Source organism: Actinoplanes sp. NPDC051494, assembly GCF_044454705.1.
Taxonomy (GTDB): Bacteria; Actinomycetota; Actinomycetes; order Mycobacteriales; family Micromonosporaceae; genus Actinoplanes.
In genome coordinates this window covers 1,032,864-1,079,136 of the sequence record NZ_JBITDZ010000001.1, presented here as the reverse complement: position 1 = coordinate 1,079,136, position 46,273 = coordinate 1,032,864, and the positions used below count along the sequence as shown (strand labels likewise).

Below are 46,273 nucleotides of genomic sequence, written 5' to 3'. Positions count from 1 at the left end.
CTCGGCTCGGCTCGGCTCGGCTCGGCTCGGCTCGGCTCGGCTCGGCTCGGCTCGGCTCGGCTCGGCTCGGCTCGGCTCGGCTCGGCTCGGCTCGGCTCGGCTCGGCCCGGCCCGGCCCGGCCCGGCCCGGCCCGGCCCGGCCCGGCCCGGCCCGGCCCGGCCCGGCCCGGGTTCACTTGGCCTGGTGGCCCGGTTGGTCTGGTGGCCTGCATGGATCGACTCGGCAATGTGGCCGGCTCGGTCTGGCCCACCCTGTCTGGCCCATCCGGCCTGGCCCATCCGGCCTGGCCATCCGGCCTGGCCATCCGGCCTGGCCCACCCTGTCTGGCCCATCCGGCCTGGCCCACCCTGTCTGGCCCATCCGGCCTGGCCCACCCTGTCTGGCCATCCGGCCTGGCCCACCCGGTCCGGCCAACCCGGCCCGGCCAACCCGGCCCGGCCTGCCTGGCCTGGCCCGTTCGGCCGCTCGGCCCGCTCGGGTCGGCTCGTGGCTTGATTCGGCCCTGGCCGCTCTGGCCGTCGATCTTTGCTTTCGGCTCCCGGCCTGCTTGTTCGGCCCGCCCGCTGCAAGCGCCTCGTCCTCATCGCTGTCTGGGCTGAGCTCCCGTATACGTGCGCCGCCCAGGGCGCTTGGGTCATCCAAGTGCCGCGCCAGGCCCGCATGGGTGCCCGCCCGGGGTGTGTGCGCTACCTGCTTTGTGAGTGGACGTCGTGCTGGGCGGCCGCTGACCGGTGGTGTGTGCGGCGGCCGTGGGTCGTCGGCGGTGTTTGTGGGTGCTCTCGTCGGGCCGCGGGATCAGCTGCCCGTCATCTGTCCGTCGTTTGCGGGTGACTGTCGCGCTCGTTGCTGACCAGCTCGACCTCGTAACCCCAGGCGTCCTCGAGGTAGGCCGCGTACGTGGCCGGGCCGCCCGCGTGGGGGTGCCGGTCGGCGAACATCAGGGACCAGCCGTGGGACGGCCCGAGGTCGGTCAGCCGGTCCACCTCGGCGTGGGTGGGGACGCTGAACGCCAGGTGGTTGAGCCCCGGGGCCAGGCGGTCGTGGGCGTCGCCGGACAGTGCCGGGGACTGCTCCAGGACCACATAGGTGCCGGAAGTCGACCGCCAGGAGCGGCCGTTCTCCCAACTCTGGAACGGCGTCCAGCCGAGCGCGGTGAACAGCCAGCCCCAGGGCCGCAGGGCGCCGGCGAGGTCCGGCACCCAGAGCCCGACGTGGTGCAGGTTCATCAGGCCTTGCCGCCGGGGACCCATTTCACGTCGCCGGTGCTGCCGTTGGCCGTACGGGAGAGGATGAACAGTAGATCGGAGAGCCGGTTGAGGTATTTGGCCGGGAGTGATGGCGTGCGGTCCGGGTCGGCTTCGATGAGGGCCCAGGTGGAGCGTTCGGCGCGGCGGGCGATGGTGCGGGCCACGTGCAGCAGCGACGCGCCCGGGGTGCCGCCCGGCAGGATGAACGAGTCGAGCGCCGGGAGCTGGTCGTTGTACTCGTCGCACCAGCCTTCGAGACGGGTCACGTAGGACTCCTGGATCCGCAGCGGAGGGTACGCCGGATTCTCGGTCAGCGGGTTGCACAGGTCGGCACCGACGTCGAACAGGTCGTTCTGGACGGCGGTGAGCACGCTGCGGATGTCCGGGGCGAGCGTGCCGAGAGCCAGCGCCACGCCCAGCGCCGCGTTGCATTCGTCCACGTCGGCGTACGCGACGATTCTGGGGTCGGTCTTGGTAGCGACCTCGTTGTTTCCCAGTCGGGTGGACCCGGCGTCGCCGGTGCGGGTGTAAATGCGGGTGAGATGCACGGCCATGGCCCCCACCCTACGGAGGCGAACGGTGGACGCGCCCCATACGATTGCCCCCGTGGATGTGATCAGGGTCAAGGGCGGCGCTCGTCTTTCCGGTGATGTCACTGTCGGCGGTGCCAAGAACTCCGCACTGAAGCTCATGGCGGTCGCGTTGCTCGCCGAGGGCCGCAGCGTCATCGCGAACGTGCCGCGCATCACCGACATCGCCATCATGGGCGAGGTCCTGCGCCGGCTGGGCTGCGAGGTGACCTTCTCCGAGGGGGAGGTGACCATCGACGTGCCCGCCGAGCCGGGCAGTGAGGCCGACTACGACCTGGTCCGGCGGCTGCGGGCATCGATCTGTGTGCTGGGTCCGTTGCTGGCCCGCCGGGGTTACACCCGGGTGGCGCTGCCGGGTGGCGACATGATCGGCTCGCGTGGGCTGGACATGCACGTCTCCGGGCTGGCGCGGCTGGGCGCGGAGATCTCCAACGAGCACGGTTTTGTCATCGCGTCGGCCCCGGCCGGGCTGCGGGGCAGCAAGATCTGGCTCGACTTCCCCAGCGTGGGCGCGACCGAGAACATCCTCATGGCCGCGGTGCTGGCCAAGGGTGTCACCGAGATCGACAACGCGGCGCGGGAGCCGGAGATCGTCGACATCTGCGAGATGCTCATCGACATGGGCGCCCGGATCGACGGCGCCGGCACGTCCACGCTGACCATCGAGGGTGTGGAGGCGCTCAAGCCGGTGCGGCACACCACGGTGGGCGACCGGATCGTGGGTGGCACCTGGGCCTACGCGTCGGCCATGACCCGTGGCGACGTGACCGTCCACGGGGTCCGCCCGGAATACCTGGAGATCGCGCTGGACAAGCTGGTGACAGCCGGCGGGGTGGTCGAGCCGGGCGACAACCAGTTCCGGGTACGCATGGACGACCGGCCGAAGGCTGTCGACATCGTGACCCTGCCCTACCCGGGTTTCGCCACCGACCTGCTGCCGATGGCGCTGGGGCTGGCGGCGGTGAGCCAGGGCTCGTCCATGATCACCGAGAACATCTTCGACGGGCGCTTCATGTTCGTGAACGAGATGGTGCGGCTCGGCGCGGACATCCGTACCGATGGGCATCACGCTGTGACGAACGGCCGTGAGCGGTTGTCCGGGGCCCCGGTCCGGGCAACGGACATCCGGGCCGGTGCCGGTCTGGTGATCGCGGGCCTGTGCGCCGACGGCATCACCGAGGTCGGCGAGGTCCACCACATCGACCGCGGCTACCCGGACTTCGTCTCCGACCTGGCCAACCTGGGCGTCGACGTCGAGCGCGCGGACGTCCCCGAACCCACGTACGACTTCTAGCTCGACCCCACCAGTCGGCGGGCTTCCTCGGCCTCCTCGGGAAAGACGAGGACGAGGAAACGGCCGTCGGGGCGGGCCGCGGAGGTCGATCGGATACCGGCGGTGGCGAGGAGTTCGCGGATCTGGTCGGCGAGGTCCGGGTCGTCGGTGGCGGCCGCCGGGCAGAGCAGGCCGTAGTCGTCGCCGTAGTCGTGGAAGATGGCCAGCCCGTCGTACAGGTCGCGCAGCGGGTCGTCGCGGGCCTGGTTCCACTGCAGGCCGATGCGCCAGAAGATGGCCCCGAGGAACCCGACCAGGGCGACGGCGATGAACGGTCCGACGAGGTACCAGCCGTCGCTTGGTGGCATGGGCACAGTCTGGCACCGCCCTCACGCCATTTCCGATGAATTGACCCATAAGAGCACCTGAGCCAACGTTCAGCCCGGACCGATATGGTGAGACGGACGACACCAATCGGTAGTGAGGATGTGCACTTATGGCGGGTCGGCTCGCGGTCATCGGCTCTGGTCTCATGGGCTCCGGCATCGCACAGGTGGCGGCGCAGGCCGGGTGGCAGGTCACCATGCGTGACCTCGATGAGGCCTCGCTGGCCCGAGGGCTCGGTGCGATCCGGGACTCGCTCGGCAGGTTCGCCGCCAAGGGGAAGATCTCGGCCGAGGACGCGGATGCCGCGGTCGCCCGGATCACCACCACCACCGAGCTGGAGGCGGCCGCCGACGCCGACGTGGTGGTCGAGGCGATCTTCGAGAAGCTCGAGGCCAAGTACGAGGTGTTCCGCGCGCTCGACAAGATCTGCAAGCCCGGTGCGGTGCTGGGCACCAACACGTCGGCGATCCCGATCACCCAGATCGCCGCGGTCACCGAGCGGCCGGAGTCGGTCGTCGGCATCCACTTCTTCTCGCCGGTGCCGATGATGAAGCTGGTGGAGCTGGTCCGGGGCTACCAGACCTCGGACGAGACACTCGCCACCGCCCGCGACTTCGCCGAGGGGACCGGCAAGACCTGTGTCGAGGTGAAGCGCGACGTGGCCGGGTTCGTCTCCAACCGGCTCTTCTCGGCGCTGCTGGTCGAGGCGATCCAGCTGGTCGAGTCCGGCGTGGTCAGCGCCGCCGACCTGGATACCGTGATGAAGCTCGGCTTCGGGCACACGATGGGCCCGCTCGCCACCGTCGACCTCACCGGCCTCGACGTGATGCTCAACGCGGCCGGCAACATCCACCGGGACACCGGCGACGCGAAGTTCTTCCCGCCGGAGCTGCTGCAGCGCATGGTCACCGCCGGTGACCTGGGCCGCAAGACCGGCAAGGGGTTCTACAGCTACTGACGGCCGGGTGCTAACGGGACGCGGCGAACGTCACCGACAGCACGGTGGCGGCGACCATCCCGCCCATCAGGGTCAGCCCGATGCCGCCGATGTCCAGGCGGGCGTTCAACCGGCCGTGCGCGAACAGCGCCGCCGGCGGGACACCCGCGGACGGCGCGACCACGAACGCCAGCCAGCCCAGCCCGCGCAGCACCGGGCCCCCGGCGACGGCCGTGTCGCCGAAGGTCACCAGGCCGGCGGCGACCAGTCCGGTCAGGCCCGCGACCAGGGCGCCGACGATCGGCAGCAACGGCAGGACCCAGCGGGGCAGCGGGCGGCGTTCGGCCGGCCGGGTGGTGCCGTCGACGCGTTCCGCCGCCCGGGCGAGCAGGATCCGCGCCGACTGCCGCTGCACCGGGGCCAGGCCGCCACTGCCCTGGGGCAGCGCGACCCGGGGCAGCGCCTCGACGGGGGCCGGCTCGGGCAGCTCACCCAGCGCGCGCACGCGTACCCCCTGGGCCCGGCGCAGTTGGTCCCAGAGCCGGGCCGCCTCCCGGTCGACGTCGAGCACCTGCGCGGCCGCGGCCCCGGCCCAGCGGTCCGCGGCGGCGGCGTCCCCCTCGGCCAGCGACAGTTCCCCGGCCGCCTGCGCGGCGCTGGTCTGATAGGCCTGGTCGGCGTCCTCCAGCTCGGCGCTGCGCCTTCGGGCCACCTCGGCCAGCGCGGTCATCATCAGCTGGTAGTCGCGGTCACGTGTGGTCACTGTTCACCTCGTACGGGATGATCACTTCCGGGGTCCGGTGCTCGGAACGGTCGAAGAACAGCGCCCGGCGCCGGCGGGGATGCCAGAGCGGGCCGCCGGGCCGTGGGGAGAGCGGGCTCAGCTCGGGCCCGCGCACGTCCAGGGCCACCCAGGCGCCGATGGTGTCGCGCCGGGTGCCGATGTCGTCGAGCAGCCGGGGCACCGACCGCCACCAGCCGAGCACGTGCCGGCGCTGCTCGGGGCCGTCGGTGAGCAGAGCGCGCAGCCGCTCGCGATAGGCCGGGCCGGCGGCGTCCAGTCCGTACCCGATCACGTAGTGCGGAATGCCGTCTTCCTCGAAGTGGTGCGGGAGTTCGGCCATCAGCCGGGCCGCGGCCGGCTCCGCGTCCGGGTCCAGGCAGGCGATGCTGAAGCTCGCCGGGCCCTGCGCGGCCAGCGACAGGGCCGCGGCCGCGAGCACGTCACAGGCTTCCCCGGTACGGGTACCGAGCACCGCCAGGTTGCGCCCCGGCATCCGGCCCAGCCGCAGCCGGGCGGGTCCCGCGGTCACGTCGATCCGCTCACCGAGCACCGCCCCCGGGGACGATCCGACGTCGGCGTGCCCGGCCGCCACCCGTCCGGCCGGCCGGTACATCGCGGGCAGCCGGGGGACCGCGTCGCCGTCGAAGAGCCGTGGTGGTTCGCAGGTGTCCGGGCGCTGCTGCCACAGCTTGCGTTGCAGCGCGCGCCACCCGGTCCGGTCGCTCGCGTCCGGGAGCCGCACGACCCGGTTGGCCCCGGCGGCACCGGAGTCGGTGTTGACGACCGCGTGGTGGCGGGGGATGACCGCGGCGGCCAGGTTGTCGCCGGCCAGCACGCCCTGGGCCTTGGGCAGCGCGATCCGCAGCGGGAAGTGGGCGGCGAGCGCCGCGGTGCCGGCGAGGTCCCGGGCGGCGAGCACCAGGTGGATGCCCTGCGCCGGTCCGCGCCGGGCGAGGTCCTCCAGCAGGGCCGTGGCCTCGTCGGTGAGCCGGGGCGGGAACCCGTCGATGACGGCGACGATCCGGGGCCGGGCCTCGTGACGTCTCGCCGCCCGGCTCCGGGTGCGCAGCTCCTCGCCGAGGTGCCGCAGCACGGCCAGACCGAACTCGCGGTCCCCGTCGACGTTGACGCCGGCCAGCCGGACCTGCGGCAGCCAGCTCGGGTCGCGGGGGCCGGGTGCGAACCGGGCGAACGCCGCGCCCTGCTTGAAGTCGAGCAGGTACAACGCCAGCTCGGCGGGGCTGTAGCGGGCCGCGAGCGCGCCGATCCACGCGTACACCAGGTTGGTCTTGCCCGATCCGGCCGGGCCGCCGATCAGCGCGTGCGGGAGCTCGTCGCCGAGGGTGACCGGGACCAGCGTGCCGCCGGTGCTGTCGCCGATCGGGGCGACCAGGCCGTACGTGGCGGTCCCGGTCCAGATCCGGTCGGGTTCGAGGTCGGTGAAGCGGGCCGGTGGCGGGCCTTCGCGCAACCGTTCGACGGTGGCCCGGCAGAATCCCGCGATCCGGTCGGCCGGTGGCGGCGTGTCCAGGGCGACCTCCAGGTCACCGGTGGTGTCGCAGGCCGCGCGGCCGTCCCGCGCCGCGACGCGCTCCACCGTGGGGTGCGGGACCAGTTCCAACCCCCGGACCATGAGGTGTACGCCGCAAGCGACCCCCGTCCGGACGATCCGCTCGAGTTGGGCCCGTTGCCCGTCGGTGAGGTCCCCGGCCCGGTTCGGGTCGAACAGCAGCACCACGACCCACCACGGCTCGGGTCGTGGGCCGGTGGTGGCGCCGGTGAGTTCGGCCAGTGACTGATGGCCGCCGGCCAGCACGGTCTCGTTGACCCGGCAGATGTGCTCGACCAGCTCGTCGAGGGCGGCACCGAGCCCGGCGGGGCTGATGACGTTCAGCAGGCCGGCGGGGCCGAGCGGCGCGAAGCCGGGCAGCGTGCCGCCGAGTTGTTCGGGATCGTGCACGCTGACCCGCACGTCACCCGGGCGGGTGGTGCCCAGTGCCCGCAGCAGCACCCCGGCGATGACGTTGTCCACGTCGGGCTGGTCGCCGAGGACGTTGAGGTGCGCGTGGTCGAGGAACGGGACGAGCGCCGGCAGCTTGGTGCGATCGGTGCCGGTCTCGTACGCGACCGTCCCGATCCGCAGCAGCCCGGGCCGGCCCACCCGGTCGGGTTCGGTCGGTGTCCAGAACCGCCACGGGGTGCCGGCCGCCCCGGGCGCGGACAGCGCGGCCAGTGATTCGACGTTGCGGGTCAGCGTGGCGGCCTCGGTGTGGGTGCGGTGCAGGATGTCCTGGCGGGCCGCGTCCCGGGCCTCGGAGAGCTGGGCCAGGCAGGTCGAATACGCCTCCCGGATCAGCTTCTTGCGCCGCTGGGCCTCGGTGCGGGCCGACTCGGCGGCGGCCAGGACGGCACGGGCTGTCCCACGGGCCTCGGCCAGCTCCTGCCGGACCACGGCGACCAGTGCGTTGCGGTGGCTCCCCACTCAACCCCCCTGGCTAGGCGTCGGGGGATTTTAACCATTTTCGAGTGGTTAATGACCGTTTGTACTCCGTGTCGCTCCGGTCAGCGCGTCGGATCGGGACCACCAGCGCGGATCCGTACGCAGAAGTTCCCGCCACAACCGGTCCGCGATCCGGCCGGCACCCTCGTCCTGCCACAGCTCCAGCGCGTCCCGGCGGACGTAGCGCCGCAACCAGTCCAGGACCCGGCGGGCGTCACGGTCCAGCCCCTCGACCCGCGGCACCCGGTCGTACGGCCGCAGCCCCAGCACGCAGCAGTAATGCAACGCGTTGTAGAACCGCCACTCCTCGGTCGTGCCGGCCGCCCCGGTCGCCCCGGCCGGCTTCAGCGCGTCCACCTGCTCGCTCAGCACCGCCCGCAGCTCGGCCACCCGTACCAGCGGCTGCCCGATCACCCCGGGACCCCGGGCGTGCAACCGCCGGTCCACGACCGGCAGGTCCACCAGCGGGTTGCGCAGCAGCCGGCCCACATCGGCGAAATCGTCCAGCGCCCGCCGGGTCAGCCGCCGGAACTCCGGCTCGTCCATCGCGATCATCCGGTGCCGCTCCCGCCGCCGCGGCAACGCCTCGGCCGCCAGCAGCAGCGCCGAACGCTCCCGGCGCAGCCGCTCGTCGCGCAGGAACGCCAGCCGGTCCAGCCCGGCCCGCACCGGACCCGCCGCCCCGGCCGCGCTCATCACCACCGCCACCACGACGAACTGCAGCACGGTCACCACGGTCCGCCCCGGCGCGGCCATCATCGTCACCGCCGCCGGCCCGCCGCAGAGCAGCGCCGCGACCAGCGCACCGGCCAGCGACCGCCGCAGATCCGGCAGGAGCCGCTCACCCACCTCGACGGCGTCCGCCACCGCCACCAGGTAACCGAGCAGCAGCAGATCAATCCCGACCGTGGCCAGCACCAGCACCGGCGCACCCAGGTCGATCGGCGCGAGCACGACGATCAGACCCACCGCGTACAGCGCCGCCGCCGCGCCCACCGCGACACTCAGCTGCCTCGGCGGCACCCGGTCGCGATAGCGCACCAGCAGGACCAGCGCCCCGGCCAACGGCGCCAGCGCGACCAGCTTGCCGACCCCCGGCAGCAGCACGGTCGGGACCAGGAAGACCAGCGCGCCGGCCCACCACCAGCGGTCGACCGTCGCGCGCTCCGGCACCCCGCGCGGCAGCAGCGCCGTCGCCACCCCGGCCCAGCACAGGGCCGGGACACAGAGCAGGACCTCGGCGGTGGTGGAGCCGGGTGCGACACTCCAGGCGGCAACCCCGATCGCGTACGCGATGAGCGCCCCCGCCGTGCGCCGCAGCAGCGCCCGCGCGGGATCCCGCCCGACCAGGTAGGCACCCAGCCACCAGGTCAGGGCGAAAGCGGAGACAGCGACGGCGGACATTCCTCAAAGTCAACCAAACAGGTGTTGCGTCTCGGCACCCCGTGCCGCCCGGCGTTCCCGTTTGCGCTGCGCCCGTCGCCGGACCACCCACCACCCGGCCGCGACCAGCAGCACCAGGGCGACGAGGACCAGCACCGGCAGGATGATGGCCAGCAGTGACAGGACGACGCTCGTGATGTCCTCGGCCGTGCTCGCCACCGGGGCACCCACCCCGGCGGTCGTGGCGTTCACCACCGGCCGGGCCGCCGCCTTGAACGTGTGGACACACAGCGCGATGACCACACCCGCGGCCACCGGCACCCACTGGTGTGACCCGAAGAACGCCCCGGGATCCGTGACGGTCGCGGTCTGCGACGACGAACCGGCCCCGAAGACCAGCCCACCGGCGGTCGGCCGGACCACGGTCTGCACGATGTCGTTGACGTGGTCGACCACCGGGACCTTGTCGGCCACCACCTCGACCGCGAGCAACGCCACCAGGATGGCGATCACCCAGCCGTTCGAGACCCACTGGAAACCGCTCGGGAGATTGATCGCGTCGGTGAACCGGGCCAGCAGACCCATGATGAGCAGGGGGATGTAGGCATTCAGCCCGGCGGATGCCGCCAGGCCGCTACCAGTGAGAACTTCGAGCACGACTCCAGCATGGCACTGCCGCGCACGTCCCGATTCCGGGCGAGGCTAGTCTCGTGCGGTGCGCCTGGTCATCGCGAAATGCTCCGTCGACTATGTCGGCCGTCTCTCCGCCCATCTCCCGCCGGCGACGAGACTCCTCATGGTGAAAGCCGACGGGTCGGTCTCCATCCATGCCGACGATCGTGCCTACAAGCCGCTCAACTGGATGAGCCCGCCCTGCAAACTGCAGGAGGCCCCCGGGGTGTGGAAGGTCGTCAACAAGGCGGGCGAGGAGCTCCGGATCACCCTGGAGGAGATCTTCCAGGACACGTCCTACGAGCTCGGTGTCGACCCCGGTCTGGTCAAGGACGGCGTCGAGGCCCACCTCCAGGAGCTGCTGGCCGCCCACCCCGAGACGTTCGGCGAGGGCTGGACGCTGGTCCGCCGCGAATTCATGACCGCCATCGGCCCGGTGGACCTCCTCTGCCGCGACGCGTCCGGAGCGGCCGTGGCGGTCGAGATCAAGCGCCAGGGCGGCATCGACGGCGTCGAGCAGCTCACCCGGTACCTCGAGCTGATGAACCGCGACCCGCTGCTGTCCCCGGTCACCGGCGTCTTCGCCGCCCAGGAGATCAAGCCCCAGGCCCGCGTCCTGGCCGGCGACCGCGGCATCCGCTGCGTCGTGGTCGACTACAACAAGCTGCGCGGCATGACCAAGGACGAGCTGACCCTCTTCTGAGCTCAGCGGCCGTCGCGCCGTCCGCGGTCGCCACGTACGAGACGCGGTCAGTCCGCCAGGGCCACCCCGGCGACGCCGACGACCGCGACGAGGAGCATCGGCCAGGCGAGGGCCCCGGCGAACGCTCCCCGGGCCGGCTCGGTGCGGCCCCGCCGCCGGTGCCAGGCGGCCAGGGCGACCGTGGCGGCCAGGCCTACGACCAGGGCCGTCACGTGGACCAGCATCGGGTCCGGGCCGGCCGGGCGGTCGTGGTTGTAGATCGCCAGGCCGGTCAGGACCGCCAGCCAGATCGGGAGGGCCTGGGCGAAGCCGCTGAGCACGCTCACTCCTGCAGGGGCTGGGGGACGGGGACCTCGGAGAAGGCGGCGACCGTGCGGTTCGCGTACGCGTTCATGTCGCCGGCCTCGATCGGTCCGTCCCACGTCTGGGGGAGCGGCACCGGCACGTCCGGCGCGACCCGCCGCACGATCTTGTCCAGGACGGTCTCCGCGTCGCCGACCCAGAGGTGCTTGGCGCCGGGGACGCCCTCGACCTCCGCCTGCGGGATCGCCTTGAAGCGCGTCGTCGCTTCGTCCGGGCGCAGGTAGTCGTCGAACTCGGGGACCAGGGCGGTCAGCGGCTTGCCGTCGGCGGCCCAGGCGGCCAGGTGGTCGGGGCCGGAGAAGCGCAGCGGCGGTGAGAGCAGGATCGCGCCCGTCACGGCCGGGTCCAGGCCGTGCATCAGCGTCAGGTCGGTGCCGAAGGACCAGCCCACCAGCCAGATGTTCGGCAGGTCGGCGAACTCGGCGTACTCGATGGCGGCGGCCACGTCGTACCGCTCACCGGTGCCGGAGTCGAACGCGCCCTCGCTGGTGCCCCGCACGCTGGACGTGCCGCGGGTGTTGAACCGCAGGACGGCGATGTCGGCCAGGGCCGGGAGGCGCCACGCCGCCTTGCGGAAGACGTGGCTGTCCATCATGCCGCCGTGGGTGGGCAGTGGGTGCAGGCAGACCAGGGTCGCCACCGGCGGGCGCTCCAGGGGGACGGCCAGCTCACCGACGAGGGCGAGGCCGTCGGCGGTGTGCAGGGTGATGTCCGTCCGGCGGGCCGGGAGGATCGAGTTCGCGCGGATGTGTGCCACGTGCCCATCCTTACCCATAGCGGGGGGCGTTCCGCGACCGCTCCACGGTCGGGCCGCGCCGGTCCCGGGCCCGCCAGCAGCCGGTGTGCCAGTGCCGGCGGTCGGTCTCGTCGCCGCGCTCGTCGGCCGGCCAGGCCACGATGTGTGCCACGCCGGGGCGGATCTCCTGCATGCAACCCGGGCATTTGTACGTCTTGACGGCCGCCCCGCCGAAGATCGAGCGCACCATCCACTCGCCGTCCTGGTACTGCTGGACACCGCCGATGCCACGGCGGACGCGGTCGTCGGTGAGGTCGGGGGTGTCCTCGGGCCGCTGGGACGACCGGGGGCGGTTGCGACGGGGGCTCACAACAATCAAGCGTACGTGTGAGGCGCGTCATGCCGAATGCGACTTAGACTCACGTTATGACGGCTACCCGCACGCCCGGCCTGCCCGCCATCGAGGACGGCCTGCTGATCTCCACCAGTCCGGCGACCGGGGCCGAGGCCGGCCGCGTACCCGTCTGCGACGAGAAAGCCGTGGCCGCGACCGTGGAACGGGCCGCCGCGGCCGGGCTGTGGTGGGCCGGGCTCGGTTTCGACGCTCGCAAGGTGCGGCTGCTACGGTGGCGGGCCCTGCTCACCGCGCGGATCGAGGAGCTGGCCGAGCTCACCCACGCCGAGACCGGCAAGCCCCGCACCGACGCGATCATGGAGACCGTCGCCGCGATCGAGCACATCGACTGGGCCGCCCGCAACGCCCGGCGGGTCCTCGGGCCGCGCCGCGTCGGGACCCGGGTGCTGGTCGCCGAGCACGTCGGTCACCTCGAGTACCAGCCGTACGGCGTGGTCGGCATCATCGGCCCCTGGAACTACCCGATCCTCACGCCGCTCGGCCCCGCGTCGGGCGCGCTGGCCGCCGGGAACGCCGTCGTGCTCAAGCCCAGTGAGTACACCCCGATGGTCGGCCAGTGGCTGGCGGACACGTTCGCCGAGGTCGTGCCGGAGCACCCGGTGCTGCAGACGGTGCACGGGCTCGGCGACGTCGGTGCCGCGCTGTGCCGCTCCGGCGTCGGCAAGATCGCGTTCACCGGGTCGACCGCCACGGCGAAGAAGGTCATGGCGGCGTGCGCCGAGAACCTCGTACCCGTGATCATCGAGGCCGGTGGCAAGGACGCGCTGATCGTCGACGCGGACGCGGACGTCGAGGCGGCGGCCGAGGCCGCGGTCTGGGGTGCGATGACCAACGCCGGGCAGACCTGCATCGGCATCGAGCGGGCCTACGCGGTGGCCCCGGTGTACGACGCGTTCGTGGCCGCCGTGGTCGCCAGGGCCGGCAAGCTGACGATGGGCGACGAGATCGGCCCGATGACCATGCCCGGCCAGATCGACGTGGTCCGGCGGCACATCGACGCCGCCCTCGCCGACGGTGGCCGGGCCGTGCTGGGCGGGGCCGGCGCGGTGCAGGCCCCCAGCGTCGCGCCGACCGTCCTGGTCGACGTCCCGGAGGACTCCGTCGCCGTCCGTGAGGAGACGTTCGGGCCCACCCTCACCATCGCCCGGGTCGCCGACGCCGACGAGGCACTGACCAGGGCCAACGCGCTTCCGTACGGCCTGGGCGGCGCCGTTTTCGGCAAGCAGAACGGCATCCGGATCGCCCGGCGGATGCGGGCCGGGATGGTCTCGGTCAACGCGACGCTGTCCTTCGTGGGCATGGCCGGCCTGCCGTTCGGCGGCGTCGGGGAATCCGGGTTCGGCCGCATCCACGGCGACGACGGCCTGCGCGAGTTCGGCCGGGCCAAGGCGATCACCGTGCGCCGTGCCCCCTCGCTGCTGCCCTCGATGACCTTCGAGCGCACCCCGGCCCAGGTCCGGCGCATCGTCAAGGCGGTCAAGCTGCTGTACGGCCGCCGCCCCTGAGCGGGCCTGTTAGCGTCGTCCCGTGCAACGATCAGCCATCGAGGTACGCGACCTCGCGGTGAGCTACGGCTCGACCCCGGTCCTGGTCGGCGTGAACCTGACCGTGCCGGTGGGCGTGGGTGTCTGCATCACCGGCGAGAACGGCATCGGCAAGTCCACCCTGCTGCGGTGCGTCTCCAGTCTGCAGCGCCCCGACGCGGGCGAGATCGAGGTCTTCGGCGGTCCGCCCGGATCCACCCCGGAGTTCTGGCGGGCCGTGGCGACCACCGTGGAGCCCCCGACGTGGTACCCGGGCCTGACCGCCCGCGAGCACGCCGAACTGGTCTGCCGCGCGCATGCCGCCGACCCGGACGACGCCGGCGTGGACGAGGCCCTGGAACGCTTCGGCCTCGCCGCGCACGCCGACGCGATCCCGCCGTCGCTGTCGTCGGGTCAGAAGCAGCGGCTCACGCTCGCGCTGGTGCTGCTGCGCCCGAGCAAGCTGCTGATCCTCGACGAGCCGGAGCAGCGCCTCGACGCCGCGGGCCGGGCCACCGTGGCCGCCATGATCGCCGAATACCTGGCCGGTGGCGGCAGCGTGCTGATGGCCAGCCACGACGACGACTTCGTCGCGGCCTCGGGCACCACCACGACCAGCATGACCGACCTCGGCGACGGGGTCGCGGTATGACCACCACCCCGGTCAGCGTGGGGGAGGTCCGCCGCTGGGTACGGCGCCGGCAGGCCGCCCACCTCGACCGCGGCGAGACGCTCGGCAACTTCTACTTCGCGCTGCTGTTCGTGGCGATCGTCGTCGGCATGCTGCACCGCCAGCTCGCCGTCGTCTTCTGGCCGGAAACCCCGAACGCGTCGCTGCTGGCCGGAGTCTCGATCATCACCGGCCTCGTCGGTGGCCTGTACCTCATGCTGCGCCGCCTCGGCCCGCTCGCGCTCAGTCGCCCGGCCTCGTCCTGGCTGCTCACCGCGCCGGTCAGCCGCCGGGCCCTGCTGCTGCCCTCGCTCGGCGCGGCGGTCGCCCTGGCCACCGTCGCGGGAGCGCTGGGCGCCCTCGCGATCATGGGCCACGTCGTGCACCGCCCGCTGCCGGACCAGGTCGCCCTGCTGCCCCTGCTCGGCGCGCTCGCCGCGATCGTCCTGCTGCTCGCCGCGCTCGCCGCCCAGGCCGGCCGGTGGTGGACGGACTGGTCGGACCACGCCGCGTACCTGCTGCTCGCGGCCGGACTGGCCGGGCTGGTCGCCGACTCGGCCAGCACCGCGCCCGCCGCGCCTGAGGGGTGGCCCCAGGCCCGGTTCGTGGTCCCGGCGGTGGTGACGCTCGCGCTGATCGCGGCCACCGCTGCGATCTTCGCGGTACGAGCCCTGGGGCGCACACCCAACGACCGCATCCTCGAAGCGGCGGTGACCGCCGGGACGCTCGCGGACTCGGCGTTCGGCGTGGAACCGTCGTTCGTCACGGACATGATCGAACGCCGGTACTGGGCCCGCCGGAAGCTCCGGTCGACGCGGCTGTGGCGGCGGGTTCCCGTACTCGTCGCTCACGATCTTGTCCTGCTCCGCCGTCGCCCCCGCCGGCTGTTGTGGCTGCTCGGCGGCGCGGGCCTGCCCGGCCTGTTCTCCACCGCGCCGGGCTGGCTGCTCGCCATCGCGATCCTGATCGGCGGCCTCGTCGCCGGCGGCGTGACCACCGCGAACATCCGCACCGACACCGGCAACCCGTGGATGCTGCGGATGCTCGGGCTCAGCTCCCGCGACGCGGTGCTGCAACGCGGTTACGTCCCGGCCGCGATCGCCGCGATCTGGTACGTCATCGCGCTGAGCCTGCTGCGGATCCTCGGCGACCTGCCGGCCGGCCCCTGGTGGGCCCTCGGCCTGGTGCTCGGCCCGGTCGGCGGGGTCGCCGCGGTCCGCAAGGCCCGCACCGGCTTCGTGGACAACGGCATGCTGCCGATCGACACCCCGATGGGCTCGATCGCGACCGGCCCGCTGATCGCCGCGTTCGCCGGCGTGGACGTCCTGATCGTCGGCATCCCCACGGTCGTCATGATCGCCACCGGTGAGCCGCTGACCTGGACCGGCATCCTGATCCAGGCCATCGTGGCCGGCCTGGCGATCCGCGCCTACCTGGCCGGCACGACCGCCCACGACCGCGTCGAGCTGTCCGCCCACTGAGCTACTTGCGCTCCATGCTCGGGTTCACGACCTCACGGACGATCAGCTGCACGGCCGCCACCATCGGGATCGCGACCAGCGCGCCCATGACCCCGAACAGCCCCACCCCGAGCAGCGCGGCGGTCACCGCGGCCACATCACTGACCTTCACCGACCGCCGCATGACGTTCGGATAGATCAGATAGTTCTCGATCTGCTGGTAGACGATGAAGAACACCACGCAGATGATCCCTGTGGTCAGCGAATCGGCCAGCCCGATCAGGCTCACGATCACCGCGCCCAGGGTCGCCCCGATCTGCGGAATAAGGTCACAGACAGCAACGACAACGGCCAGCGCGAACGGGTACGCCAATCCGACGACCACCGCGAACACCCACGTGCAGAGCCCGGCGAGCACGGCGATCGCCAGCGCCCCCACCATGTAGGCGCCGACCTTCGTCAGGATCTCGTCGGTGAGCAGCCGCACCCGGTTCCGCCGCGACGCGGGCACCAACGCGTACCCGGCCTTCTTGATCCGCTCGAACGACGCCATGAAATAGATCGTCAGCACAATGACGGTGAGCACGTTGAAAATCGTGCCGAACAGCAGTTTCGCCCCGCCGACTACACCGCCCAGAGCATTGGTGACGGTCCCGGCGTTGATGGCACTCTGCACCTTGTTCAAAATGTCGTAACGCTCGACCAGGTCACTGACCGCTTCATTGCGCTGCAGACTCTGGATGAACCCGGGCACGTTCTCGATCAGCTGTCCGGTCTGCGTGACCAGCGGCGGAATCAGCGCGACAACCCCACCGCAGAGCAAGGTGACGACGGTCAGCGCCATGACGGTGACAGCCAGCCAGCGCGGAAAGCCCCACCGCTGCATCCGGGTGATCGCCGGATTGAGCCCGATCGCCAGGAACAATGCGATGAAGATCAGGACCAGAATAGAGGCGGCATTCCGGACCCCGAGAAAAATCCCGTACGCGACAATGACGCCGAGGCCGCCGGTGAGCCCGACCAGAAAGGGGTTCCGCCGGTTCAGGGCCGGCCCCGGCTGCCCGAACTGCCCGCTCACCCTGGCCGGCTCCGGCAGCCCTCTGGCCGCGTCCTCCTCGGTCTCCACCGGGGTGTCCGCGTCGTCGGGTGGGACCTGGGGTCGGGGCTCTTCGGCCGTCACGGTGCATCTCCACACAGGATCAGGACGGTCACCGTCGGCGACGCGGGCTTCCTGGCGGCAATCTAATCGGGTTGCTGTTTCCTCGCTACCCGGCGCGGGTTGGCTTTCTCGCCCTGAGACGGTCGGGGGCCGGTTGAGAGCGTGCGATGCCTGTTCCTGGTCACCCCGGCCCCCGACCTTGCATGCGAGCTTGCTGCCGGCTTCGGATTCTGGTTACCGGCGCCCTGGGTGCTTGGCTGGGCTTGGGTGGTCACCTTGCGGTTTTATGGTTCGTGCTGCCGCGCTGTGGTTCTTGCCGGTAAGCAGGCCTGAGCGGCCCGTCCTCCCGACCTGCGGTCCCTCGCGGCCGGTTGGGCCTTATGGTCGGCGGTCAAGCGCGGCCTGCTTCCGCACGGTCTGTTTCCCGTGCGGCCTGCTGTTCAGGGTTGTCCCTGTTCAGGGTTGTCCCAGTCCTGGGCGGGCCTTTCTTCGCAGCCCGCTTTTGTCGGTTTCCCGGCTTTTGTCAATCAATCTGCTTTCGCCGGCGTGGGGAGCAGTCGACCCGCCGGGTGGGTGGGCCGGGTTCGTAAACCTGGTGACGGCCGGGGGGTGGGCTGGCGATGATGGCCGGGTGGAGACGGTTGAGGTTGTTGTTGCTCATCGGGAGCGGGCGACCCTGCGGGTCGGGGATGTTTTTCTGAAGGTCGATGGTGATCAGGCTCGACTTGATGTCGAGGTCGCGGCGATGGCCCTGGCGCCCGTTCCCACTCCGGAGGTGCTGTGGCGGAAGCCGCCTGCGCTGGCGATTGCCGCTGTTCGTGGGACGGCGCTCGGGGTTCTTGGTGAGCCGTCGCTCGCGTCGGCGGGGGCGTGGGCTGCCGCGGGTGCTGCCGTACGGACGCTGCATGAGGCGCCGTTACCGCCTTGGCCGGGGCGGAGTCTCGACGAGATCGCATCTGATCTTGATCGTGAGTGTGCGTTGCTGGTGGCGGGCGGGGTTCTTCCCGCCGAGGTGGTGGTGCGTAACCGCCAGGTTGCCGAGGTCGCGCTCCGGCCCTGGATGCCGGTGTTCACGCATGGAGACTTGCAGATCACCCATGTTTTTGTCGACGGCGACGAGGTCACCGGCGTGATCGACTGGTCGGAGGCGTCCCGGGGGGATGCCCTGTACGACCTTGCCGTCCTGACGCTCGGGCACGAGGAACGGCTCGGCGACCTGCTCGCCGGCTACGGCTCCGATGTCGACCTTGACGTGATCCGTGGGTGGTGGTCGCTGCGGAGCCTGCTGGTGGTTCGCTGGCTGATCGAGAACGGCTTCGACCCGGCCTCACCCGGTTGCGAGTTCGACGTGCTGAGGGCCCGGATGTGATTCTGCTCGACCGCGATCTCCGGGCAGATCCCGCTGCGCCGCGCCGCCCGGCCAGAGGAGATAGCCGAGGCAGCCACGTGGCTGCTCAGCGACCGGGCCTGCTTCGTAACCGGGGCGGTGCTCCCCGTCACCGGCGGCGGCCACGTCTGACCGGGCGAGGCTAGAACTCGATCTCCACCAGCGGGCTGCCTTCGAGCCAGCTCTCGAGGCTGCCGGCCCAGTCCAGGCCCGGCACGATCTCGCCGAGGATCGTGGCCCGCTCGGTGGGGTCGGTCACCAGCCGCCCGTGTACCAAGAGGTCCCGGTCCTTCAGGTGGATCGTGAAAGCCTGGTTCGCCACCAGGTTCGCGTACCAGTCGCGGGCCCCCGGGCTGCCGGTCAGCCAGTACCGTCCGGCCGCCCGGTAGCGCCAGGTCTCGATCCGGCTGGGCCGCCCGCTCCGGCGCCCGGTCGTGGTGATCTCCACGGTCTGCTGCCGGTCCAGCGCGTCGCGCGCTTCGTCCATCTCCGTCATACCGGCATGCTGCACCCTCAAGCGGGCTTCACCTCAAGGCTTCAGTAGCCCAGGTTGACGTGCGCCCGGTGGTGCTCCGCCTTCTCGATGAGGTCGACGAAGCCGAGCGCGTAGTCCGGCCCGGAGATGGCGCCACCGCCCGCGGGCTGGACCGCGACGTCGTCGCCGACCCGGTAGCGACCGAGCCGCTCGCCGGGCGTGTGGGCCCCGAAGCCGGCCGCCGGGCTCACGAAGACCCAGTCCAGGCCGGCGGGGGTGGCCGGCAGGTCCTCGCTCACCAGTGCCGCCGCGGTGGTGAGCTCATGGTGATACTCGGCGGGAGCATGGCTGAGATCCGTGACGAACCGGTCCGCCCCGGCCGCGGGCCGCAACGACGAGAAACCGCCGACAACGTAGAGCTGCGCACCGGCGGCCTCGACCAAGCGCCCGACGGTGCGGTAGACGTCGCGGAAGCTGTTCGCGAGCGGCCCACGCGGGGCAAGCGCCCCGACGACGACATCCGCACCCGCGATGACCGAGGACAAATCCGCCTCGTCGCCGGCGTCACCCTGGACGTAGGTCACGCCAGGGACCCGAACCTCAGGAAGCGTACGGCTGAACGACGTGACCTGATGGCCACGCCCGGCGGCCTCCGCGACGATGGCCGAACCGGCATACCCGGTGCCGCCGAGAACGATGATGCGGGACGTGAGGTGCCCTCCCAAATCCGTGGCGCCCGTGTCGGCGCCTTAGTTACTGTAGGAGACCAGCTATCCGTACGAAAGTAGGCACTTTGTGGTAACCACCCAGGTGGAAGCGCCTCTCCTCACAAGTCCCTACCAGGCAGACTGCCCAGCCCGCCGCATCCTCGACCGCATCGGCGACCGCTGGACCGTGCTCATCGTCGGCGTCCTGGCCGACGGCGACGCCCGCTTCTCGGAACTGAAGAGGCGCATCGAGGGAGTCAGCCAGAAAATGCTGACCCAGACCCTCCGAGCCCTGGAACGAGACGGCCTCGTACGCCGCACCGTGTACCCCGAGGTCCCCGCCCGCGTCGAATACGCCCTGACCGAAGCGGGCCGAACCTTGTGCGAGCCACTGCGTGCACTCCAGGAATGGTCCATGACCCACCTGGCCCAGGTATCAACATCCCAGCAGGCCTACGACCAGCACAATCAGCAGGCCGAAGGGGCGTTGCCCGATGGTCGGCCTGACCGGTGAGGTGCGCGGACTCCTTGGACGCGCACCCGCCCGCCGGGCCAGATACCGGCCGGCGTTCTGTTGAGCCGTTTGCGGTTCGGTGATCTCGGATCATGACCTCACTGGGCCCGGCGCCTCCGGGAACCCCGGCCTGCTCGCCAGACCTCGACAACAGCCTGGGAGCTCAGCGCCGCCGCGGCAGCGCTCGACCAGCGTTCCAGTGGTCAGCGCAAACCGGCATGAGCTGTACTCGGGTGGATGGGCGTTTCCGTCGGCACCGTTCAACTGGTCGCTGTACCTGTTCTATGGTGGTGACATCCGGCAGGGTGAGCTCTCATGGCTGCGCGGTCAGGTCGAGCAGCTCGCCGAAATGGCACCTGTGGACGGGGACGACGACTGGCCTACGGGGTTGTTCGTCGTTACGGCCGAAGAGCGCGACGGTGCTCAGATGTGGCAGGTCCGTGAGGCTACCGTCACGGAGCTGCCTGCCCCCGGCCTGTCCTGGCTCGGCCAGTGAGCCACCCGATTGGTTCCGTTGCCACCGATGCCACGGCCATCGGCGATTCCGGAGATCGGCCGGGTCCGCAGGTTGACCACCCGGCATGATCGACGCACCCGGTCAGATGGGTCAGGCGGAGACCTTGAACTCGGTGACTTTCGTCGGGGTCACCCGAACGATCAGCCGCTTGATCTCGGCCGGCTCGGGCGGGTTGGCGTCAGCGTCGCCCAGGTAGCGCTCCGCCAGCCGGGTCGGCAGCGTCTTCGCCGGGTCATCGAGCAGTTCCGCGAAGCCGCGGATGTCGACGGAGTGGTACGGGTTGGCGCGGTCGGACACCGTGAGGCTGATCCGCGGATCACGGGCGAGATTGCGGGCCTTGAGCTTGTCGGCGGTCACGGAGATGAAGACGGCGTCGCCGTCGCGCAGGTACCAGACGGTGGACGTGTGCGGAGCGCCGCTGGCGGTCAGCGTAGCCACGACGGCGAAATTGGGTCCATCGAGGAGCGTCAGCGTACTGTCATCGAAGACGGTCACCAAATCAGTCTGACACAGATAATCCGCTTCGGTCCATTATCGGCGCGAGGCCGACGGAGAGCGGCATCCCGCTGCTCGTAACGGCCGACGGTCAGCCCTGCCGACGCGACCGGACAGCTCATTGCAGCCGCCGATCTCCCGGCTGCTCGGCCGTGATCAGGTGCACTGATCAGCGCACCCAGCGTGCCGGTGGCCGGCGTTGAAGATCCACGGCTGGGTACCGGTTCTCGCAAATACCTTCGCTCGGGACGCCGACAAGAAGCCAAAAATCGTGAACATCTAGCGCCCGGTCCGCGAACGAAGCCAAGGTGGATGCCAACATCCGCGCCCGGTTGGGATGTGGTGATGACCTCAGCGCGCCCGTGAGCGAGGCCCTGACCCACGCGGCTGGCGGTGCCTGCCAAGGGGCCGTCCGGCATGGCCGGCGGCTGAGGGCCGTGCGCCCGACGAGGGCGTAGGCGAAGGCGAAGGCGAAGGCGAAGGCCTAAGAGTGCCGATTCCCCCGACCGATGGGCTGTCGGCTTACGTGCCCGACCGGGGTGCGGCTTACGGTACCGATGGGCTGTCGCTTAGTGGCCGACAGGGTGTGGTCGATGGCTGTCGGCTCACGCGGCAGGCGAGGAGCGGGCTTACCTGTCCGGCGAGGTGTGGGCTGAGGGTGCCGATTCCGTGACCGTCGAAGGCGTAGGCACGGGGCGAAGCCCAACGCAACCGGCGAGGTGCGCCGCGCGCCCCACCACTCAGGCCGGCCGGCCAGACCGGCTGACCGGCAAGAACCGCAGCGCGGCAGCACGAACCAGAAAACCGCAAGGTGACCACCCAGGCCGAGCCAAGCACCCAGGGCGCCGGTAACCAAAATCCGGAGCCGGCAGCAAGCCCGACCGTCCAGGGTGAGAAAGCCCAACCCACGAAGCCAAAGCCCGAAGTCGAACAGCGCGCCCCCACCAGGGAAGGCGCGCTGCGATAAAGAAACCGGAGGATCAGTCCGCGTCGACGCCGACCCGGCTGGAAGGCCGAGCCGTAACCTTCGCCGAAGCGGTCACCTTTTGCGGGCTCGTGTCTTTTTTGTCGCCAACCTGCTGAGCCGGCGCACTGGCCTGAGGCGCCACCGAAGCCGTGCCGGTCACCGTGCCGGTAGCGGGCTCCGGCGCGGAAACGGTGGACGAGCTGGGTGCAGACGCCGTGCCGGTCGCCTTGTCAGCAGTCGGCGCGCTCACCGTGCTGGCAGCCGGCGCCGAAGCCGTCCCGGTAGCGGTCCCCGCCCCGGACGTCGAACCCGCAGTCGAAGCCGGAGCGGAAGCAGGCTCGGCAGCAGCGGCGGAGGCAGCAGCGGCGGGTGCAGCGGCAGCCGGGGAGGTGGTAGCCGGGGCGTCGGCGGCGAGGGAGGCGGCGACCGGGGCTACCTCGGCCGCTGAGGTCGGGTAGTCGTCCTCGTCGTCCTCGTCGTCGTCCGGGTTGGGGGAGGCGGCTGCGGCGAGGACCGCGGCCGCGGCCAGCTCGGCGACGCGCTTGGCTTCCTTCTGGACCTGGCGGCGGACCTCGGTGGCGCGGCGTTCGGCGGCGGCTCCGGCTCGCTTGGCTTCCTCGACGTGCACGAGTTCGGTCTCGAGCTGCTTCTGGACCTCGGCGAGGCGGCTCTGGACCTGGTCGGCGTCGGTTTCGGCCCGGGCGGCGCGGGCGGTGGCGTCGGCGACCTTGCGCTCGGCCTCGGCGAGGTTGGCCTCGGCGGTTTGGAGGTCGCGGGCGGCCTTGGCGATCTTCTCCTGCTGGGTGGCGATCTCCTTGCGGACCGCGGTGGCCTGCTCGTCGGAGCGGCGCAGGATTTCCTCGGCGTACTTGTCGGCCTCGCTGCGCAGGTCGGCGCACTGCTTGTCGGCGGCCGCGCGCATGGTGTCGAGTTCCTTCTGGAGCTCGTCGCGGCGCTGGCCGACCTCGCGTTCGAGGGCGGTACGGACCTGGGCCTGTTCCTGGTCGGCGTCCTCGCGGAGCTTGCCGATGTCGCGCTGGGTCTTGTCGCGCAGCGCCTTGATCTCCTGGTCTGCCTGGACCCGGGTGGATTTGGCGTAGCCGTCGGCCTCGGAGCGCAGGCGCTGGATCTCGGCGTTGGTGTGCTCGGTGAGCTGCTGGGCCTCGGCGCGGGCGCGGGTGAGGGCCGCTTCCGCCTCGGACCGGGTCTGCTCGGCGGACTGCCGGGTGGCGGTGAGGGCCTTGTCGGCCTCGGCGCGGCGGCCGGCGTCGGCCTTCTCCGCCTCGGCGCGGCGGGCGGCGAGGGCGACCTCGAAGTCACGGATGCCGTCGTGGGCGTGGGCCTCGGACTCGGCGCGGATCCGCTGGGCGTGGGTCTCGGCCTCGGCGCGGATGCGTTCGGCTTCGGCGAGTCGGGCGGCGATGTCGTCGGTGGCGGAGTTCTTGATGTCCGCGGCGACTTCTTCGGCCTTGGTGAGGATTTCCTCGACCTTGGGCCCGAGGTGGCGGAACGAGACCTCGGCGCCGAGGCCGGGCGCGCGGCGGGCCTGGGACAGCTCCTGCTGGAGCCGGTCGATCTGGCCCATCATGGCCTGGTTCTGCAGCTGCGCGTTGTCACGTTCGCCGATGAGGGTGGCGATCTCGGTCTCGGCCCGGGCGACGTACCGCTCGACCTGTTTCTTCTCGTAACCCCGCAGGGCGGTCTCGAAGCTGGGCTCCGGTGGATTGCCTCCACCGAGACCGAAGATTTCCCCGCCGTGCGACATGCTTTCCATCCTCACATACGCATCGTCCCGCGACGTGTCGTTACACACCGGCCCGGCGGGACTGGGCGTCTGGTTGCGTTTTCCCCCATCCGTCCGAAACCGGCGGTTGGGATATTTGTCAGTTTCTCAGGCTACGCGCCGGAAGCGAACGGGCCGTACCGGATGATCTCCGGCACGGCCCGCTCCTGCGTCTCGTCGCGGCCGCCCGGTCCTCTAACCGTTGCCTACCCGCTGGGGTGGCGCAACCGGGGGCCGAGGTGGCGAATGACTCAGCTGGACTTGGCGACGGCCCCGGCGGCGTCCGCGTCCTGGTCGGTGCGTTGCGCCGGGGTCTCCGCCGCTTTCACCGGCTGGGCGACGGGCTGCGGCGCGGGCTGGGGGGCGGCGGGCTGGGTGGCGGGCTGGGCCACAGCGGCTGCCGCGGCAGCGGCGCCGACGGTCGGGACCAGGCCGGACAGGCCGGAGAGCATCTGGCCGAGCTGGTTGGTGACCTGGTCCTTCTGGCGGGTCAGGTCGTCGACCTCGCGCTTGGCGGTCTGCGTGGTGTGCTCGGCTTCCTGGCGGGCGTCGGTGAGCAGGCGCTGGGCCTCGGCGCGGGCCTCGGTGACCGTCTTGTCGGCGAGGGCGCGGGCCTTCTCGACCGTCTCGACGGAGTGCCGCTCGGACTCGAGGCGGCGGTTCTCGGCGCGCTGCTCGATCTCCTTGGCGCGGTCCTCGGCGGCGCGAGCGCGCTCCTCGGCCTCGGAGACCATCTTCTGCGTCGCGTTGACCTGGGCGGCGTGCCGCTCGGACTCCTCGCGCTCGGCCTTCTCGCGGCGCTCGGCGATCTCGACGGCCAGGGACTGCAGGTCGTTGTCCCGCTTGTCGCGGGCGTCGGTCAGCAGCTTGGTGGCCTCGGCGCGCTTCTCCTCGGCGTCGCGGGCCGTCTTGGCGCGCAGCTGGGTGATCTCGCGCTCGGCGGTGGCGCGCAGCGAGGCGACCTCGCGTTCCACGGTCGACTTCAGCTCGGCGACCTCGTGCGCGGTGACCGTACGCAACTGCTTGGTCTCGCGGTCGGCGTCGGAGCGCAGCGTGTCGGCCTCGCGGCGGGCCTGGACCCGGGCCTCGGCGGCCTCGCGCTCGGCGTGCGTGCGGAGCTGCCCGGCCTCGCGCTCGGCGGTCGCCTTCATGGCGGCGGCCTCGGCGCGGGCCTTGTCGGTGATCTCGCGTGCTTCGAGCCGAGCCGCGGAGAGGATGCCCTCGGACTCCCGCTTGGCCTCGCTGCGGTGATCGTTCGCCTGTTCCTCGGCCAGCCGCAGGATCTGCTCGACCCGGGTGCCCAGCCCGGAGAGTGTCGGTCTGTTGTTCTCCTCGAGGAGCTTGTTGCTGTCGGCCAGCTTCTGCTCGAGGGCGCTCAGCCGCTGCTCGGCCTGCCGCAGGCGGCGCTGCGCGTCGTTCATCCGCTGCTCGGCCTCACCGCGGGCCTGCTCGGACTGGTTCAGCGCGGCGACCAGCCGGCCGAGGTGGGCGTCCACCTGTCCGCGGTCGTATCCACGCAGGACCACAGTGAAGTCGTGCTGTGAGTTTGCGGTTTCGAAGAACGCGAGATTGGCATCCTGCTGCTGGGGCATTGCGACATACTGGCAGACCCCCCAGGGGGCACCGCAAGAGCGTACGGGCCGGGTCTTGCGCCCTGAGATCAGCTTCGCCCTGCCCGCCGAGGCCCGATGTCGGCCTTTCGGTCAGCGCTCACGCGGTAGGGCCGTACGCTGCCACGGCACCGCTAGCTGCTGTACAGCCCGAGTGCGGAAGATCGTCTCACAGCGGCATGGTACGGCGCTCCGCGATGTCCTGAGATCCTGCCAGTCCGGGGCGGTGCCGTCAGGATGTTTCACCCCCAAGGCTGACGAATCAGGCGGGCTCCACCAATTCCACCAGCACCCCGCCGGCGTCCTTGGGGTGCACGAAGTTGATCCGGGAGCCGGCCGTGCCCCGTCGCGGCGTGTCGTACAGCAGGCGCAGGCCGCGGGCCCGCAGCGCGTCGCTCGTCGCTTCGACGTCCGCGACCGTGTACGCGAGTTGCTGCAGCCCCGGCCCGTTGCGGTCGAGGAACTTGGCGATCGCCGAGTCGGGTCGCAGCGGCGCCAGGAGCTGGATGCGGGCTCCCGTACCGTCCGGGCCGGCGGTGATCATCGCCTCGCGGACGCCCTGTTCCTCGTTCGTCTCCTCGTGCACGCAGTGCATGCCGAACGCCGACGAGTAGAAGGCGAGCGCCTCGTCCAGATCCGCCACGGCGATGCCGACGTGATCGACGCGGAGCAATCCCACCGCTGGTAGAGAGTCCATGTCGGAGAGTGTGCCACCCTTGCTTCCGAGATCCCGCTAGGCTTACCTAACCATCGTTAAGGCCGTCGATACGCGAACCGGTGCTATCAGAGTCTGGAGCCCCTCAGTGACCTCGGTGATCGTCAGCGGTGCCCGTACCCCCATGGGCCGGCTTCTCGGCAACCTCAAGAACCTCCCGGCGACCGCGCTCGGCGGTCATGCCATCGCGGCCGCGCTGGAGCGCTCCGGTGTGCGCCCCGACCAGGTGCAATACGTGATCATGGGGCAGGTGCTGCAGGCCGGCGCCGGTCAGATCACCGCCCGGCAGGCCGCGGTGGCCGCCGGCATCCCGATGAGCACCCCGGCGGTGACCGTCAACAAGGTGTGCCTCTCGGGCCTCGACGCGATCGCGCTCGCCGACCAGCTGATCCGGGCCGGCGAGTTCGACATCGTGGTGGCCGGTGGCATGGAGTCGATGACCAACGCCCCGCACCTGCTCCTGGGCCAGCGGCAGGGCAAGAAGTACGGCGACATCCTGGTCCGCGACCACACGGCGTACGACGGTCTGATGGATCCCTGGGCGGGCGTCTCCATGGGTGAGTCGACCGAGCGCAGTGGCCGTGACCTGGGCATCACCCGCGCCGAGCAGGACGCGTTCGCCGCGCTCAGCCACCAGCGGGCCGCCGCCGCCCAGCGGGAGGGCCGGTTCGCCGCCGAGATCGTGCCGGTCCCGGCCGGGCAGCGCGGTTCCGACAGGCAGATCGACGTCGACGAGGGCGTGCGGCCGGACGCGACCGCCGAGTCGCTGGGTGGGTTGCGGCCCGCGTTCGACAAGGACGGCACGATCACCGCCGGGAGCGCGTCACCGATCTCCGACGGTGCCGCCGCGGTCGTGGTGATGAGCCGGGCCAAGGCCGAGGAGCTGGGGCTGACCTGGCTGGCCGAGATCGGCGCGCACGGCAACGTGGCCGGCCCGGACAGCTCGCTGCAGGCACAGCCGGCTAACGCGATCCGGCACGCGCTGGGCAAGGCCGGGCTGGGCGTCGACGACCTGGACCTGATCGAGATGAACGAGGCGTTCGCGCAGGTGGTCATCCATTCGATGCGTGAGCTCAAGGTCGACGAGGCGATCGTCAACGTCAACGGCGGTGCGATCGCGCTGGGTCACCCGATCGGCATGTCCGGCGCCCGGCTGGTCCTGACGCTGGCGATGGAGCTCAAGCGGCGCGGTGGCGGCACCGGCGCGGCGGCGCTGTGCGGCGGTGGCGGTCAGGGCGATGCCCTGATCATCAGGGTACCGTCCGGGGCATGAGCAAAGGCCGCGACGTCCCGGCGCTGGTCGCCGGGGCTCGGGCCGGCGACGCCCGCTCGGTCGCCCGGCTGATCAGCATGGTGGAGGACGGCGATCCCCGGTTGCGGGAGGTCGCCGCCGCGCTCGCGCCGTCCGCCGGGACGGCCCAGATCGTGGGCCTGACCGGCTCGCCCGGCGTGGGCAAGTCCACCACCACGAACGAACTGGTCCGCGCGCTGCGGGTGGCCGGGCACCGGGTGGGGGTGCTGGCGGTCGACCCGTCGAGCCCGTTCACCGGCGGGGCGATCCTCGGTGACCGGATCCGGATGCAGGAGCACACCACCGATCCCGGCGTCTACATCCGGTCCATGTCGAGCCGGGGTCAGCTCGGCGGGCTGGCCGCGGCGACACCGCAGGCGGTCCGGGTGCTGGAGGGCGCCGGCTGCGACATCGTGCTGATCGAGACCGTGGGTGTGGGGCAGGCCGAGGTCGAGATCGCGTCGCTGGCCGACACCACGCTGGTGCTGCTCGCGCCCGGCATGGGTGACGCGATCCAGGCGGTGAAGGCGGGCATCCTGGAGATCGCCGACGTCTTCGTGGTCAACAAGGCGGACCGGCCCGGTGCCGACGCTACGTACCGTGACATCCAGGGGATGCTGGGCCTGGGCGAGCGGGGTCCCGGCGACTGGCGCCCGCAGGTGGTGCGCGCGACCGCGGTCAAGAACGAAGGCATCGACGACGTGCTGGCCGCGATCGCCAAGCATCGGGCCTGGCTGGATGAGTCGGGCCGGCTGCGCGCGGCCCACGAGCACCGGGCCGCCGTCGAGGTCGAGGCGATCGCGCTGGGCACGCTGCGTGCGCGCATGGGCAACCTTCGCGACGGTACGGGTCTGAGCGCGCTCGCCGCCCGGGTCGCGGACGGTACGACCGACCCGTACTCGGCCGCCGAGGCGTTACTGGCCGAACTCGGCCTCTGAGCGCGACCAGGTGAGTTCGCCGGTGGCCAGGTCGTCCACCAGCCCGGCGAGCCAGGCCACCTCGGCGCGCAGCATCGCCGCCCGGTACTCGTCCTCGATCAGGAACAGACGGGGCAGCCCGGGGGGCGCCTGGGACTCGATCTCCGCGAGCTTCTCCCGCTGTGCCGCGATCCGGCGGTCGAGGAGTTCGCGCACCTCGGTGGGGGTGAGCACCGCGATGAACGCGAGGGCGGCCGGGAATTCCGGGAACTCCCGGGCCGGCGCCGGCAGCGCGCCGATCAGCCAGTCGCGCAGCGTCTCCTCGCCGGCGCCGGTGATCTGATAGACGGTGCGTTCCGGGCGCCCGGCCTCCCGGGTGGTGCCGCCGGGCCGGGCCAGGCCGTCCCGGACCAGGCGGTCCAGGGCCTGGTAGACGCTGTTGCGCTGGGCGACGTTGACCAGTTGGTCCTGCCCGCGCTCCTTGATCATCTGCTGCATCCGGTACGGGTGCATGGGCGCTTCGCTCAGCAAGGCCAGCAACACCATCGCCAGCGGGGAGCGACGGGTCGCGGCGGCACTCATGGTCCACAGCCTAAGGGGCTTGCCGATTCTTAGTCATAAGATGCATAGTCATGTCATGACTAAGACTGCAGTGGTGGCCGGTGGTGGCATCGCGGGGACCGTGGCCGCCCTGGCCCTGCACCGGGCCGGCTACGCGCCGCGGATCTACGAGGCCCACGAGCGCGGCGCCGACGAGCGTGGCGCGTTCCTGACGGTGGCGGTCAACGGCCTCAACGCGCTGCGCGACCTCGGGCTCGACCCCGCGGCGATCCTGGCCGAGGGCTACCCGACCCCGCTCATGCGGCTGCTGGGGGCGTCCGGGCAGCTGCTCGCCGATCTCCCGCTGGGCGGTCCGGAACCGGACGGGACGGTGACCACGACCATCCGCCGGGCCGACCTCTACGTGGCGTTGCGCGCGTGCGCCGAGGCGGCCGGGATCCCGATCGAATACGGCAAACGGCTGCTCACCGCCACCCCGGACGGCTCCGGCGTCAGCGTCGGGTTCGCCGACGGGAGCGGGGCCGGGGGTGATCTGCTCGTCGGGGCGGACGGGCTGCACTCCCGTACCCGTCAGGTGCTGGATCCGGGCGCACCCGGCCCGCGCTATCTGGGTCTGCTCAACGCCGGCGGGTTCTCCGCCGGGCCGGTCCCGGACGCCCCCGAGCCCGGGGTGATGCGGATGGCGTTCGGCCGGCGGGCGTTCCTCGGCTGGTCGGCGGCGCCGGACGGGTCCGTGTGGTGGTTCGCCAACCCGGCCCGCCGGACACCGGTCGCCGCGGGGGAGTTCACCGCGGCGAGCTGGCGTGCCCACCTGCTGGAGCTGGTCGCGGACGACCCACCGCCGGCGCGGCGGCTGATCGAGGCGAGCGACGAGGTGCTCGGGCCGTGGAACACCTGGGACGTGCCGCGGCTGCCGGTGTGGCACGACGACCGGATCGTGCTCGTGGGGGACGCCGCGCACGCCGTCTCGCCCTCGTCCGGGCAGGGGGCGTCCATGGCGATCGAGGACGCGGTGACCCTGGGCCGGTGCCTCGAGCGCTGTTCCGACGTGCCGGCCGCGCTCACCGCGTACCAGAGGCTTCGTCGTCCTCGGGTGGAAAAGGTCGTCGCCTACGGCAAGCGGAGCGGGAGCACGAAGACGGCGGGCCCGGTGGGCGCCCGGATCCGGGACGCGATGACGCCGATGATCATGCGGATGCTGTACCGCAAGGGCAATCCGCAGGCCTGGATCCTGGATCACCGGGTTATGTGAAACCTCAAGCTGAGCGAAAGTCCGCCGATGGGCGGTGCATGGCTCAGCAACGGGCGTTGCGCCGTGATCCCTTGCTGATCGCGCTCGTGGTGCTGATCCTGGTCTCGTTCTCCGGCTTCGTGCTGCGCCGGGCTCCGGCCGGCGCGCAGGTCGCCGTCTTCTGGCTGCTGATGGCCGGCGTGCAGGGCTTCTTCGCGGTGACGTCGTGGCGGGTGGCGAACGGCATCCGGCGGGTCGCCACCCAGCGGCGCGCGGAGGTGGACCGGGTCCGCGCCGGCCGCCGGATGTGGCGGCTCTTCAGCGCGGCCGGCGGCGTGCTCGTGCTCGGCAACGTGATCCAGCTGGGCGTGGTCACCCGCGACGCGACCTCGTTCGACGCGGTGGCCGGTTCGACCGCGCAGGTCGTCTCGATCCTGGCCGGCATCGCGCTGATGATCGCCGGACTGCTCGGGTACCCGCTCGGTGGCACCGGCCGCTCCGAACGGCTGCGACTGCGCATCGACGTGGCCACCGTCATGGCCGCGGCGGCGACGTTCGGGCTGTGGGTCCTCCGGATCCCCGCGGGGCCGCACGACCTGACCTGGGCGCTCACGCTGGCGGCCTCCGCGCTGGTCCAGCCGGGCCTGTTCCTGGTGGCGATCTTCGCGGTGGTCCGGATGATGCTGGGCGGCCGGTCGCCGTTCACGCCGGCCGCCGGGGCCGTCTACGGCGTGGCGGCGGTGCTGCAGACGGTGCTGCAGGCCGTGCCGATCCCGATGTATCTCGACCCGGGCGCCATGCCGTGGCTCTTCGCCGGGAACGTGGCCGGCAGCGGGCTCATCGCGATCGGCGCGCGGGTCCAGGAGCTCCAGGCCCGGGCCGCCACCATCGCTCCGGGCGCCGCCACCACCGGGCCGGGGGCCGCCACGGCGGACCGGCCCTACAGCCCGATGCCGTACGGCGCGATGGCCGCGGTCTGGTGCCTGACCTTCACCGTCCTGGTGATGGACGGGCTGACCTGGCGTTCCTGGCTCGTGGTGGGTGGCGCGGCGGTGACCACGGCGCTGGTGACGGCCCGGCAGATCGCCGCCTTCCGGCACATCGGCGAGCTGCTGCGCGAGCGTGACGAGCTGACCGCCCGGCTGACCGACCTGGCGTACCACGACTCGCTGACCGGGCTCGGCAACCGCGGCCTGTTCATGCGGCGGCTGCACGAGGCGCTGGCTGTGGGCGCGGTCACCGTGTACCTGATCGATCTGGACGACTTCAAGCCGATCAACGACGCGTACGGCCACGCCACCGGCGACCAGCTGCTGATCCAGGTCGCCGAGCGGTTACGCGCCTGCGTGCGGACCGGTGACCTGGTGGCCCGGCTCGGTGGCGACGAGTTCGCCGTGCTGGTCGAGGACCTGCCGCCGGAGCGCCGGACCGCGGTGGCGGACGATCTGACGCTCGCCCTGCACGGCACGCTCCGGATCGGTCCCGCCGAGGTCGCCCTGTCCGCGAGCGTCGGCATGGCCACCGGGCGCCACGGTGAGCACGACCCGGACAGCCTGCTGCACGAGGCCGACATGGCGATGTACGCGACCAAGGACGCCCGGCGCGAACTTCTGGCCTGAATTGAGAAGCATCGTTGTTCTGCCAGGGTTGGACGGCGGAAATGCCTGGTAACGTGGCCGCCCTCTGACCGGGAGGATCATGCGATGCGTTCGACGATCTGTGCCCTAGCCACCATTGGTCTGCTCACCATCGGCAGCCTGACGGCCTGCACCGAGGACAACGGTGCCGGAGGCGGGTCGGGGGACAAGGTCCGGGCGGACGGCACCGGCACGATCGGGGTGATCCTGCCCGACACCGAGTCGTCCCAGCGCTGGGGGACCGACGATCCCAAGCTGCTCAAGGCCGCGTTCGCGGCGGCCGGGGTGCCGGCCGTCATCCAGAACGCCGAGGGCGACACGGACAAGTTCAAGAGCATCGCGGACACCATGATCGCCGGTGGCGCGAAGGTGCTGATGATCGTCAGCCTCGACGCCGAGTCCGGCAAGGCCGTGATCGACAAGGCCAAGTCGATCGGGATCAAGACGATCGACTACGACCGGCTCACCCTCAACGGCGGCGCCGACTACTACGTCAGCTTCGACAACACCGCGGTCGGCGACCTGCAGGGCAAGGGGCTGGCCCGGTGCCTCACCGAGCGGCAGGTGACGCTGCCCAAGATCGCCTATCTCAACGGCTCGCCCTCCGACAACAACGCCACCCTGTTCAAGGACGGGTACGACTCGTTCCTGGAACCGCGGTACGCCCAGGGTGAGTACCTGAAGGGCCCGGACCAGTCGGTCGACGACTGGGACGCGGCCCTGGGCGGCACGATCTTCCGCGAGATGTGGAGCCAGACCGGCGGCACCATCGGCGGCGTGCTGGCCGCCAACGACGGCCTCGCCGAGGCGGCCATCACCGTGCTGCGCGAGAACAAGAAGAACGGTGTCGTGCCGGTGACCGGCCAGGACGCCACGGTGGCCGGCCTGCAGAACATCCTCGCCGACGACCAGTGCATGACGGTCTACAAGCCGATCAAGAAGGAGGCGGACGCGGCCGCCGACCTGGCCATCAAGCTCTTCAAGGGGCAGGACGCGGTGGCCGAGGAGCGGGTCAAGGACCCCGAGTCCGGTGCGTTCGTCCCGGCGGTGCTCGAGGTTCCGCAGGCCATCTTCAAGGCCGACGTGGTGTCGGTGATCAAGGACGGCTTCGTCGAGAAGAAGGCGGTGTGCGCGGGCCGGTTCGCCGACCTCTGCGCGCCGAACGGCATCAACTAGGCGCGCCTCACCCGGCGTTTCTCCGAAGGTCGGCCGCGTTCCGGCCGACAAGTGCGGTGGTAGCTGGAGCCGTACTGGGGAGAGATATGCGTCGCCGCCTTCGCACTTTCGCGTGGCTGACGTTCGCGCTCGTCCAGGCGGCTCTGCTGGCCTTCCCCGCCCACGCGGTCCTGATCTACAGCCTCTGCATGATGGCGGCGACCGGGTCCGGTGCCGTGCTGCACGCGGTCTTCGCGGTGCGCAGCCGCGGGCACGCGCGCCGGGTCTGGACCCTCACCACGATCGGCGTCGCCTGCTGGGCGTACGCCGAGTTCTCGGTCGGGCTGACCGGCGTCGCCACCGGTGAGGAGCTCTCCCTGGGGCCGCCGGCCACCGTGCTGTCGCTCTCGGCGTTCGGGTTCGCGGTCGCCGGCATGCTCAGCATCCCCATCGCCCCGCGCGGTGCCGGTGGCAAGATCCGGATGATCTTCGACGGGCTGGTCGCCGCGTGCGCGCTCATGGGTGCGGCGTGGCTGGTCCTGCTCGACCCGCTCACCGAGGCCGCCGGCGAGTCGTCGGCGCTGCTCGACCTCACCTACCCGGTGCTGGCCGCGGGTGTCCTCGCCATCGCCCTGGTACTGCTCAGCGGCCGGTCGCCGCGCCGGCTCAGCGCGATGACCGTGGTCACCGGCGGCGTGGTCCTGCTGACGGTGTCCCTGCTCGCCGAGGTCTTCGGTGACCTGTTCGGCGCCGGGTGGTCTCGGCCGCTGGTGTTCGGCGGGTTCATCGCGGCGGCCGGTCTGCTCGGCTCCGCGCCGCTGTTCCCGCTGCCCCGCGGCGAGGAACGCACGTGGGCGCCGTCGAGCCGGTTCGGCCACGTCATGCCGTACCTGCCGGTCGTGGTGTTCGTCGGGGTGGGCCTCACGTACGTGCTGCTCGGCCGCCCGTTCGACACCGAGTCCCAGCTCGCCGTGGTCCTCATGGTGGGCGTCGTCTTCGGCCGGCAGTTCGTCGAGCTGCGGCTCAACACCGCGCTCAGCCGGAGCCTGGTGCGCGAGCGCGAGCGGTTCGCCCACGACGCGGCGCACGACACGCTGACCGGGCTCGCCAACCGGGCCCGGCTCACCGCCGAACTCGCCCGGGAGCCGATCTCCGCGCTGCTGCTCGTCGACCTGGACGGGTTCAAGGCGGTCAACGACACGTTCGGCCACGCCACCGGCGACGAGCTGCTGATCATCGTGGCGCAGCGGCTGCGGGAGGCCTCCGGGGAGGAGGCGCTGCCGGCCCGGCTCGGCGGCGACGAGTTCGCGGTGCTGGTCCGCCGCGGCGACGTCGACTACGCCCGGGCGCTGGCCCGCGGCATCCTCGACCGGCTCAGCGAGCCCGGCCTGCCCGCCGCGGTCGGCGCCAGCATCGGCATCGCGGTCGCCACCGCCACCGACCGCGACCAGCTCCTGCACGAGGCCGACATGGCCATGTACGAGGCGAAGAACAACGGCAAGGGCACCTACAAGGTGTACGACCGCGAGCTCGCCGCGCTCGCCGAGCAGCGCCGGCGGCTCCAGGCCGAACTCGCCGTCGCGCTCGCCGAGGGACAGCTGTTCGTCGCGTACCAGCCGGTGGTGGACCTCGCCAGCGGCGCCTCGCACGCCGCCGAGGCGCTGGTCCGCTGGCAGCACCCGGTGCGGGGACCGATCGCGCCCGACGACTTCCTGCCCGCCGCCGAGGACGCCGGACTGCTCGTGGAGATCGACCGGTGGGTGCTCCAGGCGGCCGCCACGCAACTCGCGCAGTGGCGGCAGATCGATCCCGCGTACACGATCGCGGTGAATCTCTCGGTGGCCTATCTGGTCTCCGGGCGGGTCGTCGAGGACGTCCGGCAGGCGTTGCTCGAGCACGGCCTGCCCGGCAACTCGCTGACCGTCGAGGTGACCGAGTCTTCCCTGATCGCCGACCTGGACGCGGCCGCCACCACGCTGCGCGAGGTCAAGGCGCTCGGCGTACGGATCTCCCTCGACGACTTCGGCGTCGGCTACTCGTCGCTGACGTACCTGCGCAAACTCCCGGTCGACGTGGTGAAGATCGACCGCTCGTTCGTGCGCGAACTGGCCTGGGACAACAAGGCCAAGGTGCTGTTCAAGGCGGTGCTCGACCTGGTGCACGCGCTCGGGCTGACCTGCGTCGCCGAGGGCGTCGAGGAGCCCCGCCAGCTCGGCCAGCTGCTGGCCATGGGCTGTGCCCGCGGTCAGGGCTATCTGTTCTCACCGCCGGTGACCGCCGACCTCGTCCAGATCGGTCCGCATCGGCCGAGGGCGCGCATGACGGCCTCCTCGAATACTTAGCGATCGTTCAGTTCTGCCCTACGATGGGGCGCATGGACGCAGCCGACATCGCCGCCGGTCGCGAGCGCTGGCAACAGCGCTACGACCGCTCGCGCACGAGGGACGCCGACTTCACCACGCTCTCCGGGGTGCCGGTCGACCCGGTGTACGGCCCGGCGCCCGGCGACACGGTCGAGGGTTTCGAGCGGATCGGCTGGCCGGGCGAGTTCCCGTACACCCGGGGTCTCTATCCGACCGGCTATCGCGGACGGACCTGGACCATCCGCCAGTTCGCGGGGTTCGGCAACGCCCGGCAGACCAACGAGCGCTACAAGATGATCCTGGCCGCCGGCGGTGGTGGGCTCAGTGTCGCGTTCGACATGCCCACGCTGATGGGCCGCGACTCCGACGACCCGCAGTCGCTCGGCGAGGTCGGGCACTGCGGCGTGGCGATCGACTCGGCCGCCGACATGGACGTGCTGTTCGACGGCATCCCGCTGCAGGACGTCACCACCAGCATGACCATCTCCGGCCCGGCCGTCCCGGTCTTCTGCATGTATCTCGTCGCCGCCGAACGCCAGGGCGCCGACCTCAGCAAACTCGACGGCACGCTGCAGACCGACATCTTCAAGGAATACATCGCGCAGAAGGAGTGGCTCTTCACCCCGGAGCCGCACCTGCGCCTGATCGGCGACCTCATGCAGTGGTGCGCGGCCGAGATCCCGCACTACAAACCGCTGTCCGTCTCCGGCTACCACATCCGCGAGGCCGGCTCGACCGCCGCGCAGGAACTCGCGTACACGCTGGCCGACGGCTTCGGCTACGTCGAACTCGGCCTCTCCCGCGGCCTCGACGTCAACACGTTCGCGCCCGGCCTGAGCTTCTTCTTCGACGCGCACGTCGACTTCTTCGAGGAGATCGCCAAGTTCCGCGCCGCCCGCCGCATCTGGGCCCGGCACCTGCGCGACGACTACGGCGCGACCAGCGAGAAGGCGCTCTGGCTCAAGTTCCACACGCAGACCGCGGGGGTGTCGCTCACCGCCCAGCAGCCGGTCAACAACGTGGTCCGGACCGCGGTCGAGGCGCTGTCCGCGATCCTCGGCGGCACCAACTCGCTGCACACCAACGCGCTCGACGAGACGCTGGCCCTGCCCACCGACGAGTCCGCCGAGATCGCGCTGCGCACCCAGCAGGTGCTCATGGAGGAGACCGGCGTGACCAACGTCGCCGACCCGCTCGGCGGCTCCTGGTACGTCGAGGCGCTGACCGACCGGATCGAGGCCGAAGCGGAGGAGATCTTCACCCGGATCCGCGACCTCGGTCACGACGCCACCATCACGGCCGGCATCCTGCGCGGCATCGAGGACGGCTGGTTCACCGCCACCATCGCCGAGGCGGCGTTCACCTACCAGCAGTCGCTCGAGAAGAGCGAGAAGAAGATCGTCGGGGTCAACGTCCACAACGCCACGATCACCAAGGGCCTGGAGATCCTCCGGGTGTCCCACGAGGTCGAGCTCGATCAGCGCCACCAGCTGGGCGATCGCAAGAAGGGCCGGGATTCCGTACGCGTTGAGCGCGCACTCGAACGCCTGATCGCGACCGCCCGCAGCGGCGAGAACATGATCCCCGCCATGCTCGACGCCGCGCGGGCCGAGGCGACCCTGGGCGAGATCTGCGGCGCGCTCAAAGCCGAGTGGGGGATCTACCGGGAGCCTGCCCGGTTTTAGCTTTTCGTTCCCTTTCCCGCCTCTCCGGTGCGCACTTTCCCCGCTTCTTCTGTGACCTCCGATATCGCCCGCCCGGCGGCGCGGCGATCCGGCCTGACTGCGTGCGAGACTAGGTAACCATGAGCGACCCACGGACCACTCCGTCGATCTTCACCCGCGGCGCGGTCGACCTCGGGGCCCTGCGCCCGGCCAGCCGGCCCGCTGCTCCGGCTGCTCCGGCGGAGCAGTCCTTCCCCGGTAGCGCCGGTCAGGCCGCCTCGATCATCGACGTGACCGAAGAGAACTTCCAGACGACCGTGCTCGAGCTGTCGATGACGACCCCGGTCATCATCCACTTCTGGGCCGAATGGTCCGAGCCGTGCAAACAGCTCGCCCCGATCCTGGAGAAGCTGGCCGCCGAGGGCGGTGGCAGCTGGGCGCTCGGCAAGGTCGACGTGGACGCCAACCCGCGCCTGGCCCAGGCGCTGCGCGTGCAGAGCATCCCGATGGTGCTGGCCATCGTGGGCGGCCAGCTCGTCGAAGGCTTCCCCGGCGTCATCCCCGAGCCCGAGATCCGCCGCTACGTCGACGCGGTCCTCAAAGCCGGCGGCATCGAGGTCGCGGCCCCCGAGGACCCGCGGATGGACGCCGCCGACGACGCCCTGATGAGCGGCGACCTCGACGAGGCCGAAGCGGCCTACCGCAAGATCCTCGCCGAGTCCCCGCAGGACCACGTGGCCGAATCCGGTCTCGCCCAGGTCGAGCTCTACCGCCGGGTCACCGGCGTGGACGCGGCCTCGGTCATGGCCAAGGCCGCCGCCGACCCCGACGACCTCGTCAACCAGCAGCTCGCCGCCGACATCGAGGTCCTCAGCGGACAGGCCCCCGAGGCCTACGACCGCCTGGTCGCCCTGGTCAAGCGCACCGCCGGCGACGACCGCGACGAGGTCCGCAAACACCTGCTCGCCCTGTTCACCGTCGCCGGCCCGGACGACCCGGCGGTCGCCACCGCCCGCCGAGCCCTCGCCCGCGCGCTCTTCTAGGAATCTCTTTCAGTACTCACCGGGGGCTCCATGCGCCGTATAGCCGTGCTCGACGCACCGTCCAACCTCGGCCTGCGCCCGCCGACCGCGACGTCGGTGCCGGGCTGCGCGAAGGCACCTGGAGCCCTCCGTGACCAGGGCCTGCTCCGCCGGCTCAACGCCCGCGACGCCGGCTGCCTCACCCCACCCCGCTACGACCCGGGAGACTGGCGCCCGGGCGACGGGGTGGCCCACGCCCGCGAGATCTCCGGCTACTCCCGCCGCCTCGCCGACCGCATCGGCGCCATCCTCGACCAGGGCGAATTCCCGGTCGTCCTCGGCGGCGACTGCTCCATCGTGCTGGGCTCAGCCGTAGCCATGCACCGCCTCGGAGAATCGGTGGGAGGCCACATCGGCCTCATCTTCGTGGACGGCCACTCCGACTTCCGCCACCCCGGCAACGCGTCCTACGTCGGGGCGGCCGCCGGCGAGGACCTGGCCCTGGTCACCGGCCGAGGCCAGGTCGACCTGGCCGCCATGGAAGGCCGCCGGCCCTATTACCGTGACGTCGACGTGGTCGTCATGGGCATCAGAGCCCAGGACGAATACCGCCTCGACCTCCAGGCGGCCGGCATCGTCACCCGCCCGGTCCCCACACTCCGGGCCGAGGGAGCGGCCCGAAGCGCACAATGGGCCAAGGAGCAACTCGAGGACTGCGCGGGCTATTGGGTCCACCTCGACGTCGACGTCCTGGATCCGGCGGTCATGCCCGCGGTCGACGCCCCCGAGCCGGGCGGCATCGCTTTCCCCGAGCTCGAGATCCTCCTCGCCGGGCTCGTAGAATCCCCGCACTGCCTGGGCGTGGAGATCACCGTCTTCGACCCGGACTACGACCCGGACGGCCGCTACGCCGAGGAAATAACATCGGCCCTGGTAGCAGGCTTGCAGTCAGCCCACACGATCGACGCCCGCCCCGACCTCATCGCGGCCCGCAAAGACCTCCTGACCCCGGAAACCCCCGGAACACTGGCCCGCCACCGCCAATCCCCGCCCTCAGCTTCAGTCCCGCCCTCGGCCTTGGTCCCGCCTGCGGCCCCGGTCCCGCCCTCGGCGTCCAGGCCGGACCCCTCGGAGCACGAGCCCACATTCCCCGTCCCGGCAACTGTCGGCCGCGAGCCCGAAGAACCCGCCTCGGCCCAGGCCCCAACTCCCGACCTGGCTGCGTCTCCCGACCTGGCTGCGTCTCCCGACGCGGGCTTTGATCCGCTCGTGGACGCCGGTCCCGGCACGGTTTTTGAACCTAATGCCGCATTTAGCCCGGTTGCTGACCGCGCTACGGTCAAGGATCCCGAGTCGGTGGACAACTCTGAGCCGGTCGAAAGCTCTGAGCTGGTCGCAGGTGCCGAGTTGGCCGACGGCTCCGATCCGATCGCGGATGCCGAGTTGCTCGAGGACCCTGCGTTGACCGCGGTCCCCGAGTTCGTCGAGAACCGTGAGCTGGCCCCGGACCCCGAGCAGACCGAGGACCCGAATCCGGCCGATCTCGCCGCCCCAGACCCGGCCGTCGACGCGGAGTTGCTCGCTGACCCCGGCCGCATAATAGAAGCCGAGCTGGTCACCGAGCTGGATCCAGCCCTCGATCCGGATTCGGTCTCCGCTCCTCCCCCGGTCGGCGATCCGGATCCGCTCACCGAGGCCGAGTCGGTCGCTGAGGCAGACCGTGTCATAGAGGCCGAGTTGGTCGCGGACCCAGAACCGGCCACAGGCCCCACCGCCGACGCCGACGCCGACGCCGACGCCGAACTGATGGTCGAGTCCGGATCCAGGTCAGTGTTCGACGCACAGCTGATCGGCGATCCCGACCACGCCGCCGACCCCGACCCCACCGCCGACCCAGAGGCGTTCGCCGTTCCCGAGCCGGTCCCCGCCTTCAACCCTCACCCCGAGGCAGAACCAGTCACCGAGACCGATCTGTCCGTGGACCCTGATCCGGCCATGGACCCCATTCCGGCGGTGGAGTCTGACCTGGCCTTGGACCCCGTTCCGGCCTTGGACCCCGTTCCGGCCTTGGACCCCGATCCGGCGGTGGAGTCTGACCTGGCCTTGGACCTCGATCCGGTCCCGGAGCCTGAGCTGGCCACCGAGGATGATCCGGCTGTCGGGCTCGATCCGGAAATCGGCGCGGACCCGGCTGCGCCCGCCGAACTCGTTGCTGATCACGATCCGGTCGCTGAGGACGAGCCTGTCCTCGACCCCGATCCGGTGGCGGACGAGGAATCGGCTGCCGACATCCCGCCGGTCGGCGAAGCCGAGCTGGTGACTGAAGCCGACCAGGCGGCTGAGGCTGATCTGGTGACTGAGGCCGACCAGGCGGTTGAGGCTGATCTAGCGGCTGAGGCCGACCAGGCGGCTGAGTTCGAGTCAAGGTCTGAGCTCGAGTCAGTGGTTGAGCTTGAGTCGGTGTCTGAGGCCGAGTCGGTGTCCGCGCCCGAGTGGGTGTCTGAGGCCGAGTGGGTGGTTGAGGCCGAGCGGGTGGCTGGGGACGCCTTGGTTCCTCGGGCCGACTTGGTCTCTGAGGCATACCTGGTTGCTGGGGGCGCGCTGGCTGCGGAGATCGGGTCGGTCTCGGACTCTGATCCTGAAACCGATTCTGAACCCGTCGGCGATGCCGCGCAGGCTGACGCTGAGCAAGCCGTCGACCTTGAACCGACCGGCCACCTAGAGCCGTCCGTTGATCTTGAGCAACCTGTCGACCTTGAGCCGGCTGTCGATCTTGGGCTGGCTGGAGGGACCGAGTCGGCAGCTGAGACCGGGGCGGTCCTTGATGGTTGGTCGGAGGAAGTGGCTGGGGCGGAGCTGGGCGACCGGTCAGAGGTTGTCGGGCCGGATGATGATGATGCGGTTCCGCCCTATGCCGCCGGTGACTGGGATCGGGAACGTCAGCGGGAGTCGTCCGAGGTTGGCGCGGTCGAGGAGGATGCGCCGCTTCGGCCGTTGGGGGTTGCTCCGCTGCTGGATTCTGCTCCGTTGCCGGCCACGATGCCCGGGATGCTGCGGCCGCGGGCTGCGGAGGAGTTTTCGCTGCCGGTTCAGCGGCCCGCTTTTGAGGTCGGGCCCGAGGCCCCTGCCGACGTGACCTGAGACCGCGGCCGCACCCCACGACCGCCGCGCGCGATGCCGGTCGCAGCGCGGACCGCGACTGCGACCGCAGGGCCGACCACGACCGCAGCACGACTGCGACCACAGCGGCCGACCGCGACCGCAGTGGCCGCGACCGCAGTGGCCGCGACCGCAGTGGCCGCGACCGCAGTGGCCGCGACCGCAGTGGCCGCGACCGCGGAGGCCGGCTGCGACCGCGGAGGCCGGCTGCGACCGCGGTCGCGGCTGGGGCAGGCTACTTGTTCAGGGCGGTCAGGAAACGGTTGACGATCGGGACCGCAGCTTCTGAGCCCAGGCCACCCTTTTCGACCATGACCGCGAAGGCTACGTCGCCCTGCCAGCCGATGAACCAGGAGTGGGTCTCGTCCGAGCCGTCCTGGAATTCTGCTGTTCCGGTTTTGCCGGAGACCGGGCCGCCGGGGACCTTTTTGAGCGACTCGCCGGTTCCCTTGGTCACGACCTCGCGCATCATTGTTTTTAGCGGGTCGATCGAGGTGGCCGCCAGTTCGGGGCCGTCCGGGAGGGCGGCCGCGGGGGCCGGTTCGAGGATGAGTTTGGGCTGGATGAACTGGCCTCGGGCGACCGCGGCGGTCGCGCCGGCCATGGCGAGGGGGCTGACCGCGGTGGCTCCCTGGCCGAACGTGGCCGCTGCCAGTTCGGTCGGGGTGTCGGCGGGGGAGAGGGTGCCGCTGAAGGCTTCGACGCCCAGGTCCCACTTCTCGCCGAGGCCCAGTGATGTAGACGCCGCTTTGAAGCCGTCGGCGCCGAGTTTGGGGGCGACGTTGACGAAGGCCGTGTTGCAGGACTGGGCGAAGTCCGTACGGAACGGGACCTGGCCGAGCTTCATGTCGTGGGAGTTCTTGAATTCTCGGCCGCTGACCTTCTGGGTGGCCGGGCAGTCGACCTTGCCGTCGAGGGTGACCGCTTTCTTGTCGAGAAGGCCCAGGGTCGAGACCATTTTGTACGTCGAACCGGGCGGCACCTGGCCGGTGAGGGCCGTGTTGACCGTGCCGCCGTCGGGGCCGTTGGAGACCGCGATGACCGAGCTGTCGCTGATCTTGATGGCTACCAGGGCGCTGGGGTTCTTCTCGGCGGCTACCGCGGAGTCGGCGGCGTTCTGGGTCTTGACGTCGAGGGTGGTCTTGACCGAGGTGCCGGGGACCGCGTCGGTGGCGAAGATGCGGTCCGCGTCGGTCTCGTCCTCGGGGGTCTTGCGGGCGATCACCACGACCTGGGCCGGGGTGCCGCGGAGCTGCGCGTCGTAACGTTCCTGCAGGCCGCCGTGGCCCACCATGTCGCCCTGGGCCATCGTGTCCGGGTTGGCGTCGAGGTCGTCGCGGGTGGCCACGTCGACGGTGCCGAGCAGGGCGCGGGCGAAGGCGCGGGTGGGGGCGAGTTCCCGGTTCTCCTCGCGGAAAACGGTGCCGGCCAGGTCGCGTACCTTCGATCGGATCTTGTCGTAGTCGGGGCGCCGCAGCGTCACGACGTCGACGAACGCGGTCGGGTCGGAGGATCTGATCCGGGTGGTGAGGTCCTTCTCGTCGAGCGTCACGCCGATCGTCTTGAGGGCCCCGGTGAGGGCCTTGAGGAGTTTGCCCTGGTCCTCGATGCGTTCCGGGCTGATGCCGATGGTCACCACGGGGCGGGGGGAGACCAGCGGCTTGCCGTCGGCACCGAGCAGGTCGCCCCGGTCGGCTGATTTCCGGCGCAGTTCGAGGCTCTCGCCGTCGGTGAGCTTGGTGTGCACGATGGCCGGCTCCCAGACCACCTGCCAGCCGTCCGAGCTCTGCTTCGTGAGCCGCACCGTGCTGTCGTACGTCCACGTGGCGCCGCCGGGCAGGGTCCAGCCGACCTTGATGGTCTCCGAGGCGTTGTCGTTGGTCTCGGTGGCATCGCCGGGGGCCGACAGTGCCGGGGCGGTCTTGCCGAGGTCGCCGGACAGCGCCTTGAGCTGGGTGGTGACGTCCGCGGCGGAGATCTTGGCGCCGGCCGCGGTCACGAAACCGACTTTGCTCAGGTCGGCCTTCTTCCAGCCGTCCAGAAAGGCGTCGACGGTGTCATCCGGCCCGTCGGAGCCCGAACAGGCGGCCACACCACCGCCGGCGAGGGCCAGACAGGCCAGCGTCGCGACGGCTCGGCGGATGCGGTGCATGAGGGGCCCTCCCCGGGGGTACGGGTATGCAGCAGGAAACGTACGGAACGGTAACCTCTCGCCGCCAGTAGCGGTGTCCCGTGCTGAGTGAGATGTAGCGAATTCGTTGTCGGATCTTCGTCCCGGACCCCGGGTCCGCCCAGAGTGTCGGACCCAGGTTCTAGGCTTAGCCCCGACACGTCGAGCCCACAGTGTGGTGGGTGAGGGGAGCCGTCATGCCTGTCGCCGACGAGGCAGCAACAGAGTCCGATCCCGAGCTCGATTTCGGGCCGGGCCCAGGTCTGGCCCTGACGGGCCGGCTGGGCATGTCCGACGACGAGCTGGACGAGCCGTTGCCGAACGCTGAGCGCCTCGTGGCGCAGGCGGTCGGGATGGCCGGTCAGGATCACACCACGGCGACGCTGGTCGACCGCTTCTGGCGTTTCGCGCCCGACGAGGAGCTGGTCGGTTACACGCCGGAGGAGATGTTCGAGGCCGCCCGCGAGCACCGGGAGCTGGCCGCCGCCCGCCTGCCCGGTGAGCTGAAGCTCGACATCAGCGCCCCCTGCAAGGACCAGCCGCACACGGTGATCTCGATCGTCACCGACGACATGCCGTTCCTGGTCGACTCGGTGACCGCGCTGCTGACCGCCCACCAGCTCCAGGTGCATCTGCTGGTGCACCCGTTGATCGTGGTGCGCCGGGAGCCGCTCGGGGCGCTCGCGCAGGTCGAGGCGAACGTCGAGCCCGACGACGCGATCGACGGCGACTGCGTGGAGAGCTGGATCCGCGTCGAGATCGACCCGGTGCGCAACGAGGAGGACCGCGACCAGCTGCACAACGAGCTGCGCCGGGTGCTCACCGATGTGCGCGACGCGGTCGACGACTGGCCGCGGATGCGCCAGCGGGCCGTGGTGATCGCCGACGAGCTGGCCGCGGCGCGGGGTTCCGACCACGAACTGCCGGTCCCCGACAAGGACGTCACCGACTCGATCGAGCTGCTCAAGTGGCTCGCGCACGACCATTTCACGTTCCTCGGCTACCGGGAGTATCAGCTCAGCGACGACGGCGACCTGCTGACCGCGGTGCCCGGCAGCGGCCTCGGCATCCTGCGCGGCGACCAGAGCACGCCGCGCCAGCTGTCCTCGATGGCCCCCGAGGCGCACCACCGGGCCCTGGAGAAGCGCCTGCTGGTGATCACGAAGGCCAACTCCCGGGCGACCGTGCACCGGTCGGCCTATCTCGACTACATCGGCGTCAAGGTCTTCAACGACCAGGGCGAGGTGTGCGGTGAACGCCGCTTCCTGGGCCTGTTCTCCAGTTCGGCCTATCGCACCAGCGTCCGCGAGCTCCCCGTCGTACGCCGCAAGGTCATGGAAGTTCTTGACCGGTCCGGTCTTTCCCCGCGCGGGCACTCCGGCAAGGACCTGCTGCAGATCCTCGAGACCTATCCGCGCGACGAGCTCTTCCAGATCAAGACCGATGATCTGTACGAAGCGGTGGTCGGCGTCCTGCGGATGGCCGGGCGCCGGCAGCTGCGGCTCTTCCTGCGCCGCGACGGGTACGGCCGGTTCATCTCGTGCCTCATCTACCTTCCCCGGGACCGCTTCACCACCGGCAACCGGCAGGCCATGCAGGAGATCCTGCTGCGCGAGCTGAACGGCATCGGTGTCGACTACACGACCCGGGTGACCGAGCGGATGCTGGCGCGGGTGCACTTCATCGTGCGGACCGACCCGACCGATCCGCCCGGCGGTGTCGACCCGAACGCGCTCGCCGAGCTGCTCGCCGACGCGACCCGGATGTGGGACGACGACTTCTCCCTGGTCCTGGAACGCAAGCTCGGTGAGGAGCCGGCCAAGGACCTGTTCAACCGCTACTCGATGGCGTTCCCGGACAGCTACAAGGACGGCCACACGCCGTACGAAGCTGTGCAGGACATCGCCAAGCTGGAGCTGCTGGAGGAGTCCGGCCAGCTCGAGATGCACCTGTACCGCAAGCGCCGGCTCAACCGGGACGGCTGCACCGAGCCCGACGACAGCGACGTGCGGTTCAACGTGTACCGCTACGGCGAGCCGATGATGCTGTCGGCGGTGCTCCCGGTGCTGCACTCGCTCGGCGTCCAGGTGGTCGACGAACGCCCCTACGAGGTGCGCCGGCCCGACGGCACCGTCTACCTGTACGACTTCGGGCTGGTGCCCCCGGCCTCGCACCACGAGCTCACCGAGGTCCGCCCGCAGGTGGAGAACGCGTTCGCGGCGGCCTGGCAGAACGAGGCCGAGGTCGACGGCTTCAACGAGCTCGTGCTGCGCGCCGGGCTGACCTGGCGACAGGTGGTGGTGCTCCGGGCGTACGCGAAATATCAGCGGCAGACCGGGAACGTCTTCACCCAGCGTTACATGGAGTCGACGTTCATCGCCTATCCGGAGATCACCCGGCTGCTGGTGCAGCTCTTCGAGACCCGGTTCTCCCCGGAGCTGGAGATCGAGGCGGAGGAACGCGACCGGCTCGCCGGCGGTCTCGTTGAGCAGATCACCGGCCTGCTGGACGGCGTGGAGAGCCTCGACCAGGACCGGATCCTGCGCTCGTACCTCACTCTCATGCTCGCGACGCTGCGCACCAGCTTCTTCCAGCGGGACAGCGAGGGGCGGCCCAAGTCGTACGTCGCGTTCAAGCTGGACCCGACCGCGATCCCGGACCTCCCGCAGCCCCGGCCGAAATTCGAGATCTACGTCTACTCGCCGCGCTTCGAGGGCGTACACCTGCGGTTCGGCGCTGTCGCCCGCGGTGGCCTGCGCTGGTCCGACCGGCGGGAGGATTTCCGCACCGAGGTGCTCGGCCTGGTCAAGGCGCAGATGGTCAAGAATTCGGTGATCGTGCCGGTGGGCGCCAAGGGTGGCTTCGTGCTCAAGCAGAAGCCGGGCGACCGCGACGAGGCGGTGGAGTGCTACAAGCTGTTCATCGGCGCGCTGCTCGACGTCACCGACAACATCCACAGTGGCAAGATCGTGCCGCCGGTGGAGGTCGTCCGGCACGACGGCGACGACCCTTATCTGGTGGTGGCCGCCGACAAGGGCACCGCCACGTTCTCCGACATCGCCAACGAGATCTCGGTCGGCCGGGACTTCTGGATGGGCGACGCGTTCGCGTCCGGCGGTTCGGCCGGCTA

Annotated in this window: 38 protein-coding genes and 1 pseudogene (1 of these 39 running past the window's edge); 20 read left to right on the top strand and 19 right to left on the bottom strand. The window is 71.0% G+C overall.

The genetic code is table 11. The annotated features are described in order from the left end of the window. Positions 1 to 807 precede the first annotated feature (807 nt). A complete protein-coding gene (locus ACIA6A_RS04970) occupies positions 808 to 1,227 on the bottom strand; it encodes a VOC family protein (protein WP_396096062.1) in 420 nt (139 codons plus the stop codon). Continuing rightward, positions 1,227 to 1,802, bottom strand: coding sequence for a cob(I)yrinic acid a,c-diamide adenosyltransferase (locus ACIA6A_RS04965; protein ID WP_396096061.1), 576 nt, complete (start codon positions 1,800 to 1,802; stop codon positions 1,227 to 1,229). Before ACIA6A_RS04965 ends, ACIA6A_RS04970 begins: the two co-directional genes overlap by 1 nt. Between ACIA6A_RS04965 and murA the strand changes: the two genes are divergently transcribed. After that, positions 1,801 to 3,132 carry a UDP-N-acetylglucosamine 1-carboxyvinyltransferase gene (gene murA, locus ACIA6A_RS04960; RefSeq protein ID WP_396096060.1) on the top strand — a complete coding sequence of 444 codons (1,332 nt, stop codon included), beginning with the start codon at positions 1,801 to 1,803 and terminating at the stop codon, positions 3,130 to 3,132. The two genes, ACIA6A_RS04965 and murA, sit on opposite strands and share 2 nt — an antisense overlap. On the opposite strand, the gene ACIA6A_RS04955 is transcribed toward murA, so the two are convergent. Next, positions 3,129 to 3,479, bottom strand: coding sequence for a hypothetical protein (locus ACIA6A_RS04955; protein ID WP_396096059.1), 351 nt, complete (start codon positions 3,477 to 3,479; stop codon positions 3,129 to 3,131). The two genes, murA and ACIA6A_RS04955, sit on opposite strands and share 4 nt — an antisense overlap. A gap of 128 nt (positions 3,480 to 3,607) precedes the next feature. On the opposite strand from ACIA6A_RS04955, the gene ACIA6A_RS04950 reads away from it, so the two are divergent. Next, on the top strand, positions 3,608 to 4,456 hold the full coding sequence (locus ACIA6A_RS04950; protein ID WP_396096058.1) for a 3-hydroxyacyl-CoA dehydrogenase family protein: 849 nt from the start codon (positions 3,608 to 3,610) through the stop codon (positions 4,454 to 4,456). Between the two features lie 10 nt (positions 4,457 to 4,466). Here the strand turns inward: ACIA6A_RS04950 and ACIA6A_RS04945 are convergent, their stop codons facing one another. The 4 genes from ACIA6A_RS04945 to ACIA6A_RS04930 are packed head-to-tail and all read right to left on the bottom strand — an operon-like array spanning position 4,467 to position 9,759. Continuing rightward, positions 4,467 to 5,198, bottom strand: coding sequence for a hypothetical protein (locus tag ACIA6A_RS04945; protein ID WP_396096057.1), 732 nt, complete (start codon positions 5,196 to 5,198; stop codon positions 4,467 to 4,469). Then, entirely contained in the window at positions 5,185 to 7,701 is a 2,517-nt protein-coding gene (locus tag ACIA6A_RS04940) for an FtsK/SpoIIIE domain-containing protein (protein ID WP_396096056.1), read from the bottom strand. Before ACIA6A_RS04940 ends, ACIA6A_RS04945 begins: the two co-directional genes overlap by 14 nt. 48 nt (positions 7,702 to 7,749) lie before the next feature. After that, positions 7,750 to 9,123, bottom strand: a complete 1,374-nt coding sequence (locus ACIA6A_RS04935; RefSeq protein WP_396096055.1) for a hypothetical protein — start codon at positions 9,121 to 9,123, stop codon at positions 7,750 to 7,752. Between the two features lie 9 nt (positions 9,124 to 9,132). Beyond that, positions 9,133 to 9,759 (bottom strand): DUF4126 domain-containing protein, encoded by a 627-nt coding sequence (locus ACIA6A_RS04930; protein WP_396096054.1) that lies wholly within the window; start codon positions 9,757 to 9,759, stop codon positions 9,133 to 9,135. Between the two features lie 58 nt (positions 9,760 to 9,817). On the opposite strand from ACIA6A_RS04930, the gene nucS reads away from it, so the two are divergent. After that, on the top strand, positions 9,818 to 10,477 hold the full coding sequence (gene nucS, locus ACIA6A_RS04925; RefSeq protein WP_396096053.1) for an endonuclease NucS: 660 nt from the start codon (positions 9,818 to 9,820) through the stop codon (positions 10,475 to 10,477). 47 nt (positions 10,478 to 10,524) lie between these two features. On the opposite strand, the gene ACIA6A_RS04920 is transcribed toward nucS, so the two are convergent. Genes ACIA6A_RS04920 through ACIA6A_RS04910 form a run of 3 tightly spaced genes read right to left on the bottom strand, consistent with a single transcriptional unit; the run spans position 10,525 to position 11,946 of the window. Then, positions 10,525 to 10,797, bottom strand: coding sequence for a hypothetical protein (locus ACIA6A_RS04920; RefSeq protein WP_396096052.1), 273 nt, complete (start codon positions 10,795 to 10,797; stop codon positions 10,525 to 10,527). Between the two features lie 2 nt (positions 10,798 to 10,799). Then, positions 10,800 to 11,615: an alpha/beta hydrolase gene (locus ACIA6A_RS04915; RefSeq protein WP_396096051.1), complete on the bottom strand. Its 816-nt coding sequence runs from the start codon at positions 11,613 to 11,615 to the stop codon at positions 10,800 to 10,802. Continuing rightward, positions 11,608 to 11,946 (bottom strand): hypothetical protein, encoded by a 339-nt coding sequence (locus ACIA6A_RS04910; protein WP_396096050.1) that lies wholly within the window; start codon positions 11,944 to 11,946, stop codon positions 11,608 to 11,610. Before ACIA6A_RS04910 ends, ACIA6A_RS04915 begins: the two co-directional genes overlap by 8 nt. A 56-nt stretch (positions 11,947 to 12,002) precedes the next feature. Between ACIA6A_RS04910 and ACIA6A_RS04905 the strand changes: the two genes are divergently transcribed. The 3 genes from ACIA6A_RS04905 to ACIA6A_RS04895 are packed head-to-tail and all read left to right on the top strand — an operon-like array spanning position 12,003 to position 15,665. Continuing rightward, positions 12,003 to 13,496: an aldehyde dehydrogenase family protein gene (locus ACIA6A_RS04905; RefSeq protein WP_396096049.1), complete on the top strand. Its 1,494-nt coding sequence runs from the start codon at positions 12,003 to 12,005 to the stop codon at positions 13,494 to 13,496. 22 nt (positions 13,497 to 13,518) lie between these two features. After that, positions 13,519 to 14,166: an ATP-binding cassette domain-containing protein gene (locus ACIA6A_RS04900; protein ID WP_396096048.1), complete on the top strand. Its 648-nt coding sequence runs from the start codon at positions 13,519 to 13,521 to the stop codon at positions 14,164 to 14,166. After that, a complete protein-coding gene (locus tag ACIA6A_RS04895; RefSeq protein ID WP_396096047.1) occupies positions 14,163 to 15,665 on the top strand; it encodes a DUF6297 family protein in 1,503 nt (500 codons plus the stop codon). The genes ACIA6A_RS04900 and ACIA6A_RS04895 overlap by 4 nt, the downstream gene beginning before the upstream one ends. Position 15,666: 1 nt before the next feature. On the opposite strand, the gene ACIA6A_RS04890 is transcribed toward ACIA6A_RS04895, so the two are convergent. After that, positions 15,667 to 16,839, bottom strand: a complete 1,173-nt coding sequence (locus tag ACIA6A_RS04890; protein WP_396096046.1) for an AI-2E family transporter — start codon at positions 16,837 to 16,839, stop codon at positions 15,667 to 15,669. 595 nt (positions 16,840 to 17,434) lie between these two features. Here ACIA6A_RS04890 and ACIA6A_RS04885 point away from each other — a divergent pair. Both ACIA6A_RS04885 and ACIA6A_RS04880 read left to right on the top strand, forming a co-directional pair. Beyond that, positions 17,435 to 18,172, top strand: coding sequence for an aminoglycoside phosphotransferase family protein (locus tag ACIA6A_RS04885; RefSeq protein ID WP_396096045.1), 738 nt, complete (start codon positions 17,435 to 17,437; stop codon positions 18,170 to 18,172). Positions 18,173 to 18,187: 15 nt separating this feature from the next. After that, positions 18,188 to 18,322 (top strand): SDR family oxidoreductase, encoded by a 135-nt coding sequence (locus ACIA6A_RS04880; RefSeq protein WP_396096455.1) that lies wholly within the window; start codon positions 18,188 to 18,190, stop codon positions 18,320 to 18,322. Between the two features lie 10 nt (positions 18,323 to 18,332). Here the strand turns inward: ACIA6A_RS04880 and ACIA6A_RS04875 are convergent, their stop codons facing one another. Next, on the bottom strand, positions 18,333 to 18,686 hold the full coding sequence (locus ACIA6A_RS04875) for a nitroreductase/quinone reductase family protein (protein WP_396096044.1): 354 nt from the start codon (positions 18,684 to 18,686) through the stop codon (positions 18,333 to 18,335). A 41-nt stretch (positions 18,687 to 18,727) separates the two neighbouring features. Then, positions 18,728 to 19,390, bottom strand: coding sequence for an NAD(P)-dependent oxidoreductase (locus ACIA6A_RS04870; RefSeq protein WP_396096043.1), 663 nt, complete (start codon positions 19,388 to 19,390; stop codon positions 18,728 to 18,730). Positions 19,391 to 19,460: 70 nt separating this feature from the next. Between ACIA6A_RS04870 and ACIA6A_RS04865 the strand changes: the two genes are divergently transcribed. After that, entirely contained in the window at positions 19,461 to 19,886 is a 426-nt protein-coding gene (locus ACIA6A_RS04865) for a winged helix-turn-helix transcriptional regulator (protein WP_396096042.1), read from the top strand. Between the two features lie 199 nt (positions 19,887 to 20,085). Then, positions 20,086 to 20,382 carry a hypothetical protein gene (locus ACIA6A_RS04860; protein WP_396096041.1) on the top strand — a complete coding sequence of 99 codons (297 nt, stop codon included), beginning with the start codon at positions 20,086 to 20,088 and terminating at the stop codon, positions 20,380 to 20,382. Between the two features lie 111 nt (positions 20,383 to 20,493). On the opposite strand, the gene ACIA6A_RS04855 is transcribed toward ACIA6A_RS04860, so the two are convergent. The 4 genes from ACIA6A_RS04855 to mce all read right to left on the bottom strand — a co-directional run bounded on the left by ACIA6A_RS04855 (position 20,494) and on the right by mce (position 25,955). After that, positions 20,494 to 20,898: a PPOX class F420-dependent oxidoreductase gene (locus ACIA6A_RS04855; protein WP_396096040.1), complete on the bottom strand. Its 405-nt coding sequence runs from the start codon at positions 20,896 to 20,898 to the stop codon at positions 20,494 to 20,496. 980 nt (positions 20,899 to 21,878) lie between these two features. After that, positions 21,879 to 23,639 (bottom strand): Laminin subunit beta-1, encoded by a 1,761-nt coding sequence (locus ACIA6A_RS04850; RefSeq protein ID WP_396096454.1) that lies wholly within the window; start codon positions 23,637 to 23,639, stop codon positions 21,879 to 21,881. Positions 23,640 to 23,899: 260 nt separating this feature from the next. Then, positions 23,900 to 25,240 (bottom strand): DivIVA domain-containing protein, encoded by a 1,341-nt coding sequence (locus tag ACIA6A_RS04845; RefSeq protein WP_396096039.1) that lies wholly within the window; start codon positions 25,238 to 25,240, stop codon positions 23,900 to 23,902. A gap of 280 nt (positions 25,241 to 25,520) precedes the next feature. Beyond that, on the bottom strand, positions 25,521 to 25,955 hold the full coding sequence (gene mce / locus ACIA6A_RS04840) for a methylmalonyl-CoA epimerase (RefSeq protein WP_396096038.1): 435 nt from the start codon (positions 25,953 to 25,955) through the stop codon (positions 25,521 to 25,523). A 106-nt stretch (positions 25,956 to 26,061) separates the two neighbouring features. Between mce and ACIA6A_RS04835 the strand changes: the two genes are divergently transcribed. Both ACIA6A_RS04835 and meaB read left to right on the top strand, forming a co-directional pair. Further along, a complete protein-coding gene (locus ACIA6A_RS04835; RefSeq protein WP_396096037.1) occupies positions 26,062 to 27,246 on the top strand; it encodes an acetyl-CoA C-acetyltransferase in 1,185 nt (394 codons plus the stop codon). Continuing rightward, positions 27,243 to 28,202 (top strand): methylmalonyl Co-A mutase-associated GTPase MeaB, encoded by a 960-nt coding sequence (meaB, locus tag ACIA6A_RS04830; protein WP_396096036.1) that lies wholly within the window; start codon positions 27,243 to 27,245, stop codon positions 28,200 to 28,202. Before ACIA6A_RS04835 ends, meaB begins: the two co-directional genes overlap by 4 nt. Here meaB and ACIA6A_RS04825 read toward each other — a convergent pair. Next, positions 28,179 to 28,763 (bottom strand): PadR family transcriptional regulator, encoded by a 585-nt coding sequence (locus ACIA6A_RS04825; protein WP_396096035.1) that lies wholly within the window; start codon positions 28,761 to 28,763, stop codon positions 28,179 to 28,181. The two genes, meaB and ACIA6A_RS04825, sit on opposite strands and share 24 nt — an antisense overlap. A gap of 55 nt (positions 28,764 to 28,818) precedes the next feature. Between ACIA6A_RS04825 and ACIA6A_RS04820 the strand changes: the two genes are divergently transcribed. From ACIA6A_RS04820 to ACIA6A_RS04790, 7 genes and pseudogenes are all read left to right on the top strand, one after another. Further along, the gene (locus ACIA6A_RS04820) at positions 28,819 to 29,994 is read left to right on the top strand and encodes an FAD-dependent oxidoreductase (RefSeq protein WP_396096034.1); all 1,176 of its coding nucleotides are present in this window, start codon (positions 28,819 to 28,821) and stop codon (positions 29,992 to 29,994) included. Between the two features lie 38 nt (positions 29,995 to 30,032). Then, positions 30,033 to 31,592 carry a diguanylate cyclase domain-containing protein gene (locus tag ACIA6A_RS04815; RefSeq protein WP_396096033.1) on the top strand — a complete coding sequence of 520 codons (1,560 nt, stop codon included), beginning with the start codon at positions 30,033 to 30,035 and terminating at the stop codon, positions 31,590 to 31,592. A gap of 84 nt (positions 31,593 to 31,676) precedes the next feature. Beyond that, complete coding sequence (locus ACIA6A_RS04810; protein WP_396096032.1) at positions 31,677 to 32,786, top strand: sugar ABC transporter substrate-binding protein; 1,110 nt, start codon at positions 31,677 to 31,679, stop codon at positions 32,784 to 32,786. A gap of 86 nt (positions 32,787 to 32,872) precedes the next feature. Then, on the top strand, positions 32,873 to 35,107 hold the full coding sequence (locus tag ACIA6A_RS04805; protein WP_396096031.1) for a putative bifunctional diguanylate cyclase/phosphodiesterase: 2,235 nt from the start codon (positions 32,873 to 32,875) through the stop codon (positions 35,105 to 35,107). Positions 35,108 to 35,139: 32 nt separating this feature from the next. Then, positions 35,140 to 36,813, top strand: coding sequence for a methylmalonyl-CoA mutase (locus ACIA6A_RS04800; protein ID WP_396096030.1), 1,674 nt, complete (start codon positions 35,140 to 35,142; stop codon positions 36,811 to 36,813). 119 nt (positions 36,814 to 36,932) lie between these two features. Then, positions 36,933 to 37,835 carry a tetratricopeptide repeat protein gene (locus tag ACIA6A_RS04795; protein ID WP_396096029.1) on the top strand — a complete coding sequence of 301 codons (903 nt, stop codon included), beginning with the start codon at positions 36,933 to 36,935 and terminating at the stop codon, positions 37,833 to 37,835. Between the two features lie 30 nt (positions 37,836 to 37,865). Then, positions 37,866 to 39,038: pseudogene (locus ACIA6A_RS04790) on the top strand (arginase family protein); the annotation flags it as partial. A 2,170-nt stretch (positions 39,039 to 41,208) separates the two neighbouring features. Here the strand turns inward: ACIA6A_RS04790 and ACIA6A_RS04785 are convergent. Then, entirely contained in the window at positions 41,209 to 43,125 is a 1,917-nt protein-coding gene (locus ACIA6A_RS04785) for a penicillin-binding transpeptidase domain-containing protein (RefSeq protein ID WP_396096028.1), read from the bottom strand. A gap of 215 nt (positions 43,126 to 43,340) precedes the next feature. Here ACIA6A_RS04785 and ACIA6A_RS04780 point away from each other — a divergent pair, with 215 nt between their 5' ends. Continuing rightward, positions 43,341 to 46,273: the 5' portion of an NAD-glutamate dehydrogenase gene (locus ACIA6A_RS04780; protein ID WP_396096027.1), read on the top strand. The gene runs 2,005 nt beyond the window's last position; 2,933 of the gene's 4,938 nt are visible here — the first part of the coding sequence; the start codon lies at positions 43,341 to 43,343; its stop codon lies beyond the right edge, outside the window.

What these genes read in the sequence shown, in the direction of transcription:
- ACIA6A_RS04970 (WP_396096062.1), bottom strand. Translation starts at nt 1,227, where the DNA reads ATGAACCTGCACCACGTCGGGCTCTGGGTGCCGGACCTCGCCGGCGCC.
- murA (WP_396096060.1), top strand. Translation starts at nt 1,801, where the DNA reads ATGGCCCCCACCCTACGGAGGCGAACGGTGGACGCGCCCCATACGATT.
- ACIA6A_RS04965 (WP_396096061.1), bottom strand. Translation starts at nt 1,802, where the DNA reads ATGGCCGTGCATCTCACCCGCATTTACACCCGCACCGGCGACGCCGGG.
- ACIA6A_RS04955 (WP_396096059.1), bottom strand. Translation starts at nt 3,479, where the DNA reads ATGCCACCAAGCGACGGCTGGTACCTCGTCGGACCGTTCATCGCCGTC.
- ACIA6A_RS04950 (WP_396096058.1), top strand. Translation starts at nt 3,608, where the DNA reads ATGGCGGGTCGGCTCGCGGTCATCGGCTCTGGTCTCATGGGCTCCGGC.
- ACIA6A_RS04935 (WP_396096055.1), bottom strand. Translation starts at nt 9,123, where the DNA reads ATGTCCGCCGTCGCTGTCTCCGCTTTCGCCCTGACCTGGTGGCTGGGT.
- ACIA6A_RS04915 (WP_396096051.1), bottom strand. Translation starts at nt 11,615, where the DNA reads ATGGGTAAGGATGGGCACGTGGCACACATCCGCGCGAACTCGATCCTC.
- ACIA6A_RS04905 (WP_396096049.1), top strand. Translation starts at nt 12,003, where the DNA reads ATGACGGCTACCCGCACGCCCGGCCTGCCCGCCATCGAGGACGGCCTG.
- ACIA6A_RS04895 (WP_396096047.1), top strand. Translation starts at nt 14,163, where the DNA reads ATGACCACCACCCCGGTCAGCGTGGGGGAGGTCCGCCGCTGGGTACGG.
- ACIA6A_RS04875 (WP_396096044.1), bottom strand. Translation starts at nt 18,686, where the DNA reads ATGACGGAGATGGACGAAGCGCGCGACGCGCTGGACCGGCAGCAGACC.
- ACIA6A_RS04850 (WP_396096454.1), bottom strand. Translation starts at nt 23,639, where the DNA reads ATGGAAAGCATGTCGCACGGCGGGGAAATCTTCGGTCTCGGTGGAGGC.
- ACIA6A_RS04845 (WP_396096039.1), bottom strand. Translation starts at nt 25,240, where the DNA reads ATGCCCCAGCAGCAGGATGCCAATCTCGCGTTCTTCGAAACCGCAAAC.
- mce (WP_396096038.1), bottom strand. Translation starts at nt 25,955, where the DNA reads ATGGACTCTCTACCAGCGGTGGGATTGCTCCGCGTCGATCACGTCGGC.
- meaB (WP_396096036.1), top strand. Translation starts at nt 27,243, where the DNA reads ATGAGCAAAGGCCGCGACGTCCCGGCGCTGGTCGCCGGGGCTCGGGCC.
- ACIA6A_RS04825 (WP_396096035.1), bottom strand. Translation starts at nt 28,763, where the DNA reads ATGAGTGCCGCCGCGACCCGTCGCTCCCCGCTGGCGATGGTGTTGCTG.
- ACIA6A_RS04820 (WP_396096034.1), top strand. Translation starts at nt 28,819, where the DNA reads ATGACTAAGACTGCAGTGGTGGCCGGTGGTGGCATCGCGGGGACCGTG.
- ACIA6A_RS04815 (WP_396096033.1), top strand. Translation starts at nt 30,033, where the DNA reads ATGGCTCAGCAACGGGCGTTGCGCCGTGATCCCTTGCTGATCGCGCTC.
- ACIA6A_RS04810 (WP_396096032.1), top strand. Translation starts at nt 31,677, where the DNA reads ATGCGTTCGACGATCTGTGCCCTAGCCACCATTGGTCTGCTCACCATC.
- ACIA6A_RS04805 (WP_396096031.1), top strand. Translation starts at nt 32,873, where the DNA reads ATGCGTCGCCGCCTTCGCACTTTCGCGTGGCTGACGTTCGCGCTCGTC.
- ACIA6A_RS04800 (WP_396096030.1), top strand. Translation starts at nt 35,140, where the DNA reads ATGGACGCAGCCGACATCGCCGCCGGTCGCGAGCGCTGGCAACAGCGC.
- ACIA6A_RS04795 (WP_396096029.1), top strand. Translation starts at nt 36,933, where the DNA reads ATGAGCGACCCACGGACCACTCCGTCGATCTTCACCCGCGGCGCGGTC.
- ACIA6A_RS04785 (WP_396096028.1), bottom strand. Translation starts at nt 43,125, where the DNA reads ATGCACCGCATCCGCCGAGCCGTCGCGACGCTGGCCTGTCTGGCCCTC.